General features: G+C 39.4%; 41 protein-coding genes (1 of these 41 running past the window's edge). 30 read left to right on the top strand and 11 right to left on the bottom strand.

Going from position 1 to position 57671, the window contains the following annotated elements:
* A protein-coding gene (locus tag DC53_RS02555; protein ID WP_033031703.1) for a hypothetical protein crosses the window boundary here: on the bottom strand, positions 1–2054 show its 5' portion. It extends 286 nt beyond the left edge of the window; 2054 of the gene's 2340 nt are visible here — the first part of the coding sequence; the start codon lies at positions 2052–2054; its stop codon lies off the left edge, out of view.
* Between the two features lie 321 nt (positions 2055–2375).
* Between DC53_RS02555 and DC53_RS02560 the strand changes: the two genes are divergently transcribed.
* The 10 genes from DC53_RS02560 (at position 2376) to DC53_RS02600 (ending at position 19301) form a co-directional block, all read left to right on the top strand.
* Entirely contained in the window at positions 2376–3971 is a 1596-nt protein-coding gene (locus DC53_RS02560; protein ID WP_033031701.1) for an MFS transporter, read from the top strand.
* On the top strand, positions 3968–4906 hold the full coding sequence (locus DC53_RS02565; RefSeq protein WP_033031699.1) for a sugar kinase: 939 nt from the start codon (positions 3968–3970) through the stop codon (positions 4904–4906). Before DC53_RS02560 ends, DC53_RS02565 begins: the two co-directional genes overlap by 4 nt.
* A 9-nt stretch (positions 4907–4915) precedes the next feature.
* Positions 4916–5998 (top strand): glycoside hydrolase family 117 protein, encoded by a 1083-nt coding sequence (locus tag DC53_RS02570; protein WP_033031697.1) that lies wholly within the window; start codon positions 4916–4918, stop codon positions 5996–5998.
* A 12-nt stretch (positions 5999–6010) separates the two neighbouring features.
* Positions 6011–7066 carry a UDP-glucose--hexose-1-phosphate uridylyltransferase gene (locus DC53_RS02575; protein ID WP_033031695.1) on the top strand — a complete coding sequence of 352 codons (1056 nt, stop codon included), beginning with the start codon at positions 6011–6013 and terminating at the stop codon, positions 7064–7066.
* Positions 7063–8217 (top strand): galactokinase, encoded by a 1155-nt coding sequence (gene galK / locus DC53_RS02580; RefSeq protein WP_033031693.1) that lies wholly within the window; start codon positions 7063–7065, stop codon positions 8215–8217. The genes DC53_RS02575 and galK overlap by 4 nt, the downstream gene beginning before the upstream one ends.
* Positions 8218–8227: 10 nt before the next feature.
* Positions 8228–9256, top strand: coding sequence for a UDP-glucose 4-epimerase GalE (gene galE, locus DC53_RS02585; protein WP_033031691.1), 1029 nt, complete (start codon positions 8228–8230; stop codon positions 9254–9256).
* A 68-nt stretch (positions 9257–9324) separates the two neighbouring features.
* Complete coding sequence (locus DC53_RS02590; RefSeq protein WP_033031689.1) at positions 9325–11664, top strand: alkaline phosphatase D family protein; 2340 nt, start codon at positions 9325–9327, stop codon at positions 11662–11664.
* Positions 11665–11872: 208 nt separating this feature from the next.
* Entirely contained in the window at positions 11873–15340 is a 3468-nt protein-coding gene (locus DC53_RS02595) for a TonB-dependent receptor (RefSeq protein WP_033031687.1), read from the top strand.
* 434 nt (positions 15341–15774) lie between these two features.
* On the top strand, positions 15775–18180 hold the full coding sequence (locus DC53_RS0120740; protein ID WP_050484167.1) for an alpha-amylase family glycosyl hydrolase: 2406 nt from the start codon (positions 15775–15777) through the stop codon (positions 18178–18180).
* Between the two features lie 221 nt (positions 18181–18401).
* Positions 18402–19301 (top strand): sialate O-acetylesterase, encoded by a 900-nt coding sequence (locus tag DC53_RS02600; protein ID WP_045984419.1) that lies wholly within the window; start codon positions 18402–18404, stop codon positions 19299–19301.
* Between the two features lie 157 nt (positions 19302–19458).
* Here the strand turns inward: DC53_RS02600 and DC53_RS02605 are convergent, their stop codons facing one another.
* A complete protein-coding gene (locus DC53_RS02605) occupies positions 19459–20919 on the bottom strand; it encodes a helix-turn-helix transcriptional regulator (protein ID WP_033031685.1) in 1461 nt (486 codons plus the stop codon).
* 255 nt (positions 20920–21174) lie between these two features.
* On the opposite strand from DC53_RS02605, the gene DC53_RS02610 reads away from it, so the two are divergent.
* Positions 21175–22587 carry a sulfatase-like hydrolase/transferase gene (locus tag DC53_RS02610; RefSeq protein ID WP_033031683.1) on the top strand — a complete coding sequence of 471 codons (1413 nt, stop codon included), beginning with the start codon at positions 21175–21177 and terminating at the stop codon, positions 22585–22587.
* A 54-nt stretch (positions 22588–22641) separates the two neighbouring features.
* Positions 22642–24045 carry a sulfatase family protein gene (locus DC53_RS02615; RefSeq protein ID WP_420892173.1) on the top strand — a complete coding sequence of 468 codons (1404 nt, stop codon included), beginning with the start codon at positions 22642–22644 and terminating at the stop codon, positions 24043–24045.
* A 62-nt stretch (positions 24046–24107) separates the two neighbouring features.
* Here the strand turns inward: DC53_RS02615 and DC53_RS02620 are convergent, their stop codons facing one another.
* Positions 24108–26063: a CRTAC1 family protein gene (locus tag DC53_RS02620; protein WP_033031679.1), complete on the bottom strand. Its 1956-nt coding sequence runs from the start codon at positions 26061–26063 to the stop codon at positions 24108–24110.
* Between the two features lie 291 nt (positions 26064–26354).
* On the opposite strand from DC53_RS02620, the gene DC53_RS02625 reads away from it, so the two are divergent.
* The 3 genes from DC53_RS02625 to aldA are packed head-to-tail and all read left to right on the top strand — an operon-like array spanning position 26355 to position 29626.
* Positions 26355–27377, top strand: coding sequence for a (R,R)-butanediol dehydrogenase (locus tag DC53_RS02625; RefSeq protein WP_033031677.1), 1023 nt, complete (start codon positions 26355–26357; stop codon positions 27375–27377).
* Between the two features lie 31 nt (positions 27378–27408).
* Positions 27409–28173, top strand: coding sequence for a 2,5-didehydro-3-deoxy-L-galactonate 5-reductase (locus DC53_RS02630; protein WP_033016439.1), 765 nt, complete (start codon positions 27409–27411; stop codon positions 28171–28173).
* Positions 28174–28177: 4 nt separating this feature from the next.
* Positions 28178–29626, top strand: a complete 1449-nt coding sequence (aldA, locus tag DC53_RS02635) for an aldehyde dehydrogenase (RefSeq protein WP_033031675.1) — start codon at positions 28178–28180, stop codon at positions 29624–29626.
* 80 nt (positions 29627–29706) lie between these two features.
* Here aldA and yfaE read toward each other — a convergent pair whose 3' ends face one another.
* From yfaE to ubiG, 5 genes are all read right to left on the bottom strand, one after another.
* Positions 29707–29979: a class I ribonucleotide reductase maintenance protein YfaE gene (gene yfaE, locus DC53_RS21795; RefSeq protein ID WP_081824595.1), complete on the bottom strand. Its 273-nt coding sequence runs from the start codon at positions 29977–29979 to the stop codon at positions 29707–29709.
* A complete protein-coding gene (gene nrdB / locus DC53_RS02640; protein WP_007376605.1) occupies positions 29979–31109 on the bottom strand; it encodes a class Ia ribonucleoside-diphosphate reductase subunit beta in 1131 nt (376 codons plus the stop codon). The genes yfaE and nrdB overlap by 1 nt, the downstream gene beginning before the upstream one ends.
* A 66-nt stretch (positions 31110–31175) precedes the next feature.
* The gene (gene nrdA, locus DC53_RS02645) at positions 31176–33458 is read right to left on the bottom strand and encodes a class 1a ribonucleoside-diphosphate reductase subunit alpha (protein ID WP_033031673.1); all 2283 of its coding nucleotides are present in this window, start codon (positions 33456–33458) and stop codon (positions 31176–31178) included.
* Between the two features lie 412 nt (positions 33459–33870).
* Positions 33871–34551 (bottom strand): HAD family hydrolase, encoded by a 681-nt coding sequence (locus DC53_RS02650; RefSeq protein WP_033031672.1) that lies wholly within the window; start codon positions 34549–34551, stop codon positions 33871–33873.
* On the bottom strand, positions 34551–35261 hold the full coding sequence (gene ubiG, locus DC53_RS02655) for a bifunctional 2-polyprenyl-6-hydroxyphenol methylase/3-demethylubiquinol 3-O-methyltransferase UbiG (protein WP_007376602.1): 711 nt from the start codon (positions 35259–35261) through the stop codon (positions 34551–34553). Before ubiG ends, DC53_RS02650 begins: the two co-directional genes overlap by 1 nt.
* Before the next feature lie 176 nt (positions 35262–35437).
* Between ubiG and gyrA the strand changes: the two genes are divergently transcribed.
* The 10 genes from gyrA to DC53_RS02705 all read left to right on the top strand — a co-directional run bounded on the left by gyrA (position 35438) and on the right by DC53_RS02705 (position 46390).
* The gene (gyrA, locus tag DC53_RS02660) at positions 35438–38137 is read left to right on the top strand and encodes a DNA gyrase subunit A (protein WP_033031670.1); all 2700 of its coding nucleotides are present in this window, start codon (positions 35438–35440) and stop codon (positions 38135–38137) included.
* Positions 38138–38295: 158 nt separating this feature from the next.
* Positions 38296–39378, top strand: coding sequence for a 3-phosphoserine/phosphohydroxythreonine transaminase (gene serC / locus DC53_RS02665; protein ID WP_033016435.1), 1083 nt, complete (start codon positions 38296–38298; stop codon positions 39376–39378).
* The gene (gene aroA, locus DC53_RS02670; protein ID WP_033031668.1) at positions 39378–40655 is read left to right on the top strand and encodes a 3-phosphoshikimate 1-carboxyvinyltransferase; all 1278 of its coding nucleotides are present in this window, start codon (positions 39378–39380) and stop codon (positions 40653–40655) included. Before serC ends, aroA begins: the two co-directional genes overlap by 1 nt.
* A gap of 106 nt (positions 40656–40761) precedes the next feature.
* Positions 40762–41472, top strand: coding sequence for a (d)CMP kinase (cmk, locus tag DC53_RS02675; RefSeq protein WP_007376598.1), 711 nt, complete (start codon positions 40762–40764; stop codon positions 41470–41472).
* A gap of 95 nt (positions 41473–41567) precedes the next feature.
* Positions 41568–43235, top strand: coding sequence for a 30S ribosomal protein S1 (rpsA, locus tag DC53_RS02680; RefSeq protein ID WP_002961176.1), 1668 nt, complete (start codon positions 41568–41570; stop codon positions 43233–43235).
* A gap of 66 nt (positions 43236–43301) precedes the next feature.
* On the top strand, positions 43302–43589 hold the full coding sequence (gene ihfB, locus DC53_RS02685) for an integration host factor subunit beta (RefSeq protein WP_007376597.1): 288 nt from the start codon (positions 43302–43304) through the stop codon (positions 43587–43589).
* Between the two features lie 21 nt (positions 43590–43610).
* Entirely contained in the window at positions 43611–43892 is a 282-nt protein-coding gene (locus DC53_RS02690; RefSeq protein ID WP_007376596.1) for a lipopolysaccharide assembly protein LapA domain-containing protein, read from the top strand.
* A 2-nt stretch (positions 43893–43894) separates the two neighbouring features.
* Positions 43895–45031, top strand: a complete 1137-nt coding sequence (gene lapB, locus DC53_RS02695) for a lipopolysaccharide assembly protein LapB (protein WP_007376595.1) — start codon at positions 43895–43897, stop codon at positions 45029–45031.
* Positions 45032–45218: 187 nt separating this feature from the next.
* Entirely contained in the window at positions 45219–45923 is a 705-nt protein-coding gene (gene pyrF / locus DC53_RS02700; protein WP_008139217.1) for an orotidine-5'-phosphate decarboxylase, read from the top strand.
* A 92-nt stretch (positions 45924–46015) separates the two neighbouring features.
* Complete coding sequence (locus DC53_RS02705) at positions 46016–46390, top strand: hypothetical protein (RefSeq protein ID WP_033031666.1); 375 nt, start codon at positions 46016–46018, stop codon at positions 46388–46390.
* 107 nt (positions 46391–46497) lie between these two features.
* Here DC53_RS02705 and DC53_RS02710 read toward each other — a convergent pair whose 3' ends face one another.
* Together DC53_RS02710 and DC53_RS02715 are read right to left on the bottom strand one after the other, a co-directional pair.
* Entirely contained in the window at positions 46498–47328 is an 831-nt protein-coding gene (locus tag DC53_RS02710; RefSeq protein ID WP_007376592.1) for a CvfB family protein, read from the bottom strand.
* 2 nt (positions 47329–47330) lie between these two features.
* Entirely contained in the window at positions 47331–48659 is a 1329-nt protein-coding gene (locus tag DC53_RS02715) for a DEAD/DEAH box helicase (RefSeq protein ID WP_008139225.1), read from the bottom strand.
* 208 nt (positions 48660–48867) lie between these two features.
* On the opposite strand from DC53_RS02715, the gene trhO reads away from it, so the two are divergent.
* From trhO to DC53_RS02730, 3 genes are all read left to right on the top strand, one after another.
* Entirely contained in the window at positions 48868–49875 is a 1008-nt protein-coding gene (gene trhO / locus DC53_RS02720; RefSeq protein WP_033031664.1) for an oxygen-dependent tRNA uridine(34) hydroxylase TrhO, read from the top strand.
* Between the two features lie 148 nt (positions 49876–50023).
* Entirely contained in the window at positions 50024–51919 is a 1896-nt protein-coding gene (locus DC53_RS02725) for a DUF294 nucleotidyltransferase-like domain-containing protein (RefSeq protein WP_033031662.1), read from the top strand.
* Between the two features lie 3 nt (positions 51920–51922).
* Positions 51923–52633 (top strand): 3'-5' exonuclease, encoded by a 711-nt coding sequence (locus DC53_RS02730; RefSeq protein WP_033031660.1) that lies wholly within the window; start codon positions 51923–51925, stop codon positions 52631–52633.
* A 90-nt stretch (positions 52634–52723) separates the two neighbouring features.
* On the opposite strand, the gene DC53_RS02735 is transcribed toward DC53_RS02730, so the two are convergent.
* Positions 52724–54304, bottom strand: a complete 1581-nt coding sequence (locus tag DC53_RS02735) for a BCCT family transporter (RefSeq protein WP_033031658.1) — start codon at positions 54302–54304, stop codon at positions 52724–52726.
* Positions 54305–55197: 893 nt separating this feature from the next.
* On the opposite strand from DC53_RS02735, the gene egtB reads away from it, so the two are divergent.
* Together egtB and egtD are read left to right on the top strand one after the other, a co-directional pair.
* Positions 55198–56469 (top strand): ergothioneine biosynthesis protein EgtB, encoded by a 1272-nt coding sequence (gene egtB, locus DC53_RS02740; RefSeq protein WP_033031656.1) that lies wholly within the window; start codon positions 55198–55200, stop codon positions 56467–56469.
* The gene (gene egtD / locus DC53_RS02745) at positions 56466–57440 is read left to right on the top strand and encodes an L-histidine N(alpha)-methyltransferase (RefSeq protein WP_033031654.1); all 975 of its coding nucleotides are present in this window, start codon (positions 56466–56468) and stop codon (positions 57438–57440) included. Before egtB ends, egtD begins: the two co-directional genes overlap by 4 nt.
* Positions 57441–57671: the final 231 nt, after the last annotated feature.

The following is a 57671-nucleotide window of genomic DNA, read 5'->3' as shown; positions in this document are numbered from 1 at the left end:
ACATGAAACTCACCAATTATAGCGGGTTTGTCAAATTGTGATAAAAACGCCCACTTGTCATCCCTTAGACCTTCTTTGTATGCGTTAAAACTTATTACATCAACATATTTAGCCGAGGCTTTAACAACTTCTATAGGCATGCCCCAATCAGGAAAACGCGCACCTAAATACATATGATTTGGTAGGTATTTATCCATAGCGGCATTTACCACACTAAAGTACTTATCAGCATAGGCGGTGAGTAATATAGAAAAATCGACAAGCTGCTCTTCATTTTTTATATCAACCGTTACACCTTTGTCAAACTCAACCCATGAGGCTAAGTTTAAGTGCCATACCTTATTAAGTTTAGCGACATCAGTATATTTTTCTTTCATTAAGCGAGAAAATTCAGCTTTAGTAGGCACTGTTTTAGCATCACGGCCTAATGTGTTTATTACAATACCATAATGGCTTTTAACAGAATCAGGGCGGCCAAAGCTTTTTTCGTTATCAATGAATACACCTACTGCCCAAGGCGAATTTTTAACTTCTTTTGCAACAACACTAACGGTTTCGTTAGCACGCACTGTAAATTCAGGGTCGAATACATCCGGCATGGCTCCCCAAAAATCGTTGCCGCTTGATACGGTTTTAAAATCACCTATAATCCAACCATTGGCAAAATAGGGCACTTTTTGATTATCGTAGTAGCTGGGGTCTGTCCAGTTGCCTAATGAACTAAAGCCCCATGTAATCATTCTATCGAGGGTAACTTCTCGCCATTTTTGCATGTAATCTGCATTATTTTGACCATATTTGCGTTCTAAATTAGCAGCGTAGAAGCTATATGTTTCACCGTGTTCTAACGGACCCGAATGCGCACTTTTACGATAGCCAAAATGTTTACCGAGTGGATCGCTATAATCAGGTAGCCATTCAAATAAATTTTTACGCACTTGTGACGCTACAAAGCGGCTTTTAAGCGCTTCTTTATTTACTTGGTTTAAACCTTTTGAATCCTCAGGTGTTACACCGGCATCAGCTGGTTTAGCTAACAACGCTTGATCAAAATCGTAACCCGTCAGTGTTGTTGAGTTTGCAAGACGAATAATATCAATGCCAGTTGCAAGATATAAATAGCCATCAGGGTCGACTAATGACCATTTATCATTGTATTTAGCCGTTCTAAAATAACCAGTCGCTTCTAATTTTGGACCTTTTGCCCAGCCACCAAAGCGTGAGCGATTAGTAGGGCGTTTAGAAAGTAACTGTGTTGCTTCTTGTTTTTTGTCGCTCAATAGCTCGGCTTCTGAATGTACTTTCCCTGCAAATTCTTGTTTTGCATTTTGGCCAAATTCATCAACAATTTTGGTTAAAAAAGCGGTATTAAATTGAGGGTTTTTACGAAGTGAAATAGATTTTATTGCCAGCTCTTTGTCATGTAATGTACTTTGCACGCTAATTGCTATTTTAGCGATGCCTTTTAAGTTGAGATTTTTTTTACCCCACATAGAAATAAACTGTACCTCATCAGACTCCCACGTATCTGGGTTAGAGCGAAGACCAGAAGTAAAGTTAAGTTCTACATTTTCTTTGCCATCGGGCGTTGCAAGGTCGTGGCCGTCAAGTTTTGCGTAATACGTGTTGTATCCACCTACCGGCACATTAACGCTACGCGTATAGTTAGCACCGTCAATATCGGAGATATCTAAATAAATTTGTACAGAGTGTGTTCCCGGGTTTGCCAATTCAAAGGCAAGATTGAAATCATTAAATTCACTCCAATCCCAAGGTTTTTCCGGTGAAAAAACAATACTAGCGTACGAGTTTTTCTTAGATTGAAACTGTACATTTAAAACCGAGTTTTCATTTTTTACTATAGCGGAATTACTTTGGTAATCAACAGACGTCGCTGTATGGTGAGTGTCATCTGCAAATAAATACATTAATGTATTAGTAGATTTAATCTGTACGGCATCTGTTGTGGGGCGATCAACTTTAACGTCTTCTTGATTACAGGCACTTAACGCAAGCAAGAGCGATGTGAGGAGTATGTTCTTTTTATATGTCATTGCTGTTTAACCTTTAATTACAATTTAACATACCATACATTAAAAAAACAAATTTGAAAATTGTTAACAATGTGCAATTTTGACTTTTTAGAATATACACCAGTAAGGTAATGATTTTATTTAATTATTTTTTTATATTTATTACAAAACAAATGAACATAAAGTAACGTTCTTTAAAATATAGGTTGCAAGTATATTAATTTTAAAATACTCTCGAAATCACACCCATGGTTAATTGTTAACAATATATAATTTAGCACAACCCCTTACTTTATTCTCTACATAAAGTAACACACAATAACAACAAAGTTGGATTGAAGTATGAATGGTAGTAAACGTAATGTGTTTTTCTTTGCATTTATTGTCGCCTTTGGTGGCTTTATATTTGGATTAGACGCTGCTCTTATTTCAGGTACGGTTCGTTTTGTATCGGCAGAATTCAATTTATCAGACATTCAAATTGGCACAGTCGTGAGTGCACCTGGTTTTGGTGTGCTATTTGCTTTAGTCATTACCGGTTACATATGCAATATGTTTGGCCGAAAAAATACTTTAATAGGCATTGCGTTTATATACATACTGTCGGCAATTGCATCGGTTTTCGCGCCAAGCTACGAGCTATTAGTTGCTGCTCGTTTTATAGGTGGATTAGCATTCACGTCTTTATCGGTCGCAGCTATGTATATAGGTGAAGTTGCACCGTCTAAGTACCGTGGTAAATTAGTGTCTATGATTCAAATAAATATTGTTGTTGGATTATCCGCAGCGTATTTTGCTAACTACTTACTTGTTGATTTAGCTCACAGTAATTTTGAGTGGGTAACACAGTGGAATGTGCAAGATAATTTATGGCGCTGGATGCTAGGCGTTGAGATTGTTCCTGCTGTTTTATGGTTTTTATTATTATTTACTATTCCTCAAAGCCCGCGTTGGTTAGTTATGAAAGGCAACGAAACACGCGCTATAACTATCTTGCATCGTTTAAATAAAAATACTGAATTGGCCCAAGAGCAACTTAAGAGTATTAAAGAGAGCTTGGTTGATTACAGCGAAACAGGTGGGTATTTTTCTTCATTTAAACAACTACTCGAAAGTCGTGTTCGCGCCGCTGTCATTATTGCTTTTACTATTGCTATTGTGCAGCAAGTGACGGGGATTAACGCCATAATGTTTTATGCTCCAACGGTGTTTGAACAACTGGGAGTCGGCACTGATGCGGCTTTTTTTAACGCTGTTTTAATTGGTTTAGTCAGTATTGTATTTACTGTGGTAGCTATTGCTTTGATAGATAAGTTAGGCCGCAGACCCCTTGTTATTTGGGGATTAGCAGCTGCAACAATTAGTTTGTTTATGTGTTATTTAGGCTTTAGCCAGGCAGAATATAGTTTGTCGGCTGAGGATATAGCCTCGTTTTCAGCGTTAAATTCTATTACAGGACTGGAGCACATAATTGGTACTGTGTATCACAGCGATATTGAATTTAAGCAAGCACTAGCGAGCGTACTTACTGCTTCGCAACAGCAATTATTTGAAAGCGATTTAATTTCACGCGCAGCAACTATAAACGCGCCACTTATATCATTTGGTATAGCGGGCTTTATTGCAGCCTTTCACTTTTCGATTGGGCCAATTATGTGGGTGATATTTTCTGAAATATTCCCGACTCGTATTCGAGGTGTGGCCATTCCTACCTTCGCATTTATTGCCAGTGTAATTAGCTATTTTGTTCAGCAGTTTTTCCCATGGCAGCTAAGTAATTTAGGCGCTGCAAACATCTTTTTACTTTATACCGTATCGGGTGTTGCCGGCTTTGCATTGCTATTTAAGTTTATGCCAGAGACTAAAAATAAATCGATAGAAGAAATTGAAGTCTACCTAGAAGGCCTACACACTAAAAAAGTACAGGAGGGTGTGTGAGTACTTTACTCGCTATTGGCGAATGTATGGTCGAGCTAGTACCAACAGGTATTAGCGAATGTAAGCAGTCTTTTGCGGGCGATACTTACAATGCTCTTGTGTATGCAAAGCGTTTTGCAAACACACTAAATTGCGCGCTATTTACAGCTGTAGGTAGCGACGTACTGAGTGCCAATATGCTCAAATGTTGGCAACAAGAAGGTATTAGCACGCAAAACGTGATTACAACAGCAGACTATAATGTGGGTATTTACGCTATTTCAACGGATGCTGATGGTGAGCGAAGCTTTGATTATTGGCGTAATCAATCAGCAGCGAAGCATATGATGAGTTTATATACTCAAAAGCCATTTAATTTAGGTTTGAAAGAATCAGACTGGGTGTTTTTCAGTGGCATTAGTTTAGGTATTTTAGATGATGAATCTAAACAAGGTTTACTCACATTATTAGCTGATTTTAAAAAACAAGGCTGCACAATTGCGTTCGACCCTAATTATCGCGCGCGTATGTGGCAATCAAAAAGCCACGCTATTGAATGGCTAGAGCGTGCTTATGCGCTTAGTAATGTAGTTTTACCAGGTCTTGATGATCACCGTGTGTTATTCGGTCATTCAAGCAGTGCAGAGATTGTTAAGTACTGTACACAATTTGATATCGACGAAATTGTTATTAAAGCTGGTAGTGCCGGGATGCAAGTTTATTGCAAAGATGATCTTAAAGCGTCATGTCCGTTTACACCCGCTGCAAAGCAAGTTGATAGTACAGCGGCAGGTGACTCATTTGCGGGAACCTACTTAGCCGCCAGAATGTGCGCCCAAAACCCTCAAAATGCATTAGAAATGGCTGACAATGTTGCCTCACAAGTTGTGCAGCATCAAGGCGCGATTTTACCTCTTGACGTATACCAGTCGCTAAATATAAGCCTAGGTAAGTAAGGAATTAACATGTCTGATAAAAAATTAAGTTTAGCAAGTAAGCGTGCAATAGAGCGTGGCTACGATAAATATGGCCCGCAGTGGCTGACAGAATTTGATGTAGAACCTTTGCTGGGTGATTTTGCCTATGAAGAAGGGGTTATACGTCGCGATCCTTCATCTGTTTTATACATTGATGGTGTTTATCATTGTTGGTACACCAAAGGTGAGGGAGAAACAGTTGGTTTTAATACACAAGACTCAAGTGCAAAAGTGTTTCCTTGGGATTTAACGCAAGTTTGGCATGCAACGTCAAAAGATAGCATAACGTGGCAAGAGCAAGGGGTCGCTGTGAGTCGAGGCGACGCTGGTAACTATGACGATCGCGCTATTTTTACCCCTGAAGTATTTGCGCATCAAGGTAAGTATTACTTGGTGTATCAAACGGTACAAACACCGTACACCAATCGCCAATATGAGCATATTGCCATAGCGCATTGCGATACCCCTTTTGGTCCTTGGATTAAATCACCTGAACCTATTGTTAGCCCAAGTAAAGATGGTCAATGGCACGGTGATGAAGATAATCGCTTTGCAGTAACAACTAAAGGTAGTTTTGATAGCCATAAAGTACACGATCCGTGTTTGGTGTTTTTTAATAACAAATTTTACTTGTATTACAAAGGTGAGACCCAAGGTGAGGGAATGAACTTTGGTGGTCGTGAAATCAAACACGGTGTTGCTATTGCTGATGATGTATTAGGACCTTATGTTAAATCGCCTTACAACCCTATTTCTAATAGCGGTCATGAGGTCGTTGTTTGGAATTACAAAGGTGGTATTGCTAGTTTGCTAACAACCGATGGCCCTGAAAAAAATACTATTCAATTTGCTCAGGACGGTATTAATTTTGAAATTATGGCGCATATAAAAGGCGGTCCAGAAGCAATTGGCTTATATAGACCTGCACAAGGGTTTGATCAAAACCCAGCGCCAGGCATTAGTTGGGGCTTGTGCCATAAATACGATGCCAGTTGGAACTGGAACTATATTTGTCGTTTTACTCCTCGTAAGCAAGTGCTCGACGCCGGTACCTTTCAAAACAGTAACTAGGGAAAGTAAACAATGAGTGAGCAACAAAATCAATTTGAGCCGTCAGAGCATCCACATCGGCGTTTAAACCCATTATTAAATGAATATGTGTTGGTGTCGCCACACAGGGCTAAACGCCCATGGCAAGGTCAAGAAGAAAGTGTAGATATTGAGGTTAAACCAGAATACGACGAAAGCTGTTTTTTATGTAAAGGCAATACGCGTATTAACGGCGAAGTAAATCCAGATTACAAAAACACCTTTGTGTTTACTAATGACTTTGCCGCCTTGCGTGAAGGTGTGCCTGATGTGGAGCAAACCGATCCCCTATTTAGCATGCATACAGAGCGTGGCACTGCGCGTGTTATTTGTTTTTCGCCTAATCATGCAAAAACACTACCAGAGCTCAGTGTTTCGCAAATTACAAATGTAGTAAGCACATGGCAAGAGCAATGCCAAGAGTTATCAAAAACTTACAACTGGGTTCAGGTATTTGAAAATAAAGGCGCTGTAATGGGATGCTCTAACCCGCATCCACATGGTCAGATTTGGGCACAAAATAAATTACCGAGTTTGGTTGCACGTAAACATACAAACCTTAGTAACTATTATAAACAGTATGGCAGTAGTTTATTGCTCGATTACGCAAAACGTGAGATGGAATTAAATGAACGCGTAGTATGTGTAAACGATGATTGGCTTGTGGTTGTTCCTTATTGGGCTGCATGGCCATTTGAAACGCTGCTATTACCTCGGTTTGCGGTTACTCAAATGATAGAGCTGACAGACGCTCAACAAAGTACTCTAGCTGAAATTATTAAAAATATAACGACTCGTTACGATAACTTATTTCAGTGCTCGTTCCCTTACTCTATGGGCTGGCATGGCGCGCCTTATGATGGTCAAAGCCACTTATTTTGGCAATTACATGCGCAGTTTTTACCGCCATTACTACGATCAGCCAGTGTTAAAAAATTTATGGTTGGCTACGAAATGATGGCCGAAGCACAGCGTGATATAACACCTGAGCAAGCTGCCACTATTTTGAAAAAACAATCACTAACGCATTATAAAGAGAACACTAAATGAATGTTGAACAAAGCGCACGGTTAGCTTTTTTAAACCACTTTGGACGCGATGCCGACTTTGTTGTCAAAGCCCCTGGGCGTGTTAATTTAATTGGTGAGCACACCGATTACAATGACGGCTTTGTACTGCCTTGTGCCATTGAATACGCTACTTACATTGCAGTGTCACCTCGAACTGACGATGTAGTAAATGTACTTGCACTTGATTGCGATAACCAAACCGACAACTTTTTAGTAAATAAACCGCTTAATAGCCACAGTACGCAAACGTGGAGTAATTATGTTCGCGGCGTAGTTGATGAACTGCAAAAACGAAATCATCAACTCAGTGGCTGCGACATATGCATCACAGGTAATGTCCCGCAAGGAGCTGGTCTTAGCTCATCGGCTGCACTTGAGGTAGGTATTGCTTATGCGTTTAATCATTTATGTGAATTGTTTATTGAACGTAAAGAGATTGCAAAAATAGCACAAGCAGCAGAGAACAACTTTGTAGGGTGTAACTGTGGAATTATGGATCAGCTTATATCGGCGTGTGGTACACAAGGTAAAGCACTAGGGATAGATTGCCGCTCACTTGATTTAGTGGAAGTGAGCATTGACCCTGCTATGACCATTTTAATGATTAATTCCAACGTTAAACGCGGCTTACTCGATAGCGAGTATAACCTTCGACGCGAGCAATGCTATAGCGGCGCTAAAGCTTTTTCAAAGTCAAGTTTACGTGAGGTGAGTATTGAGGAGTATGAATCGCAAAAACATATGCTAAATAAAGACGTTGCTAAACGTGTAGAGCACATTGTTTATGAAAATCTCCGCACCCTTGAAGCTATGCAGGCTTTTACTCATAACGACATAACGAAACTTAGTACATTAATGGCTCAAAGCCATGGCTCTATGCGTGATTTATTTGAAATAACTACACCGCAAATAGACACATTGGTGGATATTATTAGCCAAGTAATACAAAACAATGGTGGTGTAAGAATGACTGGTGGAGGCTTTGGCGGGTGTGTCGTCGCATTTGTACCCAATATACTGGTAAAAGATGTTATTGCTGCTGTTGAGTCGCAATACGAGCGTTTAACAGGCTTGAAAGAGTCTATTTATACCAGCTTACCGTCTGCTGGTGTATCACTCATAAGAGCGTGAGGAAAATTCAATGAAAAAAGTACTGGTTACGGGAGGCGCAGGCTATATAGGTAGCCACACTGTTTTAAGCTTATTAAAAGATGGCTATAACGTTGTTGTGATTGACGATTTAAGTAACTCGAGTCGTGAATCGTTAACTCGTGTTGAAGCTTTAGCGCAACGTAAAGTTGAATTTATTCATGCCAGTTTACTTGATTACGATAAGTTATGCGCCGCATTTACAACGCATCAGTTTGATTCGGTCATTCATTTTGCAGGTTTAAAGGCGGTGGGGGAGTCAATAGAAAAACCGTTGGAATATTACTACACCAATCTGGTCTCTACGTTAAACCTATGTCAGTGCATGCTCAAATTTAGCGTGAATAAATTAGTATTCAGCTCATCAGCCACCGTTTATGGTCAAGGCGCATCAGTACCTTACACCGAAAACTTACCTCTAGGGCGTGCAGCAAGCCCGTATGGGCAAACAAAGGTAATGATTGAGCAAATACTACAAGAAATAGTAGCGTCAAATACTGGTTTGCAAGTAGCAAGCTTACGCTACTTTAACCCTATTGGCGCAGATATTAGCGGCCAAATAGGGGAAGATCCATTAGGTATTCCTAACAATTTAATGCCCTTTATAGCTCAGGTAGCGGTAGGTAAACGTGACAAATTAGCTATTTTTGGAGGCGATTACCCTACTGAAGACGGTACATGTGAGCGGGACTATATACACGTTAGTGATTTAGCCAAGGGTCATATTAAAGCGCTTAAATGGCTTGGCGAGCAACACCATAGCTTATATGAAGCATTTAACTTAGGCACTGGCACTCCTTATTCTGTGCTTGGTATCGTAAAAGCATTTATTGAGTATACCGGAGTTGATATTAACTTTGACATTGTAAAGCGCCGCGATGGCGACTTAGCTGCTTTTTGGGCCGATTCATCTAAAGCCAAGGCTATTTTAGGCTGGCAATGTAAATACACCCTTGCAGACATGATGAAAGACACGTGGCGCTGGCAAAGTAATAACCCTAATGGCTACCCAAATGTATAACCTCCTTATGTAAAAACACTGTCTACACAAGGCGTCCTAATTCACACACAATAATAAAGGTGATTAAAATGAAACGCAGAAGTTTTTTAAAGCTCAGCGCCGGCCTACTAAGTTCAAGTATGCTCGGTGGTTGCAGCGGTTTATTTGCGTCATACCGAGGTGACTTAACCTCAACTGCACCATTAGATAATACGAATTTAAGCAAGCAAGTGTGGCTCGGTAAGCATTTTTGGGGGAACAGACTCCAAGACTGGCAACGCATAGGTAATGAGCTTTTATGTACTCGAGAAGAAAAAGATTTTGAAGCGCGTACCGTATCGTTACTCACCAGGCAGCTTAATAGCTCTTTACAAAGTGGGCGTATAAAAGCCACCGTACGCAATTTAACGCCGAACGAAAAAGGCTTTTGTGGATTTTTATTAGGGATTGGTAAAGGTGAGCTAACAGCTAAAGGTGCTGCTTTAGCGCAGCGAGCTGGTGGCGAAAATGGCGGAATAATTGCGGCCTTTGACAGTTTAGGTAAATTATCATTTAGACAGTTTGATGATGAAAGCAAAGCCCTTGATTTTACTATTATTAATCGTACTCCATTTAATATACAACAATATAAAAGCGGCGATAAAATAACACTCGATTGCCATTTAGACCCAATAGATGCAAACCATTTTGATATTCGTCTTGTGGCAAGTAACACAAATACTGCCCAGGAGTTAGGATTTGCAGTACTTCACAAAGTCCCCGCAGATCAACTGCAAGGAGGTATTTCGTTATTAAGCTCCTCAGAGCCTTTTGTAGCAGGTGCTCGTTGGGGGTTTAGTGATATTGAAACCGGTGGAGGTAAAATAACTCTAAATAATGCCAATACCTTAGGCCCCGTTATGGGGTGTATGTATAGCGTTAATCAGCAGGTACTCAAGTTATCTTGTCAGTTAATGCCTATTAATATTAAAGAATTTTCACGCGTAGAGCTGCAATATAAGTTTGAAAACCAATCCGATTGGCAGCATGCAGGCACAGCAAAAATTGAAGATGGTTTTGTAGCAAGGTTTAGATTAAGTAATTGGGATTATTTAAAACAAGCTCAATACAGAATTGTTAACCCACAAAAGCCTGATGACACTTTATATTCTGGAACTATTGCTAAGGACCCACAAAATAGTAAAGAATTTACGATTGCATTGTACTCTTGTATTATTCCTACTTCTAAAAGCTTAGACAACACGCATTACACACGCCTTATTAGTAGCGAGCGCGATTTAGGACGTTACACCAAAGACAATATTTTATTTCCTCACACTGAACTTGTAGAAAATGCTAATTACCATAACCCTGATATGTATGTCTTTTGTGGCGATCAGTACTACGAAACATACCCGACTCGCTATGGTCGCCACACGAAAGATGCCAAACTAGATACCTTATATAAATGGTACTTATGGTACTGGGCGTTTGCCGGTAGTATAAAAGATAAGCCTACACTTGTTTTAGTTGATGACCATGATGTGCTGCAAGGTAACTTGTGGGGCGATGGTGGCGATCACTCCGATATGCCAAAAGAGGAAGACGGTGGTTATAAGTGGGACAAAGACTTAGTTAGAATGATCTACCGTATGCAAAATGGGCATAATCCGGACCCTTACGATCCCACACCGATAAAATATGATATTCCGGTTAGTTATGCTGCATTTGAATATGGCGGTATTAGTTTTGCGATGGTTGAGGATCGTAAATTTAAAACGCCACCTGATTATAAAGCTAATAAGCTTGCCACAACGGGTGAGTTATTAGGTAAACGCCAAGAAGACTTTTTAAAAGACTGGCAAACTATGCACCCGGGTAAACCTAAAATATGTATTACAGCTTCCATGTGGGGGTCGCCTCAAACCGATGAAAATGGCAAAGCATTAATAGATTACGATGCAAATGGCTACCCGGCTGATGGGCGTACACGCGCAGTAAAACTAGTAAGTGACGCTAACGCATTAGTAATTGCGGGCGATCAACACCTCGGATTGCTTGCCTATCAAGGAATCAATACTTTTGATGATGGCAGCTTGTTTTTTGCAGGCCCAGCTAGCGCAGCATTTTGGCAGCGATGGTTTGAACCCCACGCACCTTTACCAAATCAGCGAAACAACGACAAAAACACCGGTGATTTTACAGACACGTTTGGCAATAAAATGCGAGTACTGGCCGCAGCAAACCCAAAAGTTACACATAAACTTTTTGCTAAACAAAATACAACGTGGGGCAAGTTTTTAGCTGACAGAAACTTAAAAAGTGAAGGTTATGGGATTATTAAAATAAACCATGCAAAAAAATATTATCAATTAGAGTGCTGGGAGTGGAATACAGATCCATCAACAGAAAAGCAGTTTACTGGTTGGCCTTATATTAAAGAGTTTTAATTAGGCTCACCTATTTACGCTAAGCGCTGTGTGAAAGCTATTTTAACACTGCTAGTTAAGAGCAATTTACTGCTTAGGCAATAAATTGTTTTTTTACAATTACGTATATATTGTTAACAAAATACAGTTGACAATTGTTTGGTTGTTATATTATTGTTTACAAAAGATTAACCCGATAACATAATAAAACCTTAGAAAGGGAACACACATGACAATCATCAACAAAGCGTTTAAGTTAAGCGCAATAACGGCTGCAGTACTTGCGACACAATTGGTATATGCCAAGCAAGATGAAAACACACAAGAAAAAACGAAAGCAGAAACTGATATTGAGATCATTGAAGTTAGCGGTTTAGCGGCAAGTGTAAAAAAATCAATTAACGATAAACGCTTTGCAGAAAACGTTGTTGATTCAATCAACGCAGAAGACATCGGTAAGTCCACTGATCAAAACATCGCTGATGCGCTTTCACGCGTAACAGGGGTATCTGTACAAACTGTTGATGGTGAAGGCGCACGGGTAACTGTTCGTGGCGCTAATTCACAACAAAACAATATTAGTATGAATGGGGTGCAATTGGGCTCAACTGGCTATAGCCAAGGTGTCGATTTATCACAGTATTCTTCAGATATCTTATCTAAGATAGAGGTTGTAAAAACCCCAAGTGCAGATCATGAAGAAGGTGCGTTGGGCGCAAATATTAACCTTAGTACAACCAAGCCACTTGATTTAAATTATGAAATAAATACGGTAACACTTGAAGGCCGTTATAACGATCTGTCTGAAGAAGATAACTACAAAGTATCAGGTACTTTTTCAAGAAAATTTTTTGATGATACGTTTGGTGTGGTGGTTACCGCAGTTAAAGAAACAAATACTTATCGTAAAGACCAATTTTCAGCAACGGAGTGGTATGCATTAGAGTCGCCTCTAGCTACAGATACAAACGGTAATATTGTTGAAAACGTTGTTGGTATAGCCCCTCGTAATGTTCAGTATCAATATCATGAAAGTGAAAATGATAGAACTAATTTTAATATTGGTTTGCAATGGATAGCATCAGAGAATACTGAATTTAATTTTAATGCTATTTTGGGTAAGCAAGATATAAATAACTCAATGCATGGTATTAATACTCGCTCAGTAGAGACTAAAAACTTGATTGAAGGTGAAGACCCTGGTTTATCAGGTGTATCAGCTGGGTTTACAGATCCTGAGCAAGATTGGCGTACCATTGATTTAGAAACTAATACATTTACTAAATTCGTTAACCGTTTTGGCAGTGGTGGTTTAGTACAATCTGAGGGTGATTTTGAGAACAAAAATCAAATATTTTCTTTAGATATGAAGCATAACTTTAGTGATGCACTAACGATGGATGCGGGCATTGGTTACTCAAAAACAGAGCAAATACCAAATAACTCTGTATACGTGGCATTACAAAACTTTGCTAATATTAGTGCTTGGAGTTTGCTAAATGTTCCGCCAGAAGATATGGAGCCTGTTGGTTATGATTGCACTAGTGGTCAATGTAATTTAGTGACAGGTACGGGCTTAATTGATTATGGCGAAAATGATACTTTTGGTGATCCAGACAGCCTGTGGGATAACTACAGTACTACAGGGTTTAATCCTGACGAATTAGATGCTCAGCATTTATCTTATATGAGCAGAACATTAAACAGGGTCGAAGATGAGCAAAAGTCATTATTTGTCGACTTTGACTACGTGCTTGCTTCAGATAACTTTCGTTCGATTGAATTTGGCGCTAAGTGGTCTAACCGTACTAAGTATGTTGACGCGCAACAAGGTACATTTAATAGCGTAGGCGAAGGGGTCGTTGTAACAAACCCAAACACTGGCTTGCCTGCTGTACTTGGTAGTGGCCTGCGCGATATTACAGGTGAAATGGTAACCGATGGTGAAGAGTTCCCAGTTGATGACTTTATGGCAGGCCTTGGCTATGGCCGTGATGCTGTGACAGATGGTTGGAGTAGCTTTTCTGCATTTAAAGCGTTTGAAGTGGCGTTGGGCAGTCCCGAAGTGGCATTTAATACTGATGATTCAAATACCCGAAATACAGAATTAGATAACCTAGCATTTTACACAAAGCTTAACTTTGAGTTATTAGATGGACGCATTAGCGGTGATGTCGGTGTTCGTTATGTCAAAACAACGGTTGAAGTTCAAGGTGCATCAGGTGTGCAGTTTGCTTATGACCCTTCAAATAATGCCCGTTTAATGGACCCATTCAAGCTTGCTGAGCTACGTGACCCAAGTTTACCGCTTTGTGCTGCGACTCCGTTTTACGGTACCGATTATAATGAAGAAATTCGTTGGTCTAGAACAGATGGCTTGGGTTATGACACCTTAGGAACCAATGATAAGACTGATGATGTCAGGATCCCAGATCAAGGTCCATGCCATGATCCAAATACAATACAAGGTAGTGAGTTTGAATCAGAATGGTATTTATGGCGTCATTCTGATGTGTCTACAGAGAAACATTGGATATACGGTGAACGAGTTTATGATGAAGCAGGTAACTTATTACCAACAGAAGACAGAAGCTTGCGTTCTTTTGCTGTTACGGATGAGCATGAGTATGACCTATTTTTACCGAGCTTAAATCTAAATTACTTATACAGTGAAGATACCATTATTCGTTTCGCAGCATCAAAAACAATGGCACGCCCGCAAATTGACTCGCTTCGCCCAGGTTTTAAAGTTAGAGAAACGCAATGGGGCGGCGAAAATCGTAATAACTCAATTACACTGACTAACCCTAAATTAGATCCTCTTGAATCATTTAATTTAGATTTATCTTATGAATGGTACTTTAATGAATCGGGCTTATTAGCCGCGACGTTATTCTATAAAGATATGACTAACTTTGAAGAATCAGAAACAATCGTTACTTATATGGATGATTTACGCGATGTTGGTTTAACTGAGGGTGAAACATACGATCCAAACGATCTCGTACTGATTGCTGGCCAAGATAGCTTAGAAGGGTGTATGCCTAAGCGTTTTCAGGGCGGCCAAGACTACGAGCTAGATTGGATGTACTCAGGTGATTTAGAGCAAATGTGTGCCAAGTTTAATACTACCCGTATTAAAAATGGTAAAGGCGCGTCTATCAAAGGTCTAGAGCTACAATACATGCAAACCTACGACAACTTACCAGGTATATGGTCTGGTTTAGGTATGCAGGCTAACTATACTTATCAAGATTCAGAGTATGACCAAGAAGTATCTTCTATCGATAGCAACGTTAAAGTGCCATCACTTGCTGTTGCTTATACACCTGAACACAGCTACAACTTAACGGGTTTCTGGGAGAAAAATGGTCACCAATTACGCCTATCTTATCAAGGGACTACAGATCAGTTAGTACAACGTTCTTGGGAGAATGGTTCACTTTGGGAAGAGGGTCGTCAAACACTTGATTTTTCAGCAAGTTATAAAATGAATAATAATATCAGTATTTCTTTCCAAGTCGCTAACTTAACAGATGAAGGAGTTCGTCAGTACTTCACTAGCCGATTCTTACAAGCGGGTGGTGTAACCTTTGATGAAGGCAGCCCACTTGAAGGTGAAGCCACTAAATCTCGTACGGTTTATCAATATCATACCGGACGTACATTTAGACTTAATACCCGTATTAATTTCTAAATTTTTGATTTAATAAAAAGCCAGCAGCCTTCTGCGGGCTTTTTATCTTTACTGAATCTAAGAATTATCCATCCAGCTAATCAAGGCGAGCGTGCTAAATAAAATGTTCACAGCGTTAGTTATTCTTTATGTAAAGCCAGTACTTGTTAAAACTTCAGCCTTGTTATCACAGTAGTTATATGTCGCTATAAATGTGATTACTGTCATATAGGATTGGTCTATAAGCGAAGTTCTCTCTTCAAATTAATCATTAGAGGTTATAGGTCAAAAGTTTTAACCTAGACCATAACGAAATAGTCTAGGTGTTAAACCTATCATTGTGCTTCGATATTAGTACTATGCATTCGTATTCAATAGCGTGTTGTTTGAGATACCCGTACCAATAGCTTAGTATTTAGTAATAATAAAGCCGCCAAGACAACATTAGCTTTCATATGAAAAAGCCTATAAAAATAATTTCGGTATTACTTGTTTTATGTGGCTGTAGCACAAAGCAATCCGTGCCTATAGATCCTAAAAATAAGTCAAATGCTTCGACTGAGTCTAAGCCATTGCTCCATGTTCCTTCTCCTGAATGGCAAGATCAAATCATCTATTTTTTGATGACAGATCGCTTTGCTGATGGTAATCCTAACAACAATGACTTAGGAGCTAACGAATACAATCCAAGTAAGGAAAGCCATTATAGTGGAGGCGATTTACAAGGCATTATCAATCAGCTCGACTATATTCAAAACCTCGGAGCGACTGCTGTTTGGACGACTCCTATCGTTGCTAACCAATGGTGGACAAATGAGTCTAATTATGGAGGCTATCATGGCTACTGGGCTATCGACTTTAGTGACGTAGACAAACACTTAGGGACAATAGACACTTATAAGACACTATCTGACCAACTGCATCGCCGTGGCATGTATCTAATTCAAGATATTGTAGTGAATCATACTGGTAACTTTTTCAACTATCGTAATGGTGTGGACGGCTACGATCCAAACGACACGGCCAAAAACTTTTTCTTAATGGAGAAACCTACCTCTTTACAGCCAGCACCAAGCCAAGCCCCTTTTGACTTGATCAACAGAAATAATACAGAGCATGTGAATGCTGATATCTATAATTGGACACCATCAATTAAAGATTATAACGATACCTCTCAGCAGTTTACGTATCAACTGGCTACCCTTGCTGATATTAACACAAAAAATCCTGTGGTGATTAATAGATTCAAACAAATCTACGGTGATTGGATTAAAAGTGTGGGTGTCGATGCATTCAGAATTGATACTGTAAGATACGTTGAACATGATTTTTTTCACAAGTTTATGCATGACTCAGATGGTATTCATGCAGTAGCAAAATCAACAGGTAGGGAAAATTTTTTAGCTTTTGGTGAAGTGTTTGATACGTCAAAAGCTTATCAAAATGATGCAGAACATCGGGTTGCTAGTTACCTTGGGAGTGAAGAAAAGCCAGAATTAAACTCGCTTATTTCTTTTCCACTTCACCATGAGCTTAAAACTGTTTTTGCTCAAGGCTTTCCTACTGAGCAGTTATCATATCGCATCAAGCAGCACATGGAGGTTTACAGTAACCCTTATGTAATTCCTACATTTATCGATAACCATGATATGGCCCGTTTTTTAGCCAGTGGCGACGTGGCAGGCTTTAAACAAGCTTTAGCTACTATTTTAACTATCCCTGGCATCCCAGTAATTTATCAAGGTTCTGCCCAAGCAATGATTGAGTCTCGTCAGGCTATGTTTAAAGACGGCTATATGGCAGACAAGGACTACTTTGATCAAGAGACTGAACTTTATAAATTTATTGCTGAACTTTCTCATCTTCGTATCCGTGATAAATTATTTACTCGAGGTTCTTTAGAGATGATTGCTGCGAATAAAAACGGTCCGGGCTTACTTGCGTACAAACGCGAATATCAAGGTAGAACTGTGTTGGTTATGTTTAATACTTCAGGCCACGACATCCTAGTTAATGGTATGAAAGTGTCAAACCAATCTGCCAGTTTGCGAACATTATTTGGTGATGTAAGTGGTATGTCTTTAGATGCATCAGGTTATCTTACAACTAGATTTCCAAGTCGTAGTATCGTCATAGCAGAACTTGAAAGCAATGATGTAAATGTGGCGTCAGTGTCCGGAAAAATAGCAATCAACACTTCAAGGCCAGTACAAACCGTCACTCAGGATATTGTAATAACAGGACGTTCTAGCTACCCAAATAGCAAATTACTGTTGATAAAGAATACTTACTTAGAAACCGCACGAGAGATTACGACAGACGGCACAGGAAATTGGCAGATCACTTACCCTGTGAGCAATTTGGGGCAAGAGCAAGTGTCACTTGTGGTCTATCACCCTGAAAGCAATACCATAAGTAATGAGTTCACCTTTGATACTTTTGTTGAGACCCCTGATCGCTCTTTTACCTTTAGTGATCCGATAGGTGACGATGTAGGCTTAAACAGTAATCTCAGTGCTCCAACACATAGCCAAAGTATTGGTCAGCAAGACATCATAGAAGCTAAAACCGAACTTGGTGGTGAAGTCCTGAAACTAACTCTAACAATGAAACAACTCACAAATGACTGGCTACCAACTAATGGATTTGACAATGTTGCCTTCAGCCTATTTTTCGATTTGCCTGGTAAAGAAGGGATTAAAACTCTCCCTATGCTCAACGCTGAAATGCCATTTGACTGGACATGGGATCTAGGTCATGTGATTTATGGGTGGGGTAACACTACATTTTCAGCCCAAAATGCGAATGCACATCATCAAGGGAAAAAAATTTGGCATTGCACCACGAGTGACCGTAGATAAGAGTCTAAAAACAATAAGTTTCTCCTATCGTGCAAGTGACTTTGGGGTAACCTCATGGCTGAACAGTCACGTATATATCACTACTTGGGATATCACAGGTGAAGGAGCTTATCGTGAATTAACGCCTACGCCAGAACTTTGGAGCTTTGGTGGCGGCAAGCACAACGATGCTAAAATTATCGACTATTTAGAAATAACCATAAAAGGATGAGAAACAGATTATGAAAACTAAATTAATTACAGCTCTGATGTCAATTTGTATAACCCTTACGGCTAATGCTGCTGAATATCAAGTGTTCTACTTAGGTGGACAATCAAATATGGACGGTTATGGCTACAATAACGTTTTGCCAGCCGATTTATTAAAACAGCAAGAGGTAATGATTTTTCATGGTAATGGCGTGTTTGACAATCAACAAGGTGGCGGAGAAGGGATTTGGAGTCAAGTTCAACCAGGCCATGGCACAGGGTTTAAATCAGATGGTAATAAAAATACCTACTCGGATCGATTTGGCCTTGAGTTGACCTTTGCTGATACCCTGAATAAAAAGATGCCAAATAAGAAGATTGCCATTATCAAATATTCTGTTGGCGGTACAGGACTAGCGCTAAAAACAGGTTATGGTAACTGGTCGCCTGATTTTGCAGAAGGGGAAGGTAAGAACCAATATGATTACGCATTAGAAACGATTCAAAATGCCTTTGCCACAACGGACATAGATGGTGACGGTGAACCAGACACTCTTATTCCAGCAGGCATTATCTGGATGCAGGGAGAAGCTGATGCCCACACAAGTACACATTCTGCGAATGCTTATTTAGATAACCTTACTCGGTTAATGTCATTATTGCGTGCATCATTAAGGAAAGACGATATTCCTGTTGTGATAGGTAAAATCACAAATTCAAAATTAGAAGACGGAATAATGCCATATATCAAACGTGTTCAAACGGCTCAGCAGTTATTTACAGAACAAGACATCTGTGCAAGTTATATGACTAAAACAAGTAATTATAGTTATTCTAAAAAAGATGCGTGGCATTACGAAAGTGATAGCTATATAAGCATGGGAGAGGATTTTGCAATTGCATATCTCCAGCTTGAAAAAAAGTGTCGATAAACAGGTTAGGTTGCATAACAGTATGAACTATAGGTAAATCTAATTTATTACTTATATGTACTTTACTCGTTTACCTTATAGAAATTTTTCAGCAGAAGTATCTTTAATCTGTCGAAATGGCTTTTACAGCAAGGTGTTGAAATTGGATAAAATAAGCTCATTTTGAAGTCGTTATCGACGACTTTAATCGATGGTGTTGTTGGTATTCTTTTGGTGATAGCTCAGTGTGTTTTTTAAATACAGTTGAAAAGTACGCTGAGTTATTAAATCCTACCGCATAGGCTGTTTCGGTGACTGTCTTAGTTAGCAAGAGCAACTTGGCTTGGTTTATTCTTACATCAGCTAGGTATTGATTAATCGTTGTTGCTGTTAGTTGTTTAAACACCTTCATTATATGAGAGCGGCTCGCACCCACAGCGCTGACAATATCTGCAATGGAGATATCATGGCGGTATTGCTCAAGAATATACGCTTTTACTTTATCAACGAGTTGTTGATCTGGAGTGTTACTGTTTAATTGATCAAGCGCGTGGTTTAATACTGTGATCACGTGATGTAGGGCTGCATCAATATTGACGATAGTGTTAGCATCATCAAGGCGATTGCCGATATTTTCAAGCTCATCAAGTAATACTTTACTATTCCCGCACTGAAAAATAACCCGATCAAACATCATAAATGCGATTTCTTTCGCTCTTATCTGATAACAGCTTAATGAATTGTGGCAATAGCTTTTTAGTTTAACTAATAACTCATCTAACTTGGTTGCTGTTAAATGTGGGTTAGCAGTACAGATAATCTCAAGTAGCGCTACACGCTCTTTAAGCGGATACGCTTTGTTTGATTTGTCTGGGTAAAATTGGCTAAAGTGGCGATTATTAGCCGCTGTAAATTGCGCTATAGCGAGTGCATTTTGGTGTTCAGTGTGTTGTTTAATTTTACTATTTGTAAATTGAATATCTTTATAAACCGCCCAGCTCCAAATTAGCGCACTTAAACTTGCCCCAACATAGTAAATAACCCACAGCTCAAAAGCGTTACCAATGCACATAAAAACACTGAGTGTGAGCGCACCATAAACATGAGTTGCAACATACGCTTTGAGGTTTGTTTGTAATAGTAGGATACAAGGGAGTAACAACTGCAAGCAGATCAACAGTAATTGAGATGAGTAAATATGCTGTGCGTTTATGTTTTCTAACTTAACTAACCAAGGTAGCTCATTGGGACTGTAAAAATATAAAGGGGCTGCACAGAGGAAAAAGCACGACCATGTAATCCCTAGTACAACCGGTGCTATTAATAAGGGTTTGGGTAGTTGCAACTTAGCCTGCGTTAATAATGCAAAAAGTAAACTGGGGGTGCCAATACTAAAGAGCAAAATATTTCTGAAAAAGTCATACCACCTTTTCCCTTCATGAAGTGGCATAACATTAATAATCGGGCCGCATAAGAAAAGAATAAAACAGACGATAAAAGCGCAATAAAAAGGGTAGGCTGCACCTATGCGTTCGCGCACAAGCGTAAAATAAATGAGTACCATGATGAAAATGTTGGCAGCTGCAAATGGGATCACGGTACGTAAAAATATATCCCAATTTAATTCTGTGTAATACATCGCTAATTTTTATTTTTTATAGGTCAAGAACCAAAACAATAGTGGTGATGAGGGTTATAAGTCAAGTTTTGTTAACAATTTACTTTTTTGGAGTGGGGGTGATGAAATACAGCTTGTTATAATATATTGATTAGTAAAGGAAAGACTATTTTACAACTCGTTATAGAGGATATTGAATGCGGTAAAGGCGAAAGCTAATTTAAGGTGTCGGCATCATTTTCACATCAATCTAGATGTCAGTTATAAAGGGACACTATGCGAATTCATTTAAAGTCTATATATTGGTTATTGCTGCTTAGTGTATTCAGTAATCTATGTTACGGCGAAGAGCAACCGAATATACTGTTGATTATCTCCGATGATGCGGGTTATCACGACTTCGGTTTTCAGGGCAGTGAAGTAATGCAAACGCCAACAATCGATAAGTTGGCAAGTCAGAGTGTTGTATTTGAGCAAGCCTATGTTACAGCGGCTGTGTGTGGGCCTTCACGCGCGGGCTTGTATACGGGGAAATATCAACAAAGATTCGGTTTTGAAGAAAATAATGTGCCAGGTTATATGAGTAAATCAGGCTTCACTGGCGACAAAATGGGCTTACCTTTCACTCAAATTACTATGGCCGATCACCTCAAAGAACTGGGTTACCACACGGGATTATTTGGTAAATGGCATCAAGGTAATCACGATGATTATCATCCAACTAAGCGTGGCTTTGATAACTTTTATGGCTTTCGTGAAGGCGCACGTGGTTATTTTGCATACGGCAAAGCGGAACAACAAGCTTACCCTTCCCAAAAGATGGAGCGAGACTTTAAACACTATATTGAACACGAAGGGTACTTAACAGATGCACTGGCGACTCAAACCAGTCATTTTATTGGTCAATCCGTCGTCAATAAACAACCTTTCTTTGCAGTACTATCGTTTTCAGCGGTGCATGCGCCGATGCAAGCAACGAATGCTGATTTAGCTCAATTTCCACATTTAACAGGTAAGAGAAAAATATTAGCTGCGATGAATTTTGCTATGGATCGCGCTATTGCTGTTGTATTAGATAAGCTTAACGCACTTAAAATTAGTGATAACACTCTAGTGGTGTTTATTAATGATAATGGCGGACCGACTGATCAAAATTATGCCAATAATTATCCATTAAGTGGTACTAAAGCCAATCATCTTGAAGGCGGGATCCGAGTACCTATGTTATTAAAGTGGCCTAAAAGGCTTTCAAGTAATAATACGCGCTATACGTATCCGGTGAGTTCACTCGATTTATTACCGACTTTTATTCATGCTGCTAATGGCAAAGTGACTGAGCAGATGCAGCTCGATGGCGTTGATTTGATGCCATTTTTATTATCAAAGAGCACACAACGACCTCATCAAACCTTGTACTGGAAAAAGGAATCTCGAGCCGCTATTCGAGACAAAGACTTAAAGCTACTGCGTTTTCCTGACCGGCCAGCTGAACTGTACGATCTTTCTGTCGATGTATCAGAGAACCATAATTTGGCATCGTCGCAGCCAAACCAAGTAGCGAACTTGATGAAAAAACTATTCCAGTGGGAACTAACACTAGAAAGACCTTTATGGCAATTAAAGCGTGAATACGAAGGTCATGCAATGACACGTATGGATGGCTATCGCATACATCAAAAAAATAATTAAAAAGAGGATTAAATAATGAGACGACACGTGTTATTGATACTGATAGCTATGTTTATGAGTATAAACAGTTTTAATGTCAATGCCAGCGAGCAAAAACCAAATATAGTGGTGATCCTCGCCGATGATTTAGGGTATGGTGACTTAGGGTTTACTGGTTCAAAAGAGATTAAAACACCTAATATTGATGCATTAGCGAGTAATGGCACCCGCTTTAAAAATGCGTATGTGACACACCCTTACTGTGGTCCTTCACGTGTAGGCTTACTGACTGGGCGTTATCAAGCGCGTTTAGGTATGGAAAACAATGTAAGTTATATGCCACAAGATAAATATATGGGACTACCACTATCTGAAAATACCTTTGCCAATCGTTTACAAGACGTTGGCTATCATACATCGGTATTTGGTAAGTGGCACTTGGGTGGCGCACCGCATTTTCAGCCTAATAAGCGTGGCTTTGACTATTTCTATGGTTTTTTAGATGGCGGGCATAATTATATGCCTGATCAAGTGACGGTTGGCGGAGATGGTTATTCACTGCCGCTGATGCGTAACACTCAAGTAACCGAATTTGATGAATATTTAACGACAGCGCTTAGTCGTGATGCCGTGAAGTATATTCACCGACAGCAAGAATCGCCATTTTTTATGTATTTATCTTACAACGCACCTCACACGCCACTACAAGCACCCGCTGAATATATTGAAAAATATAAGCATATTGAAGATGAAGACCGACGTGTTTATGCAGCCATGATTGATGTTATGGATGAAGGAATAGGTATGGTAGTCGATGCACTTAAAGGCATAAATCAGTTAGATAATACACTTATTATCTTTTTATCGGATAATGGCGGGGTATTTCCTGAAAGCTGGCAACCGACTAGCGATTGGGCTGACAATTCACCTTTTAGAAGAGGTAAAGTGGCTTTACTAGAAGGCGGGATCCACGTTCCTTTTATCGCTCATTGGCCAGGGGTAATTCCTAAAGGCGAAGAGTTTACTGGTTTAGTATCGTCACTTGATATTGCTGCAACCTCAGTTGCACTAGCGGGTGCTGATAATAAGAAATTAGATGGTGTTAATTTACTGCCATTTTTACAAGGCACTAAACAAGGCAGCCCACATCAGGCGTTATTTTGGCGCTTAGAAGAGGCACCGAATATTTATGCTGTACGTACCGCTGATTATAAATATATGAACCAACCACTACCGAATGTAGGCCGTAGTTTTTTTGATATGAAAGCGGATCCGTATGAGCAACATAACTTGGTTGATACATTACCCGCTGAACAAGCGAAATTAGCCAAGCTGTGGAATGAGTGGAATAAGCACAATACAAATAATGTATTGCAGCAATCATGGGAATACAAAGCACAAATAGATAAGTTTTTTGAGCAGTTAAATAAGCAGAATATTGAACAGGCAAAACAAACCCCAAATTACATTATCAAGTAAATATAATAAGCCCCCTGTCGTTATTCGCTTAATTAAGGGGGCATGAGAGTTGCGGCTATGGATTAGTTATTTAAGTTACCAACACTTATCAATTGATCTGTAGGTTGTTTATTTAAATGCTCAGAGCTGCCATCTCGCCATGTAACAATAACTGATGAGATTGAATCTGCCTGTGCTAATCCAAAATGTACAATATTAAGTAAGCTTTGCGAGTGGGTAGCACTTTGTGAACCAATAACTTGATATTGGCTCGCAGTTGCTGTTTTAATTTGTACTTTTGCACCATATGGATCAACCCCACTTTTTGAGTACCCAACTCGAATAAGGGTGAAGTGGGCGTGACTTAACTCTGTGGTATTTTTATATAAATGCCATTGGCCGTTATCTTCATCTCCGCTTAGTAGGTCGAGTTTTCCGTCTAGGTTGAAGTCAAATGCGGCTCCCATATCGCCGTGTGAGTCTAAGCCACGTTCGGTATCGGCGTTATGAGTGATTGTTGCTTTAAAGTTGTAATCACCTTGGTTAATGAGTAAAACATCGGCAACTCGCTCTTTTAGTTCACCAAAGCGATAGACCATAAAGTCTATTTTTGTGTCGTTATTAAAATCGCCAGGTACAACTCCCCAGTTATTACTGTTTGTTAATGCTGGTAATTTAGATGAAATATCAACTAGCTTACCATTATCGTTACGTAGTAATACATCAGGAAGGGCGAGATTTTGTGGTTGCCAATCGCTTTGATAGCCTTTTACATTTTTGAATGATGCGCGTACATCCCATGCAAGGTTATCGGTAAGTACCCATTCTACTCGCCATTTATTATTCCCTAAATACCCAATGTACCAGCCAGTTTTATCAAGCTTAGTTGGAAACCCGCGCGCTATTTTCTGGCTAATGTTCGTGTTTTTATTGGGTGTATTTATTAATTCTTTTTTCTCGCCTATGTACACATCCATATGGCTTAATAGCTTGGCACGCGGGAAGTGATAAAAGTCACTTAGTATAAGGCTTCCTGAGTTTGTGTTGTCGGTAATGAGTGTTATGCCATCGTGACTTTTATTACCTTCATCACGCAGGTCTAGTCGTTTGCTGCCTTTATTAAACGATAGACTGTTATTAGCGATAGTGTAGCTTAGCTTTCCGCGAGCAAGGTAGTAGTCCATATCGCCGTCGTTATCTATATCAGCTTGCGCAACTGCGAGCGTGCCTTTGTAGGCTTCACTATTTGCACCTAATAGATCTTGAGTCGTATTGGCGAAGGTAAAGTCGTTATTACCTTGATAAATAGCTAAATTGTTGTATCCATCGAAAGCAAAAATATCGAGTATGTCATCGTTATTGTAATCGGTTAATAATACACGCTCGGCTTTTATATTTTCAAAAGTAGCTGATGGGTGATAAGTAAATTTTCCATTGCCGATATTTTCAAAAATGATATTACGAGGGGAGTTTTCGTGAATTAATTTTTCGGCGTTTACTTGGATAAAATCAAGATCACCATCGCTATCTATATCAACCCAGCGCACAGAACGCCCGCGAGCCCCCATTTTAGATAAGCCAGCTTCAACGGTTTTATCTTCAAATTTACCATTATTGTTTTTAAGTAGTCGCTGGGGTTGAGGTGTAGTGCCATTTCCACCACCTAGTGCAATAAGTACATCGAGATCACCATCGTTGTCGTAATCACCGGCCGACATACCGTGTAGATCTGCTCGTGGAAAAATATCGTTTTGTAGTGTGTATGTGCCATCTCCATTTGCCATAAATAAACGAATAGGAGTGGTGTCGTGATTTGTTAGCAGCAGGTCATAATGACCATCACTGTTTATATCGGCAATGGTAGGGCCGCCATATTTCCAGTTTTTTTGTGTTATTAAGCCAGCTTGTTCAGACACATCAGAAAATACAACGTTGTTACTTGTTTGGCTACTGGGCGTTTGTGTGGTTTGGCTGCATCCCGCTAAGTTCATAGCGCTAATTATCACTAAGCTAAAAATTGATTTTTTGTTTTTAATCACTATTGTGCCTCCTTACATTGTGTTAATTGTTGACAATATAGATTGAAAGTAAAACATACAAGTAAATTTTATTACCCAAGCCTTAATGTTTTTAACTGACTCGCTTTACTGCTCTGAAGTTATATTAAATATTAAGAGTGGCTTTACAAATTACATACCTAGGTGTAAATTGTTAACAATAAACCATATCAAAGATGTGATAGTTCACTTTGATATTCCTCGTATCGGCATTGTTTTAATGATGCATTACTTGGTCACTATTTAATTAAACATTCTTGAAGGTATAAAAATATGCAAGCTGCACAATATATAGGTAACAAGTCATTTAACATTGTTGAAGGCACATCTATTAAACCTAAAGCGGGTGAGATTAGATTGAGTGTTGGATACGTTGGGATTTGTGGTACTGATATGCACATATACCATGGTGTGATGGATCAACGAGTGTCTATTCCGCAAACAATTGGCCATGAAATATCAGGTGTTGTTGCAGAAATAGGTGAAGGCGTTGAAGGCTTTGCTGTCGGCGAAAACGTGGTAGTACGTCCACTAGATTGGTGTGGCGATTGTCCTACGTGTAATGCAGGGCATACGCATATTTGTCAAAACTTAAAGTTTATGGGAATAGATACGCCAGGTGCTTTTCAGTCAAACTGGACAGTTAAAGCGCGTACTTTGCATAAATTACCAGCAGGCGTTGATTTAAAACAAGGCGCATTAATAGAGCCGTTATCGGTTGCGTGCCATGATGTACGACGCTCGCGCTTACAAGCGGGTGAGAAAGTTGTTGTGCTTGGTGGCGGGCCAATTGGGCAATTAGTTGCTGCGGTTGCTAAAAGTGTTGGCGCAGAAGTACTCGTGTCTGAGCCTAACGAAAGCCGCCGTGCTTTTGCCGATGAGCTAGGTGTTAAATCGGTTAATCCCATTGAAGAAGATTTAGCTGCCTATGTAGATAGCTGGACGCAAACAAAAGGTGCTGATGTTGTATTTGAAGTATCAGGCGTAAAACCCGCAATAGAGGCTATGACTGAAATAGCAGGGCGCCGGGGTCGTATAGTCATGGTGGCTATTCACAGTGTTAAACCTGAAATCGATTTATTTCAATTCTTTTGGAAAGAGTTGGAGTTATTAGGTGCACGTGTATACGAAGCGGCCGACTTTGATTGGGCTATCGAATTAATTTCATCGGGCCAAATAGATCTTAAACCTTTTATTAGTTCGGTTAGTTCGTTAACTGATATTGGTAGTGCATTTGCGAGTATGGATGGAAATCCAGAAGGCATGAAAGCGCTTGTTGAATGTAACCCACAATAATAAAAATTATAAAGGTATGAAAATGAATAATATGTTAGAAAAATTTAGTTTAGAGGGCAAAGTAGCCCTTGTTACAGGTTGTAAGCGCGGTATTGGTAAAGGTATTGCTCTAGGTTTAGCACAGGCTGGCGCTGATATTATTGGTGTATCTGCAAGCTTAGAGCTTGAAGGCTCTGAAGTAGAAAAAGAAGTTAAAGCCCTTGGCCGAAATTTTAAAGCCTACCAATGTGATTTTGGTGATCGTGATGCGCTTTATTCGTTTATTAATGATGTAAAAAGTGATTTTCCAAAAATTGATATTTTAGTCAATAATGCAGGTACAATCCTTCGTGCTCCTGCGGCTGAGCATGGCGATGATTTATGGGATAAAGTGATTGAAGTTAACTTAAATGCTCAATTTATTTTAAGCCGCGAAATAGGCAAACAAATGATAGAGCATGGCGAGGGTAAAGTTATTTTCACGGCTTCTTTGCTCACTTTTCAAGGTGGTATTACAGTACCAGGTTACGCAGCTAGTAAAGGTGCTATTGGGCAATTGGTTATGGCGCTTTCTAATGAATGGGCTGGCAAAGGCATTAATGTAAATGCGATTGCGCCAGGTTACATTGATACCGATAACACTGAGGCATTACGCAATGACAAAGAGCGTAATGCAGCCATCTTAGCGCGTATTCCACAAGGTCGATGGGGAAATCCTGAAGACTTTAAAGGGCCTGCTGTGTTCTTGGCTTCTGAGGCTGCTAGTTACGTAAACGGCGCTATTTTATTGGTTGATGGCGGATGGATGGGGAGATAGTTCAATGAACTTTCATAATAATGTGAATTTTATAAATGGCGAATATGTCGCTTCTAAAGCAAGTGGCACGATTGAAATATTAAGCCCATCTACGGGTAAAAAAATTGGTGAAATACCAAAAGGCTGTATAGAAGATGCGCAGTATGCACTTGAATCAGCGAATGTAGGGCAGAGAAAGTGGGCTAAATTGACAGCTCGCACACGTCAAAATATATTGCGTGTGTTTGCTAATAAAATTCGTGAAAATAAAGATATTCTTGCACCAATGCTTGTTGCAGAGCAAGGTAAATTACTATCAGTTGCACAAATGGAAGTCGACGTAACAGCGACTTTTATTGACTATGCATGCGACCATGCACTTACTATTGAAGGCGATATTTTACCTTCAGATAACGATGATGAAAAAATATACATTCATAAAGTGCCACGAGGCGTAGTTGTGGGTATTACTGCGTGGAATTTTCCGCTGGCATTGGCTGGTCGTAAAATTGGACCTGCGTTGATCACAGGTAACTCTATTGTATTAAAACCTACTCAAGAAACACCTTTAGCAACCACCGAGCTAGGTCGTTTAGCAAACGAAGCGGGTATTCCTGCTGGCGTGTTAAACGTTATTAATGGATCAGGTTCTGTTGTTGGCCAAGCATTGTGTGAAAGCCCAATTACTAAAATGATCACCATGACAGGCTCTACTGCTGCAGGTAAGCAAATCTACAAAACTAGCGCAGAATACATGACGCCTGTAATGCTTGAACTTGGCGGTAAAGCGCCAATGGTTGTTATGGCCGATGCCGACCTTGATGAGGCTGTTGAAGGTGCGCTTTGGGGTCGTTTTGCTAACTGCGGGCAAGTATGCACCTGTGTTGAGCGTTTATATGTTCAAGAGTCTGTGTACGATGCGTTTATGGCTAAATTTATACCAGCTGTAAAAGCACTTCGTGTTGGGGATCCTATGAACCCAGATACGCAAATGGGTCCTAAATGTAATCAACGCGAAATAGATAACATTGATCACATAGTTCAACAAAGTATTCAACAAGGCGCTTCTGTCGCCACTGGTGGTAAAGTTGCTTCTGTTGAGGGTTTTGAAGGCGGTTGTTGGTACGAACCCACGTTACTTGTAGACGTTAAGCAAGATAACATTGCAGTGCACGAAGAAACTTTTGGCCCAGTACTCCCTATTGTTAAAGTTAAAGATATGGAGCAAGCGATTGAATACTGTAACGACAGTATTTATGGCTTAAGCGCTTATATATTTACGCAAAACTTTTTCGATATTAATAAAGCCATTAACGAATTAGAAGTGGGTGAAGTTTATATTAACCGTGGTATGGGTGAGCAGCACCAAGGTTTTCATAATGGCTGGAAACAGAGCGGCTTTGGCGGCGAAGATGGTAAATTTGGTCTAGAGCAATATCTAGAGAAGAAAACCGTTTATTTGAAAGAAAAATAATATTCCAAAATTTAGCCGTAATGCAGCTTAAGCAAAAAGCCAATAATGTTTTCATTATTGGCTTTTTATTTGTCAGCAGATTACTTTAAATTAATACTTATATCGCCATTGGGTTTACAGCAGCACAACAATATTTCGCCTTCTCGCACAAACGCAAGTGGCTCTTCGTTATACTCAACACTGCCAGACACTAAAGTAGCTCTGCAAGCTCCACAGTAGCCTTCACGGCATTGGAATGCGACGTCTATTTTCATGGATTCTAAGCAGTGTAAAATAGAAGGGCAGCCAGTATTAAATTCTATACACTGGCTGTTTTCTGCAAGCGTTATGCTTGCAGTAGACTTGTCACTCATTATAAATCAAAATCACCAAATTCTGATGCATCAACTTGAGAGTCTATTTGACCAACAAGGTATGAGCTTATTTCTGCTTCTTGTGGTGCTACTTGTACATTATCAGATACGAGCCATGAGTTGATCCATGGAATAGGGTTACTGTTGTTTTCAAACTGTGCAGGTAAGCCAATCGCAGTCATACGGGCGTTGGTGATGTATTCAACGTACTGACATAAAATATGTTTATTTAAACCAATCATTGAGCCATCTTTAAACAGGTATTCTGCCCATTCTTTTTCTTGCTCTGCGGCTTCAACAAACATTTTAATTGCTTCGTCTCGGCACTGAGCGGCAACAATCGCCATTTCTGGGTCGTCTTTACCGTCTTGCATAATATTTAAAATATGCTGAGTACCCGAAAGATGCAGTGCTTCATCGCGCGCAATAAGCTTGATGATTTTAGCGTTACCTTCCATCAGTTCACGCTCAGCAAACGCAAACGAACATGCAAAGCTTACGTAAAAACGAATCGCCTCTAAAATATTTACCGACATCATTGCAAGGTAAAGTTTCTTTTTAAGCTCAAATAAATTCACGATAACGGTTTTACCGTTAATTTCGTGTTTGCCTTCACCGTATAAATTGTAAAGTGATACAGAGTTAATTAGGTCATCGTAATATTTTGTTACCGCATCAGCACGTTCGCTAATTTTATCGTTGCTAACAATGTCATCAAAAATAAGCTCAGGTGCTTGTGTTACGTTACGGATAATATGTGTGTATGAGCGGCTGTGAATTGTTTCACTAAACGCCCATGTTTCTATCCATGTTTCAAGTTCTGGTAGCGATACGATAGGCAGTAGGGCTACGTTTGGTGAACGCCCTTGCACACTATCAAGTAATGTTTGGTATTTTAAGTTACTTAAAAATATGTGCTTTTCGTGATCTGGTAATGCCTGAAAGTCTAAACGGTCTTTACTTACGTCCACTTCCTCAGGACGCCAAAAGAAAGACAATTGTTTTTCGATTAGCTTTTCAAAGATAGGGTACTTTTGTTGGTCGTAACGAGATACGTTAACTGTTTGGCCAAAAAACATTGGCTCTTGCATTTGGTTATTATGGTTTCGGCTAAAAGTAGTATAAGACATGTTTATCACTCAAAAAAACTATCAGAAAAAGCGGGCTAAATGCCCGCTTAAAATAAAAATTAGTAACTATATTTTACACGCGCCGCCTTCACAATCATCATCTTCCACGTCAGGAGTGTCTTCTTGTGAATCTGATGCGCCATCACGGGTGTTGTGATAGTACAACGTTTTAACGCCCAGTTTGTATGCGCTCAGTAAGTCTTTTAATAAGACTTGCATAGGTACTTTACCGCCTTCGAACTTGTTTGGATCATAATTTGTGTTTGCTGAGATTGTTTGGTCAACAAATTTTTGCATTATGCCTACAAGCTGTAAGTAACCATCGTTTGATGGGATATCCCATAATAACTCATAGTTATTTTTTAAGCGTTCATACTCAGGAACTACTTGTTTTAAAATACCATCTTTGCTTGCTTTAACACTAATATGACCACGTGGAGGCTCAATACCGTTTGTAGCGTTAGAGATTTGCGACGATGTTTCTGATGGCATTAACGCACTTAATGTTGAGTTACGCATGCCGTGCTCTTTAATGTTTGCACGTAATGTATCCCAATCAAGATGAAGTGGTTCATCACAAATCTTATCTAAATCACGTTTGTACGTATCAGTTGGCATAATGCCTTGAGAGTACGTTGTTTCGTTAAACTTAGGACATGCACCACGCTCTTTAGCAAGCTCGTTAGATGCTTTCATCAAGTAGTATTGAATCGCTTCAAATGTTTTGTGAGTCAGGGCGTTCGCGCTGCCATCTGAATAACGTTTACCGTTTTTAGCTAGGTAGTATGCGTAGTTAATTACACCTATTCCTAACGTACGGCGTCCCATAGTTGCATTTTTAGCAGCCGGTACAGGGTAGTCTTGGAAATCAAGTAAGTTATCAAGTGCACGTACAGCAAGCTCAGCTAATTCTTCAAGCTCATCAAGTGATTCTATTGCACCTAAGTTAAACGCAGAAAGTGTACAAAGGGCAATTTCGCCTTCTTCGTCATTTACGTTATTAAGTGGCTTAGTTGGCAATGCAATTTCTAAACATAAGTTAGATTGGCGAATAGGCGCAACTTTAGCAATGAACGGGCTGTGTGTATTACAGTGATCCACATTTTGTAAGTAAATACGACCAGTACTTGCACGTTCTTGGGCAAACATAGAGAAAAGCTCAATGGCTTTGATACGCTTTTTACGGATAGACTCGTCTTGTTCGTATTTGACGTAAAGCGCATCAAATTCTGCTTGGTCTTCAAAAAATGCATCATAAAGGCCAGGCACATCTGATGGGCTAAATAACGTAATGTAATCGTCTTTAATTAAACGAGAATACATTAATTTATTAAATTGTACGCCGTAATCTAGGTGACGAACACGGTTGTCCTCTACACCACGATTATTTTTAAGTACCAGTAGGTTTTCTACTTCTAGGTGCCAAAGCGGGTAGAACAATGTTGCAGCGCCGCCACGTACACCACCTTGCGAACAACTTTTAACCGCTGTTTGAAAGTGCTTATAAAAAGGAATACAACCAGTGTGATACGCTTCGCCATTACGAATATGGCTACCTAGCGCACGAATTCGACCTGCGTTAATACCAATACCCGCACGTTGTGAAACGTACTTAACAATAGCTGATGATGTTGCATTGATTGAATCGAGGCTGTCGCCACATTCAATTAATACACATGAGCTAAATTGACGAGTAGGGGTACGAACACCAGCCATTATTGGTGTAGGCAATGAAATCTTAAATAACGATACCGCATCATAAAAACGTTTAATGTAATTAGTACGCGTTTCACGTGGGTAGTCAGCAAATAAACTTGCCGCTACTAAAATATATAAAAACTGTGCGCTTTCGTAAATTTCACCTGTTACACGGTTTTGAACGAGGTACTTACCTTCAAGCTGTTTTACAGCAGCGTAGCTGAAGTTAAGATCGCGAGAATGATCAAGGTACGCATCAAGCTCATCTAATTCTTGCTCTGTATAATCTACTAATAAGTGAGCATCATAGCGTTTGTCTTCAACCATTTTAGTTACATGATCAAATAAACGTGGTGGCTCAAATTGGCCATAGGCTTTTTTACGTAGGTGGAATACAGCTAAACGCGCTGATAAATACTGGTAATCAGGCGATTCTTTTGAAATCTGATCTGCAGCTGCTTTAATAATGGTTTCGTGAATATCTTTGGTACGAATACCATCGTAAAATTGAATGTGTGATTTTAATTCAACTTGCGAAACCGAAACGTTATTTAAACCTTCGGCGGCCCATTCAATAACGCGATGGATCTTATCAAGATCAAGCGGCTCTTTACGCCCGTCACGTTTGCTTACAGATAACTGTTGGTTCATAGCTTTGCCTGTATTCCTTGGGGATTATGTATTTTGACCAATGTTTACACCTCAAATTAGCAAGGTGTAGTGCTCATTTATTATAGGTTTCACCAAATTAGTGAATTTAATTGAATAACATTTGGCCACAATATCTGGTGTTGTTCAATTTAGAGATCACAAGATAGTGTGGTCTGCATTGTTTTGCAAGGGACATAATTGCCCCTGTTTGTGGATAACTTTGGGATAACGCATTTGTGTTAGTAGACACTCACCTTCGAACAATCATTTAAGTTGAAATATGCAAAAATCAACTAATGATCTGCTAAATTTACGCATTTTAAAAATAAATTTTGACTGCTTTTTTTATCAGCAAGCTTTGCATAAAAACTAACACAATCACAATATATAGTGTTTATTAATTAACATAGCACTATATATGGTTAAAACCATCAATTGGACTTAGCCAGTTTAAATTGGCTTTCCAGCTTAATGCCTCATCTTCGCTGGGAATGTAACCCCAAAGTGCAGTCGCGGTATGCATACCTGCTGCTTTGCCTGCTTGTATGTCACGCTGTGCATCACCAATGTATAAACAACGCTTTGGCTGTACTTGCATAAGCTTTGCACAATGTAGCAGTGGTAAAGGTGATGGCTTAGCCTCTGCTAAAGTGTCACCACTTATTACTACACTGGCATTTTTTAAAGCAGGAATAGCTGCAACTAAAGGATCGGTTAAAAACCCTGGTTTGTTAGTCATGATCCCCCATTTGATCTTTTTATGATCTAGGGCGATAAGTAACGATTCAACTCCGCTGAAGCAGCGTGTGTGATTTGCTATGTTTGCAGCGTACTCGTCAACTAATTGCTTTATAAGCTCGCTTTGGGGTTGTTTGTCCCATAACGCTTTAAAACCAGCCTCTAATAATGCGCCAGCGCCGTTAGATGCAGCAGGACGGTATATATCACTACTAACAGGCTCTATTTTATTGCTAATAAGCACCGCGTTTAAAGCGGCACCTAAATCATCAGCAGTGTCGAGTAGGGTGCCGTCTAAATCAAATAAAAATGCATCGTACTCAATAAGGGGGTGGGGGGCTTGAGAGTTAGCCATTAAGCTAACTTCTCAAAATAAAGTATGTAATTTACGCTAACGTCGTTATTAAGCGTATATTGCTTTGATAGTGGGTTATAAGAAAGGCCTGTACTTGCACGAACTTTTAAACCCGCTTGCTCTGCCCATGCAATGAGCTGTGCAGGTTTTATAAACTTTTTATGGTCGTGTGTACCTTCAGGCACCATTTTTAAAAGCTTTTCAGCACCAACAATAGCGTATAAGTATGCTTTAGGTGTTTTGTTCAGGGTTGAAAAAAACACGTCTGCGCCTGGTTTGGCTAATGCGGCTACGGCATGAATGATAGATGCCGGGTCGGGAACGTGCTCAAGCATTTCCATACAGGTTATTACATCAAAGCGTTCTGGATTTTGTGAAGCAAACTCTTCTGCAGGCACTTTTATATAATCTACATTTACGCCAGTTTCTAAACTGTGTAACTTAGCAACAGTTAAAGGCTCTTGCCCCATGTCGATGCCAGTTACTTTTGCGCCCATGCGCGCCATGCTTTGGCTTAAAATACCGCCACCACAGCCAACGTCGAGTGTTTCTTTATCGAATAAGCCTTGCGTTTTGTTTGCTATAAAGTCTAAACGTAACGGGTTAATTTCGTGAAGAGGTTTGAATTCTCCGTCTAGGTCCCACCAACGCTCGGCGATGGCTTCAAATTTTGCTATTTCTGCGTGATCTACATTTTGATGTTCGGTCATAAAATACTTCCTCGTCAATCTGAGGCCATTATATAGGGCTAAATTGATAAATCGCAAAGTTTTGCGCCTGTAAATTAAAATTAATTGTGATAGCATGGCTGTTAGAAATAATAACAATACTCTTAATACCCAATACCGGGTCGTTGAGAGCTGATACTGAAGGAATGTGATATCAAATGACTGATCTCGCCAATGAAATTCTGCCAGTCAATATTGAAGACGAGTTAAAAAACTCCTACTTAGATTACGCGATGAGCGTAATTGTAGGACGTGCATTACCAGACGTACGTGACGGCTTAAAACCTGTTCATCGCCGCGTTTTGTTTGCAATGAACGAGCTTAGTAATGACTGGAACAAGCCTTACAAAAAATCGGCCCGCGTGGTCGGTGACGTAATCGGTAAATACCACCCACACGGCGACAGTGCAGTTTATGACACGATAGTTCGTATGGCTCAGCCATTCTCACTACGTTATATGCTTGTAGATGGCCAAGGTAACTTCGGTTCGGTTGATGGCGATTCAGCTGCGGCAATGCGTTATACAGAAGTACGTATGGCAAAAATGTCGCATGAGCTATTAGCTGATCTTGAAAAAGAAACGGTTGATTTCGTTCCTAACTACGACGGCACAGAACAAATCCCTGACGTTTTACCAACAAAGGTCCCTAACTTATTAGTTAACGGATCATCAGGTATTGCGGTAGGTATGGCTACAAATATCCCACCACATAACTTAACAGAAGTTATTAATGGTTGTTTAGCGCTTATAATCAATCCTGAATTAACTATAACTGAGTTAATGGATTATATTCCGGGCCCAGATTTTCCAACCGCTGCAATTATCAACGGTAAGAAAGGTATTGAACAAGCATACCAAACTGGCCGTGGTAAAGTGTACATGCGTGCACGAGCTGAGATTGAAACGGATGAAAAAACAGGCCGTGAAACAATTATCGTTCACGAAATTCCTTATCAAGTTAACAAAGCACGCTTAATTGAAAAAATTGCTGAGCTTGTTAAAGATAAAAAAATTGAAGGTATTAGTGCACTACGTGATGAATCAGACAAAGACGGTATGCGTATCGTTATTGAGATCAAACGTGGTGACGTAGGCGAGGTTATTTTAAACAACTTGTATGCGCAGACTCAGTTACAAACTGTGTTTGGTATGAATATGGTTGCGTTAATTAACAACCAGCCTAAGTGTTTCAACTTAAAAGAAATGCTAGAAGAGTTTATTATTCACCGTCGTGAAGTAGTAACTCGTCGTACAGTATTTGATTTACGCAAAGCCCGCGATCGTGCACATATGCTAGAAGGTTTAGCTATTGCGCTTGCAAACATTGACCCTATTATCGAACTTATTCGTAAATCCCCTACACCTGCTGAAGCTAAAGTTGCTTTAACGGCACGTTCGTGGGAATTAGGTAATGTAAAATCAATGCTTGAAAAAGCAGGCGAAGATAATGTTGCACGTCCAGATTGGCTCGCTGCTGATTTAGGTATTCGCGACGGTCAGTATTTTATTTCAGAGCAACAAGCCCAAGCAATCCTAGATTTACGCTTACACAAGCTAACAGGTCTTGAGCATGAAAAAATCCTGAGTGAATATCAAACACTATTAGATTTAATTGCTGAGCTTTTACATATTTTGGCAACGCCAGAGCGTTTAATGGAAGTTATTCGTGATGAGTTAGTTGAAATTAAAGCACAATACGGCGATGAACGTCGTACTGAAATTAATGCAGCGGCTCACGATATTAGCTTAGAAGATTTAATTACCGAAGAAGACGTTGTAGTAACGCTTTCTCACGAAGGTTATGTGAAATATCAGGCATTGTCTGATTACGAAGCACAACGCCGTGGTGGTAAAGGTAAATCAGCAACGAAGATGAAAGATGAAGATTTCATTGAACGTCTACTCGTTGCAAATACGCACGATACTATTTTATGTTTCTCTACGGCCGGGCGTTTATATTGGCTTAAAGTATATCAGTTACCACTGGCAAGTCGTGCAGCGCGCGGTAAGCCAATTGTTAACTTGTTACCACTTGAAGCTGATGAACGAATTACCGCTATATTGCCAGTACGCGAGTACGCAGAAGATAAATACATCTTTATGGCAACAGCATTTGGTACAGTTAAGAAAACACCATTAACGGCTTACAGTCGTCAACGTGCAAGCGGTATTATTGCTGTTAACTTAAATGAAGGCGATAGCCTGATTGGGGTTGATATTACCGATGGTAGCAACGAAATTATGTTGTTCACTGATGCAGGTAAAGTTGTACGTTTTAAAGAAGCTGAAGAAACAACGGTTGTTGATGAAAACGGTAATCCAGTATTAGACGAAGAAGGTAACCCTGAGATTCGCTTCAAAGGTGTTCGTCCTATGGGTCGTACTGCTACAGGTGTTCGTGGTATTAAAATGCCAGATGAGCAACGCGTAGTATCGTTAATTGTACCAAAAACTGACGGTGCTATTCTGACGGTAACTGAAAACGGTTACGGTAAGCGTACGCAACTTGAAGATTACCCATCGAAGAGTCGTGCAACACAGGGTGTTGTATCAATTAAGGTGAGTGAACGTAACGGTGCTGTTGTTGGTGCTGTGCAAGTTGACGACAACGATGAAATAATGATTATTTCAAATCGTGGTACCTTAGTACGAACTCGTGTTAATGAAGTTTCTACGGTTGGACGTAACACTCAAGGTGTTATTTTGATCAGAACTATTGACGAAGAGCAAGTAGTTGGTTTACAACGTATAGAAGAGATTGAAGTTACAGAAAGTGACTTGATTGATATTGAAGACGTTGAAACTGTAGATACGGTTATTGATGAAGTAGCGGATGATAATCCTCCTTCAGAATAATTGATATTGAAAAAGCGGCCTTGGCCGCTTTTTTTAATGTTGTTGAAAAAAATTAATAGAGTGTGAAATTATATTCATTCATTAAAATCGTAAGGTTGAGTGGATGGGGATTATACGTTCATGCTTAGTAGTTAAATTACTGGAATGAGGCAAAGGTAATGAGTAAATATAATTTCTGTGCGGGACCGGCTATGCTTCCGCAAGCGGTTATGAAAAAAGCGCAAAAAGAGTTTCTAGATTGGCAAGACTTGGGTGTTTCTGTAATGGAAATGAGCCATCGCAGCAAAGAGTTTTTAGCATTAACTGCAAAGTGTGAAGCGAGTCTTCGCCGCTTAATGAATATCAGTGATGAATTTGAAGTGTTGTTTATGCACGGTGGAGGTCGTGGCCAATTTAGTGCTGTTCCTTTAAATTTGCACCAAGAAGGCAAAACAGCGTTTTATTGCGAGAATGGCGTATGGTCGAAAAGCGCCAGAGATGAAGCGAATAAGTTCACTCAAACGTCTTTTACGGATGTACGTAATGATGCTGATGGTGAATTTTCAATTAAAGACGTTGCTGACTGGGAATTACCAGAAGATGCGGCGTACATTCATTATTGCCCTAACGAAACGGTAGATGGACTCGAGATTTTTGATGTACCGAGTCACCCAACTGCGCCGATTGTTGCTGATATGTCATCGACTATTTTGTCTCGCGAAATAGACGTGAACAAATTTGATTTAATTTACGCTGGTGCGCAAAAAAATATCGGTCCATCGGGTATTTCAATCGTTATTGTTCGTAAAACACTACTTGAGCGTGAAGGGCTAGCAAAGCCTGGTATTTTAGATTACGCCCTTGAAGCAAAACAGGGCAGCATGTTTAACACGCCACCTACTTTTGCATGGTATTTAGCTGCTGAAGTCTTCGAATGGTTAGAGAGAAATGGCGGCGTAAAAGCCATGGAAACACAAAATATTGCAAAAGCTGAGCTACTGTATAATTTTATTGATAATTCTGACTTTTACTCAAATATAGTCGCTAAGCATTGTCGTTCACGCATGAATGTTCCTTTTTGGCTAAACGATGAAAGCTTAAATGAGCAGTTTGTAACTCAATCCAATGATGCGGGTTTACTTGCACTTGAAGGGCACCGAATTGTAGGCGGTATGCGTGCGAGTATTTATAACGCCATGCCACTTGAAGGTGTTCAAGCCCTAGTAGACTTTATGGCTGCCTTTGCTAAGGAGCACAGTTAATGGAACAGCTTCGTTTAGAACCAATTACAAAAGTAAATGGCACGGTAACCCTACCAGGCTCAAAGAGCTTATCGAATAGGATTTTGCTCTTAGCAGCACTGGCAAGCGGTACTACCGTTGTTGAAAATTTGCTTGATAGCGATGATATACGCCATATGTTAGGTGCTTTAAAATTATTAGGTGTACATGTAACTTTAAATGATGAGCGAACAGTCGCGACAGTAAACGGCGTTGGTGGCGTATTTAAAACGCCTAGCGAGCCATTGTTTTTAGGGAATGCCGGCACTGCTTACAGACCTTTAACGGCTGTACTTGCTGCTGTTACTGGTGAATATGAGTTAGTAGGCGAGCCGCGCATGGAAGAGCGTCCAATAGGGCATTTAGTTGATGCTCTTCAAGCATTGGGTGGTGATGTTACTTATACTAAACACAAAGACTATCCACCACTTAAGATTATGGGTGGGCAAATTAAGGGCGGCTCAGTTGAAATTGACGGTAGTATTTCAAGTCAATTTTTAACTGCATTACTAATGGCTGCACCTTTGTTTAGTGGTGATACAAATATAACCATTAAAGGTACCTTGGTTTCTAAACCATATATTGATATTACGCTTGATGTAATGGCACGTTTTGGTGTTAATGTTGAACACAGTAATTATGCAACTTTTAAAGTTAAAGGTGGTCAACAGTATCAATCACTCGATCGAATTATGGTTGAAGGGGATGCGTCTTCTGCTTCTTACTTTGTTGCTGCAGCTGCGATAGCGGGTGGTGAAATTGAGATTAAAGGTGTAGGTGCTAAATCGGTTCAAGGTGATATAGGCTTTGCCAAAGTAATGGAGCAAGTAGGCGCGAAAATCGATTGGTATGATGAGCGTTTAGTTGTTCGCAAAGGCGAATTAAAAGGCGTAGATATTGACGCTAATGCAATTCCTGATGCAGCTATGACACTCGCAACAGTTGCTCTTTTTGCTAAAGGTCCAACTGCCATTCGTAACATTTATAACTGGCGAGTAAAAGAAACAGACCGTTTATATGCAATGGCAACTGAGCTTAGAAAAGTAGGTGCAGAAGTTGTAGAAGGGCATGATTTTATAGAAATTACACCACCTGAACATTTCAATGATGTAGCAATAGATACCTACGACGATCACCGTATAGCCATGTGCTTTGCCATGGTTGCTGTTGGCGGGAAACCTATAACGATTAATGATCCAAAGTGTACTTATAAGACATTTCCTACATTTTTCAATGTTTTAGCGTCAATCAGTGAATAGGGCTTTTATAACTAATTATAAAAAGTTACACACTAATAGCAGATATATTTTTATAACTGGCGTATAATATGGCGGTTTATTTAGGTGTGCATTGCAGGAGGTTTAAATGCAGGCGTTATTAATGCCCGTGATCACCGTTGATGGCCCAAGTGGTTCAGGTAAAGGAACTGTTTGTCGCTTGTTAGCCGACAAGTTAGGGTGGGATGTATTAGATAGCGGTGCGATTTATCGCGTTTTATCTTTAGCTGCACTTCATCACCAAATTGCATTAGACAATGAAGAAGGGCTTGTCCCTCTTGCTGCAAATTTAGATGTGCAGTTTTTGGTAGATAGCCAAACTAATGCAGGAAAAGTTATTTTAGAAGGCGAAGATGTAACGACTACTATTCGTAATGAAGAAGTAGGCGCTGCGGCTTCAAAGGTTGCAGCATTACCTCGCGTTCGTGAAGCATTATTACGTCGCCAGCGAGCGTTTCGTACTGAAAGTGGCTTAATTGCCGATGGTCGCGATATGGGGACTGTGGTTTTTCAAGATGCGCCGTTAAAAATTTATTTAACAGCAAGTGCAGAAGAGCGTGCTCGTAGGCGTTTTGTTGAGTTGAATACGCGCGGCCTTGATGTTACACTGAGTGGTCTATTACAGGACATTCAAGCTCGTGACGAGCGCGATATGAATCGTGCCGTTGCTCCGCTTGTGCCGGCAGACGATGCTATTGAACTCGATACTAGCGAACTCAATGCTCAGCAAGTGTTTGATAAAGTTATGACTTTATTAGATGTTGCAATATCTGAAGGTAAGCTTCCTAAACGAAGCTAAACACATTTTATGCACCAGCAGGATGCCAGTGCTATTTTAACAACCCCATGCAGCATGGTTGCTTATTGGTATTAATATATGAGACGTATATTCGTATGTCAGAAAATTTTGCGCAGTTATTTGAAGAAAGCTTAAAGGGTTTTGAAGCAGAGCAAGGCTCTATTGTTAAAGGTACAGTAATCTCTATCGAGAATAACATTGTACTTGTAGATGCTGGTCTTAAATCAGAAAGTGCTATCCCTGCAGAGCAGTTCAAAAATGCTGCTGGTGAACTTGAAGTTGCTGTTGGCGACGAAGTAGATGTTGCACTAGATGCAATTGAAGACGGTTTCGGTGAAACTATCCTTTCTCGTGAGAAAGCGAAGCGTCACGAAGCGTGGATCCGTCTTGAGAAAGCATGTGAAGAGCAAGAAACTGTTACCGGTGTTATCAACGGTAAAGTTAAAGGCGGTTTCACAGTTGAAGTTGATTCAATCCGTGCTTTCCTACCTGGTTCACTTGTTGATGTTCGTCCAGTACGTGACACAACTCACCTTGAAGGCAAAGAGCTTGAATTTAAAGTAATCAAGCTTGATCAAAAACGTAACAACGTTGTTGTTTCACGTCGTGCAGTTATCGAATCTGAAAACTCACAAGAACGTGAAGAGCTTCTTGCTAACCTTGTTGAAGGTCAAGAAGTTAAAGGTATCGTTAAGAACCTTACTGACTACGGTGCATTCGTTGACCTTGGTGGTGTTGATGGTCTACTACACATTACTGATATGGCTTGGAAGCGTGTTAAACACCCTTCAGAAATCGTTAATGTTGGCGACGAAATCGCAGTTAAAGTTCTAAAATTCGACAAAGATAAAACTCGTGTATCTCTAGGCCTTAAACAGCTTGGTGAAGATCCATGGGCAGCTATCGCTGGTCGTTACCCAGAAGGTTCTAAACTTTCTGGTCGTGTTACTAACCTTACAGATTACGGCTGTTTCGTGGAAATCGAAGAAGGCGTTGAAGGTTTAGTACACGTTTCTGAAATGGATTGGACTAACAAGAACATCCATCCTTCAAAAGTTGTAAGCCTTGGCGACACTGTTGAAGTTATGGTTTTAGAAATTGACGAAGAACGTCGTCGTATTTCTCTTGGTCTTAAGCAATGTATTGCTAATCCTTGGCAGGAATTTGCTCGTCTACAGAACAAAGGCGATCAAGTTACTGGTAAGATCAAATCAATCACTGACTTCGGTATCTTTATCGGTCTTGACGGTGGTATTGACGGTCTTGTACACCTTTCAGATATTTCTTGGAATACACCTGGCGAAGAAGCTGTACGTGAATTCAAGAAAGGCGACGAAATCACTGCTATCGTATTGCAAGTTGACCCAGAGCGTGAACGTATCTCTCTAGGTGTTAAGCAAATCGAAGCTGACCCATTCAATAACTACCTTGATGCAAACAAAAAAGGTGCTATTGTTAAAGGTAAAGTGACTGAAGTTGATGCGAAAGGCGCAACTGTTGAACTTATCGAAGGCGTTGAAGGTTACATCCGTGTAGCCGATATCGCTCAAGAACGCGTTGAAGATGCAACTACTGTTGTTTCTGTAGGCGACGAAATTGAAGTTAAATACGTTGGTGTTGATCGTAAGAACCGCACTTTAAGCTTATCTGTAAAAGCTCTTTTCGAAGCAGAAGAGAAAGAAGTACTAGAGAAGCTTAAGAAAGAAGAGCCAGTGTTTGAAAACGCAATGGCAGCTGCTTTCGCAAATGCACAAAAAGACTAATATATAATTAGTTTTAGTTGGAAGGGCATTTTTTGCCCTTCCTATATTTCTTTTTAAGGAAACGATATGACTAAGTCAGAATTGATAGAAACACTTGCGGAACAACACGCACACGTTCCAGTGAAAGATGTTGAGAATGCTGTAAAAGAAATTCTTGAACAAATGGCCGGCTCATTATCTACTTCAGATCGTATTGAGATCAGAGGTTTTGGTAGTTTCTCTTTGCATTTCCGTGCTCCTCGCACAGGTCGTAACCCTAAGACTGGCGATACAGTTGAGCTTGACGGAAAGCATGTACCTCATTTTAAACCGGGTAAAGAATTACGCGACCGCGTGAATGAAAGTATTGCCTAGTTAACTTAGTGGAGTAGTTACTTGTTTAAGGTCTTAAAAATTATTCTGGTTGCGCTATGCCTAATTAGCGCATTTGTATTGGGTTCTCAAAATCCACAATTAGTACAAATTAATTATATTATTGCCAGTAATACATTACCTTTAGCTGTAATAATAAGTATTTGCTTTTTACTGGGTGTTTTGATCGGTTTTTTTATTAGCTTTAAATTATTTTCACAATTGAAGTGGCAAAACTATCGGTTGAAAAAGTTATTAGTACCTGAAGAAGATAAAAAAAAGCTTGCTGCTAATAAAGACATTTAATTATGATTGAGCTTTTGTTTTTATTACTCCCTGTTGCAGCCGGTTACGGTTGGATTATGGGGAAAAACAGTGCTAAAAACCAAGCTCACTTACTTAATCGTCAGATTACCTCTGAATACAGTAAAGGCTTAAAGTTTTTACTCGATAGAGAAGAAGACCAGGGCTTAGAGCATTTAATTAACTTGCTTGAAGTTTCGGCTGATTCAGTCGAGCACTATTCTACACTTGCCACTATGTTTCGCCGTCGAGGTGAACTAGACCGCGCAATAAAAATCCATGAACTACTTTTAAAACACCCAAGCTTAAATGAACAACAAGCTGCAACAAGCCGTTTAGAACTTGCTGAAGACTATATTATGGCTGGTTTACTTGATGGTGCTGAAGAACATTTAGTCTGGCTAGTTAAAGCAGGGCATGTTGAAGCGCTCGAACCGATTATAACTTTGTATTCGCAAACTCGCGAATGGGAAAAAGGTATTAATATGTTTGAAGCCCATAGCGAACTATTTTCTAAAGAACAGCAATTCAAAGCTATTGCTAATTTTTATTGCGAATCTGCTCTGAGTGATGATAATCCACAATTAATGAGAAAAGCAATTAGCTTAAATTATAAAGCAGTGCGTCCTCTTTACGAATTAGGTTTATTGGCTTATATAAAAGAAGACTACGTTAAAGCAATTTATTACTGGCGTGAACTTGTTACTCAATTTACTTTGTTTGCTCCGCTATTTATTGATCAGCTCGCACATAGTTATAAACAATTAAATTTAACGCATCAATTTCATGAGCTAGTAGGTGACTTGTTAGAAAAGGGCGGTGTATTAATAAAAATAAAACACTGCCAAGCTTTGTTAGAACAAGGGCATACAAAACAAGCTTTTGATTTTTTAACTGATAGTTTAAAACGTCAACCTACTATTCGTGGTTTTAGTTTTTTACTGCAATTGATGGGTGATCAAAACAAAAACACAAAAGAAGTACTGAATCAAATTGATAAATTGGTTACTTCTTACATAGCGACTAAACCTGACTTTCAATGTCAGCACTGTGGCTTTACTAGCTACACGATTTATTGGAATTGCCCTTCTTGTAAACATTGGGAAACTATTGTTCCAAGCAGAGGATTAGACGGATTTTAATAACCCCTTTAATAATACTGGATTTAAAGATGATCATTTTAGCAAATTAAACTGAGTGTTTACTTAGTTGAAATTTTTGTAAAACACAGTCTATATAAATTTCATTTATCAACACTTAAAATCACCTGCTGAAGATATCGCATTAGATCTATTTATAGTTACTTTATAGCCATACATTAGGATAGTTATGTCTTTTGAACACTCAAAAAAAATTCTTATAGCATTAGATTACGACGATCAACAAATAGCTCTAGACTTTGTTAAGCAACTTTCACCAGAGACATGTCGCCTTAAAGTTGGCAAAGAGATGTTTACTTATTTTGGTCCTACTTTTGTTAAAGAACTAATTGATTTAGGCTTTGATGTTTTCCTAGACTTAAAGTTTCATGACATTCCTAATACAGTTGCAAAGGCTGTGACTGCAGCTGCAAAAATGGGAGTATGGATGGTTAATGTACATGCATCTGGTGGCTTTGAAATGATGAATAAAGCTAAAATGGCCCTAGAAAAATTTGGTGATAAAGCACCTTTGCTAATTGCTGTGACTGTTTTAACAAGCATGGATGAAAAAGAGCTTGAGCGTTTAGGTATTGATAAGCCGGCGAAAGAGCAAGTTATCTATTTAGCTAAACTTGCTCAAGAGGCTGGACTTGACGGTGTTGTATGTTCAGCACAAGAAGCTGAGGTACTTAAATCCGAGCTGGGGGAAAGCTTTAAACTTATCACTCCAGGTATTCGTCCAGAAGGGAGTGCAGCAGGCGATCAAAAGCGTATCATGACACCTAAGCAAGCCATTGATGCTGGTAGTGATTATTTAGTGATTGGACGGCCTATAACGCAATCTGAAAATCCTTTGAGAGTATTAACTGATATTAACAAGTCCATTGCTTAATTCAATAAAAAGTAGTTGTTAAGTGCTATGCCCTTACTTAATTGGTATATTATGCTACATTAATAGTATCAAAATTCAGTAGGGGATCTATTTTGAAGTCGTTTTTTGGTTTGGTTTTCATTATTATTGCGGGTTTTTTAGTTAACAAGTATGTTCTTTCAAGTAAAGCTTATGATGGCGTGACAAAGGTTACAGATATTATTTCTAGCTACCCTATTAACGTATATGATTTTAAAAAGACGATGGCTGATTATGCTTATCATTTATGTTATAAAAATGAAAGCGTCTTAAGTAACCATAATATTAGTATAAGTGAATGTGTTGATAATCACGATCAGCGAAAACAAGACTGTGACAAAAAGGTATTTCGTTTAGCACCACTTAATCTAGAAACTAAAGAAGATGCGCTTGATTATTCCAGGCAATATACGCAATGCACTTTACCTTATAAGTATATTTTAGGTTGATACACTTTCATTAATATTTTAGGTTTAATAAACGATAAAAACCTTATTTTCAAATCAACTAATCTAAAAAATTAAAGCGTTTAGTAAGTACACTAAACGCATTTTTGTTACTTCAAACGGATTGATTTTGCTTCAATATCTATTAACTCTTGTTTAAATAAGCCACCAATTGCTTTTTTATAATTAGCCTTACTGGTAGAAAACATCTTTTTTATTGCTTCAGGATCAGACTTATCACCAAGTGGAATAACACCGCCTTCGTTTTTAAGTTTTTGCATAATAGTTTCACCAAGGTCACTTACTTTTCCCATACCTGGCTTTTCTAGTACAACATCAATTTTTCCGTCGTCACGTACTTTTTGAATATAGCCTTTAAGCTTTTGACCCACAAATAAGCTTTTAAATACCATATTGTAAAAAACAACACCGAAGTGCGACTCTTCAATTAATACTTTGTAGCCAATATCCGTTTTTCCAGCAACAATTAAATCCACTTCTTGTAAGTGAGTATATTGCGGCTCATCTTTTGATAGGAAACGATTAAAGTTGTTTGAGGCACAAATACGTTGGCTTGCATTATCAAGATACAGGCGTACTAAATAAGAATGGCCTTCTTGCATGCGTGGTTTTTGTTCATTAAAAGGTGCAAGCACATCTTTCTCAAGGCCCCAATCTAAAAATGCCCCAATACTATTTATTTCTTTAACGCGCAGTAGGGCATACTCGCCAACTTGAGCATGTGGTTTCTTTATTGTTGCTGTGGCCAAATTAGCATTGTCTAAAAAGATAAATACACTAATACTATCGCCCGCTTCAAGCTCATGTTTTATTTCTTGTTTTGGTAAAAATACTTCACCTAAATCATGGCCGTCTAAGTAAGCACCTTCGTTACTCACTTCTTTTACAAATAATGTTTGTGTGGTTCCTAGGTAACTCATAATTATTCCTGCTCAGGCTTTTTTTTACGGCGCATTGGTGTATCGCCATCAATGTTCATCGGTGCTTTAATTGGTGCTGTAGGCTTTTTAGGTTTAGCTTTGCGCTTAAATGCAGGCTTTTTAACAGCGGCGGCTTTTTCTTTAGATTTGTCCCACGCTGCCTCAGGTTTTTTCTCTTTTAAACCTTTAAACTTAGCTTTTAAGCTCTCTACGCTCGCAAATTTTAATTCGTCATTTAAAAATGCTTTAATAGCTAAATAACTTGCCCAATCTTTTGGGCCAACTAATGAAATTGCGTTACCTTTAAAGCCTGCTCGTCCTGTGCGACCTATGCGGTGTACATATTCTTCAGCGTGTTTTGGTAAATCAAAGTTAATAACATGCGTTACGCTTAGTAAATCTAAACCACGAGATGCAACGTCGGTGGTGATCAATATTTTAAAGTTTTCGCGACTAAACGAATCCATGATATCTAAACGTTTACTTTGCGTTAAATCACCAGCAAGCGCCACAGATTTGAAGCCTTTAGCATTAAGCGCTTCACTCAAACGGCTCGTGTCAGAACGCGTTGCTGTGAAGATAATACATTGACCAACATCATCTTGGTTTAAAAAGTGCTCTAATAGCGCTTCTTTATGATCAAGGTGATCGGCAAGGTATAACGTTTGTTTAATATCGCTATGTTGCTCATTTGCTGCACTTAGCGTAATTTGCTTTGGTTTTTTTAATAGGTTACGTGATAGAGCATCTACTTGTGCATGGTCAAGTGTTGCAGAAAACAATAACGTTTGACGTAAACGGTGATTAGCTTGCTCGTTAATCATTTTTAACTGCTCAGTAAAACCTAAATCTAAAATACGGTCGGCTTCATCAAAAATAAGCAGTTCTAGTCCGCTCAATTGTAATGAACGTTTTGTAATGTGATCAGCTAAACGCCCTGGTGTAGCAACTACGAATTGTGGGTCGTTTCTAAGTGCTTTTATTTGGTCATTAAAGTTTTCGCCACCAAGTATTTTTACGGCCTTAATGGCTGTGCCTGCAATTAATAAACGTAGCTGAGTAAAAACTTGCGTAGCAAGCTCACGCGTAGGAGCAACAATAAGTACACGAGGATCGCGTTTACTGAGTGCTTTTTGTTTCATAACCCTTTGTACAGCAGGTAATAAAAACGCCAAGGTTTTGCCCGACCCAGTTTTAGACTGAGCGAAAATGTCATGCCCTGCAAGTGCGGTAGGCACTGCATGCGCTTGAATATCGGTGGGCTGGGTGATCCCTTGATGTGCTAGTTGTGTTTCAAGGCGTGTATCAATCCCAAGATCAGTAAACTGCAATGTGTGTTTCTCCAAAATGAGCAAATTAACTCTATAAATTTATCAGCGCATTATAGCTTACACAGCTAGGTCGCTAACAGTAAAAACCAATCTATAGCGCTATTTTTTGCAATTAAACTAAAAAAGCGTAAAATACGCGCCCCATATGCGCCGGATTTACGATTCGGTAAACGCCAATATTGGCTAACAAGGCAAAATAGGAAATATAATGACTGTTGTTCATAAAGATAATGTAACGGGCGATCACTTTGTAGTATGTGCGCTGTATAAGTTTGTAGGTTTACCTGAATTTGAAGCTATCCGTAAGCCATTACTAGAAGTGATGGAAGCAAATGAAGTACGCGGTACTTTATTGCTCGCTGCCGAAGGTATAAACGGCACTGTTTCTGCAAAACGTGAAGGGATAGACAACTTATTAGCCTGGCTTGATGAGCAACCAAATTTAAAAAACATCGTAACAAAAGAATCTTACGACGATGAATGTCCGTTTTACCGCACTAAAGTAAAACTAAAAAAAGAAATTGTAACGATGGGCGTTGAAGGCGTAGATCCGCTTAAAGTTGTGGGTAGCTATGTAAAGCCAAATGAGTGGAACGCACTTATATCTGACCCTGAAGTAATTTTAATTGATACACGTAATGATTACGAAATTGAAATTGGTACATTTCAAAATGCGGTTGATCCAAATACTAAAACCTTTCGCGAATTTCCACAGTGGGCAAAAGAAAACTTAGACCCTGAAAAACACAAAAAAGTGGCGATGTTTTGTACCGGCGGTATCCGCTGCGAAAAATCGACAGCCTACATGAAAGAGCAAGGTTTTGATGAGGTTTATCACCTTGAAGGCGGTATTTTAAAATACCTAGAAGAAGTGCCAAAAGAAGAAACCATGTGGGAAGGCGAGTGTTTTGTATTTGATAATCGTGTTGCGGTTGATCACGAACTACAAAAAGGCTCTTATGATCAATGCCACGCGTGTCGTATGCCAATTACAGAAGACGAAAAGTTAAAGCCTGAATACATGGAAGGCGTTTCTTGTCATCACTGTATTGAAGAAGTAACGGACGAACAACGCGCACGTTTTGCAGAGCGCCAAAAGCAAATAGAACTAGCGCAAGCGCGCGGTGAGGGCCATATCGGTAATGAGGCACAAGCTGTTTTACAGCAACGTAAAGAAGCTAAAAAAGCCCAAAAAGACGCTCAGCGCGGTAAATAAATTTATACAATAAGTGTTACATTTAAAGAGTCTATTTAGGCTCTTTTTTTGTGCCCAAAATTGTGCAGTAATTGTTTTCACACCCCGATGATAGTGTTAGTCTGCAAAATAGATTTAGTCATTTTAATGCGCATACAGGAAGGGATTTATGCAAGCCGAACAAGTTGAAATCGCACAATTTTTAGCACAACATCCTCCTTTTGATGACTTACCTCAAAAAGCGCTTAATGAGCTAGCTCAACAAGTAGAAGTGGCTTATTTCAGAGCTCAAACAGATATTTTGAGTTTTGGACAAGACATTTCTGATTTGTATGTAATTAGAAGTGGTTCTGTAGAAATGTATCGCCGAAATGGCGAGCTGTACAATCGTTTGGCTACCGCAGGTATATTTGGTCAAATGGGTTTATTGATGAACCGTAAGGTGCGTTTTCCTGCAACTGCTCTGGAAGATACGTTAGTGTATTGCATAAATGTTGAACTATTTAATCGTTACTGTGATGAGTTTGATGCGTTTGCTGATTACTTCGAAACAGACGGTAACGTGCGTTTGCATCAAGCTATTGTCGAGCAAGCCGATGGTAATGACCTGACAACCGCGAAGGTAAAATCATTAATTCACAGAGATGTAGTGACCGTAGATGCAACTTCTACAATACAAGATATCGCTAAATTAATGACCGAAGAGGCGGTATCGTCAGTGTTGGTAACCGATGTAAATAAACCCATAAATGATGACCCAGAAGAAGATGATGGACAAGTAGTTGGTATAATAACTGATAGGGATTTACGCACTAAAGTAGTGGCTAAAGGGCTTGCCTTTAACACGCAAGCAAAAGAGATTATGTCCACTAACTTAGTGCTTTTAGATGCTAATGACTATATTTTCGAAGCAGTACTTGCCATGCTTAGAGATAACTTACATCATTTGCCAGTCGTACAGAAAAGACGCCCAATTGGAGTTATCTCACTCTCTGATATTTTGCGTTATGAATCCCAAAGCAGCTTACTGTTAGTGCGTGGCATACTGGCTCAACAAACAATAGAGGATTTGGCGCATTATGCGCGCCAATTGCCCAATGTGTTTGTTCGTATGGTGAATGAAGATGCAAACTCACACATGGTTGGTACAGCCATGGCTGTTATAGGGCGTACATTTAAACAAAGACTACTTGTATTAGCAGAAGAAAAGTTTGGACGACCTCCTGTGCCTTACTGTTTTATTGCTCTGGGCTCAATGGCTCGAGACGAGCAACTTATTGTAACCGATCAAGACAACGCGCTTATTTTAGATGACAGTTACGACGACGAGAAACATAACGCGTATTTTCAAAATATTGCTGATTTTGTGTGTGATGGCTTAGCGCAGTGTGGTTACACCTACTGTGATGGAGAAATTATGGCGTCGTTTAAAAAATGGCGTAAAACTCGCTCACAGTGGTTCGATCAATTTGCAGATTGGATAGCGCAGCCAAAACCACAAGCGCTGCTTAATAGCGCTATATTTTTTGATTTAGACGGTGTGTGGGGTAAAACTAAGTGGGCCGACGAGCTTAAAATATTTATAGCAAAACAAAGTAAAGTAAATCGCGTGTTTTTAGCTAATATGGCAGCAAATGCACGCAACAGAACACCTCCACTTGGCTTCTTTAAAGGCTTTGTTATGGAGCATAATGGCCAACATAAGCGTTCAATGAACTTAAAGCGAAGAGGGACTGCACCTCTTTCTGATGTTATTCGGGTGCACGCATTAGCCATTGGTTCACGCAAACAAAACTCGTTTGAGCGATTAGAAGATATTATTGACGCAAAACTTTTACCACAAGGCAAAGCGCAAGATTTACGTGATGCACTTGAGTACATTGCCATGATGCGAATTCGCCATCAAGCGTGGCAAATAGAGAAGGGCGAAGAGCCCGATAACGACTTAGACCCACATTTACTTTCTCCGTTCGAGCAACGAAACTTAAAAGAGGCATTCGCTATTTTAGAAAAAGCACAAAGCTATTTAAAATTTAGCTACACAGCAAACTCTGGTATGAAGTAGCCTATGAATCCGCGTAATCATAAAGCAATTAATTGGCAAGCTAGGTATAACGAGCTTGCCAATAGCACCAAAAATAAACTCTTAAAACACTTTTATGCGGGTGCTTATAATCAAGACAAAGCTGCAATAAAAGACGTACCTTTTGTAGCAATGGATTTTGAAACAACAGGCTTAAATAGCCAAAACGACGATATAGTGAGTGTTGGTTTAGTGCCGTTCAATTTAGAGCGCATTTATTGTAAGCACAGTCGGCATTGGGTTGTGCAGCCTAGACGAAACCTTCATGAAGAGTCTATTTTAATACATGGAATAACGCACTCTGAGGTAAATGAGGCCCCTGACTTTAATCAAATTATAGAGCCTTTACTTGAAGCGCTCAGTGGTAAAGTTGTCGTGGTGCATTACGCTGCAATAGAGCGCCACTTTTTAAACAATGCTTTATTAATAAGACTTAAAGAAGGGATTGAGTTTGCACTGGTAGATACAATGGAAATAGAAAAAAGAGCACTAAAAGCAAGGCAAGGGTTATTAGGGCGGCTGTTTAACACAAAATTAGGTTCTCTTAGACTAACAGATTGCCGTGCGCGTTATTCTCTACCTGCATATCAAAATCACAATGCGCTAACGGATGCACTTGCTACAGCTGAGCTTTTACAAGCGCAACTGAGTCACCATTATCGTGTAGACACGCCCATTTCAGAGTTATTGCTATAAGCGCATACAATTTAAAGTTATTAAACAAAAAAAACGCCGCAAAATTGCGGCGCTTTCGTTACTAGCTAAAAGTGTTACTTACTAAAAGTATTACTTAACTGGGCGAGGCTCAGTTCGTAAACCTAAAACTAAGCTTAAACACATAAACAACAATACAATAGTAAATGGCAACCCTGTAGAGACAGCGCCTGCTTGTAGTGCTTCAATTGCTTGTGTGCCACCAATCCAAAGTAAAGCAGCTGCAATTGCGCCCTCAACCGATGCCCAAAATATACGTTGTGGTACCGGTGCATCAATTTTACCGCCAGCTGTAATTGAATCAATTACTAATGAACCAGAGTCAGATGACGTAATGAAAAATACCAACACTAATAAAATTGCAATAAACGATAAAATATTAGATAAAGGTAACTCATCAAGCATTTGGAACATAGCTAAAGGTACTTCAGTTAAACCATTAGTGCCTAACGCACCAACACCATTAACTACTTGATCAATCGCAATACCGCCGTAAATAGACATCCATAAAACAGTAACTAGAGTAGGGATAAGTAAAACCGCAATTAAGAATTCACGAATTGTACGACCCCGTGATACACGCGCGATAAACATACCTACAAACGGTGACCAGGAAATCCACCAAGCCCAGTAAAACACAGTCCAACCATGCATCCACGTTTCGTCTTCACGACCGTGAGGATTACTCAATGGAATAATATTTTCTACATAGCCCATTACGGTAGTTGGTATATTACCCATTGCTACAGCAAAGCCTACTAAACAAACAAACAATAATAATGAAAACGCAATTAGCATATTTACATTACTTAGCAGTTTCACACCACCGTCAATACCACGAACCACAGAGACAATGGCTAAAAGTGTTACACCTGCAATAACTAAAATTTGAGAGCCAATGCCACCTTCTGTGCCAAATACATGGTTAATACCTGCAGAAGCTTGCTGCGCACCTAAACCTAAAGACGTTGCAAGGCCAAATAACGTAGCAAGTACAGCTAAAATATCAATGATATGACCAGGCCAACCCCACGCTCTATCACCTAATATAGGGTAAAAAATAGAACGAATCGAAAGCGGTAAACCTTTGTTATAGGTAAAAAACGCAAGAGATAAACCAACAACAGCGTAAATAGCCCAAGGGTGAAGACCCCAATGAAACATAGTTGCGCCCATTGCTAATTTTGCAGCTTCTGCTGTGTTAGCAGCTACATTAAGCGGTGTTTCGTACCAACCAGTAAAGTAAGCAACTGGTTCAGCAACGCCCCAAAACATAAGGCCGATACCCATACCCGCAGCAAATAACATAGCAAGCCATGAAACGCGAGAGTGAGAAGGTTTAGCGTCATCACCACCAAGGCGAATATTACCGTAAGGAGAAACAATAAGTGCTAAACAAAAGAGTACAAAGAAGTTAGCAGCCCACATAAATAGGGCATCAAAATTATTAATAATATCGGTCTTGATACTATCAAGCGCTGTTTTTGCAGTTTGTGGGTCGGTAACAAGTATGGCGATTAAAAAGATGACAATCAGGCCCGCACTAGTTCCAAAAACAGGGTTGTGTATATCAAAACCCCACTTTTGTACGTTGTCCTGACCTACGGTGTAATCCGTGTTGTCAATACTATATTTGTCATGATTTTCCTTCATGCAATACCTCTTTAGTTGTCCTAACAAGCCAAAATAAATTCGGCGTCATATCGAATTACATTAGCCTTTAAATATTAAGTAAAAAGTAATACTGTAATTATTTGTAGACTAACTAATTTGAATAGTGATCATACAGCTAGTAGTGTATGAGTTAAATATTAAATGTAAATGTATTTATATTTAAAACGCTGTTTATATGGCCAAATTCATGATTCTTTCATTTAAAAGCTCTAAATTTAAAAATTCAGTGAACGTTAAAATTTAGTTTGCTATTAAAAGTATTAATTTACTTGGTTAAGTAAAAAAAGATCATTTTTAAGTATCTTAATTAATGCTTAAATATTAGGGCTTGTTAGTCTTTTAGGATTGAAATTTGTTTAATTTAGGCGCAATTTAATCGCTCCTAGATTTATAGCTTAGCGGTTCGGTAACAGCTTATGCGTTATTTCTCATGCTTGCATGCACGTAAAAATAATCAAAAGCCAGCTAGCAAGGAGCAAATTTTTCTTCAAGGCTATTATAAATTTATAAGCCGATAAGCATCTTTAATCAAGTTGTAATATGAATATGATTTAACACAACATTAGGGTATGTTGAATTTTGGCGATTGAATTTGCAGTAGTGTGTTTGGTTTTTAGGCAAGGCAGAGGCTATGTAGTGTGGTCATTCCCCATAAATAGGCGATAACGCTGCATAAATACCAAACATACACTGCCTTTTGGGTTCTTTCTAGGGACGATTAACTCTTTGTTACTCGGTTTTTACTTAGCCCACTAGGTTACAAACCTCGTGCCGCGATTTAATCACCCTAGATTGAACAAATTTCAATCCAAAAAGCTCAGCATGCCCTAAGCTATATTTTATAAATAGATAGGCAAAGGATTATTACTATTATGCGTGAAAGCGTTACAAACGATACCAATCAAAACGAACTTGTTAAACACTTTTGCAGCGTTAGAGACGAAAGCCTAGCCATTATCGAACCACTCACTGTGGAAGATTGCCAATTACAAGCTATGGCTGATGCTAGTCCCACTAAATGGCATTTAGCGCATACCACGTGGTTTTTTGAAACGTTTTTACTTAGTGTTTATTGTAAACAGTACGCAGTGTTTAACCCTCACTATAAAATGCTTTTTAATTCTTACTACAATGGGATTGGAGAGCAATTTAAACGGGCAAACAGAGGAAGCTTATCTAGGCCAGGTTTAGACGAAGTACTAGCTTACAGAGAACATGTAGATAGCCGCGTGATTGAATTACTTAAGACTGACGTTAACCCGCACATTAAAGATATTATTGAACTTGGGTTACACCACGAGCAACAGCATCAAGAGCTAATGCTTATGGATATTAAATATAACTTTTCAGTAAATCCATTATTTCCTCAATATAAAACATCGCTTTTAAATAGCCAAAAAAAATCAGCTGATATTAAACCCCTTAATTTTATCAATTTTGAACAAGCCATTATTAATATTGGCACAAATGCCGACGATGAATTTGCATATGATAACGAGTGCCCCAAACACCAAGTACTAATTCATCCATTCAGTTTTGCTAATAGATTGGTCACTAATGGTGAATATTTAGACTTAATAAATGCCGGTGGATATAGCAATCCACAATATTGGTTAAGCGACGGTTGGGCGCATATTCAAAACACTCGTTTAACGCATCCATTATATTGGCATTGCATAAATAACGAATGGTTTGAGTTTACACACTACGGATTGCAGCCTTTAAATTTAAGTGCACCCATCAGCCATGTTAGTTATTTTGAGGCCAGCGCCTATGCTAATTTTGTAAAGGCTCGCTTGCCTACAGAGTTCGAATGGGAATATGCAGCTAAAAATACATCTTTAACAGACACTAATAATAACTACCTAATACCACAACAAGCAAAAGATGATACCGAAATAAACCAGTTAACGGATTCATGTTGGCAATGGACAAACAGTGCATATTTACCATACCCCGGTTTTAAACCTATTGAAGGAGTAGCAGGGGAGTACAATGGTAAATTTATGAATAACCAAATGGTGTTACGTGGTGGGTGTGTGTTTACCCCTCAAAACCATTTACGACAAACATACCGAAATTTTTATTACCCACATCAAGCGTGGATGTGCAGCGGGATAAGACTAGCTAAGGATATAGTATGAGCCAAGTAACAGCGATTAAAAAAAGTAACATAACCGACACTGAATTTTTAAACGACGTGATAAGCGGATTAACTCAACAACAAAAAACGCTTCCGTGTAAGTATTTTTACGATGATAAAGGTGCTGCATTATTCGAGCAAATAACATCCTTACAAGAGTATTATGTTACACGTATTGAGCTGTCTATTTTAGAGCAATACTCGCAGTCGATTGCTCAAATGCTACCTGAAAACCTCTCTATTATTGAGCCTGGGTGTGGTTCGGGTAAAAAGGTCGCGTATTTATTAGCGCATATGGCAAACGTAAAAACCTTCGTACCGTTTGAAATTTCTGAGGAGATGCTCAGTTATTCACTTGCACATTTGTCGCCATTATTTCCAGATTTGGCAATTTCGCCATTACTAGGAGACTTTACACATAATCAAATGGTTAAACAGCTAACCAAAGACACCGCTTTAGATAGTCAAACCAATTTGGTGTACTTTCCGGGCTCGACTCTTGGCAATTTTTCTCCAGTTAAAGCCATCGAGATTATGAATAATTTCCATCGCTTATGCGGTGTAAACGGTTATGTATTAATTGGGGTTGATTTAGTTAAAGAGCGCCAAGTGTTACTTGATGCATATAACGATAAAGCGGGAGTTACCGCCGCATTTAATAAAAATTTACTACAACGTATTAATAACGAGCTAAACGGCACATTTAATATAGATAACTTTAGCCACGAGTCACGCTTTAACGAGCAACATAGCCGTATTGAAATGCATTTAGTAAGTAATTGCACTCAAAGCGTGATTATAAATGATCAGCAAATAGACTTTATAGAAGGTGAAAGTATCCATACAGAAAACTCTCACAAGTACACGCTCGAGTCGTTTAAGCAGCTAGCAGCGCAAGCTAATTTAAAGTTAGAGCAAACATGGCAAGACGATAGTAACTATTTTGCATTGTGCTTGTTAAGACCGCTATAAACGTTTACTTAATATGTTTAGGGCGTGTTGATCTTTGATAGTTGAATTTGCAGCAATATGTTTGGTTTTTAGGCAAGGCAGAGCCTATGAAGTGTGGTTATTCCACATAAATAGGCGATAATGCAGCATAAATGCCAAACATGTGCTGCCCTTCGGGCTGACGAATCCCCAAAACGTGACAGGCACAGCAATTTATGATCTTATGTAAATCACCACAACCCACATAAGTCA

Origin of the sequence: Pseudoalteromonas fuliginea (assembly GCF_000690055.1) — a bacterium.
GTDB classification, from domain to species: Bacteria; Pseudomonadota; Gammaproteobacteria; order Enterobacterales; family Alteromonadaceae; genus Pseudoalteromonas; species Pseudoalteromonas fuliginea.
The sequence above is the reverse complement of the archived record's forward strand: the minus strand, read 5'-3'. Positions and strand labels throughout refer to the sequence as shown.

Excerpts from the sequence above, each read along its gene's own strand:
- DC53_RS02725 (WP_033031662.1), top strand. The coding sequence starts at position 50,024 with ATGCAAGCCGAACAAGTTGAAATCGCACAATTTTTAGCACAACATCCT.
- DC53_RS02560 (WP_033031701.1), top strand. The coding sequence starts at position 2,376 with ATGAATGGTAGTAAACGTAATGTGTTTTTCTTTGCATTTATTGTCGCC.
- gyrA (WP_033031670.1), top strand. The coding sequence starts at position 35,438 with ATGACTGATCTCGCCAATGAAATTCTGCCAGTCAATATTGAAGACGAG.
- aroA (WP_033031668.1), top strand. The coding sequence starts at position 39,378 with ATGGAACAGCTTCGTTTAGAACCAATTACAAAAGTAAATGGCACGGTA.
- serC (WP_033016435.1), top strand. The coding sequence starts at position 38,296 with ATGAGTAAATATAATTTCTGTGCGGGACCGGCTATGCTTCCGCAAGCG.
- DC53_RS0120740 (WP_050484167.1), top strand. The coding sequence starts at position 15,775 with ATGAAAAAGCCTATAAAAATAATTTCGGTATTACTTGTTTTATGTGGC.
- ihfB (WP_007376597.1), top strand. The coding sequence starts at position 43,302 with ATGACTAAGTCAGAATTGATAGAAACACTTGCGGAACAACACGCACAC.
- rpsA (WP_002961176.1), top strand. The coding sequence starts at position 41,568 with ATGTCAGAAAATTTTGCGCAGTTATTTGAAGAAAGCTTAAAGGGTTTT.
- DC53_RS02650 (WP_033031672.1), bottom strand. The coding sequence starts at position 34,551 with ATGGCTAACTCTCAAGCCCCCCACCCCCTTATTGAGTACGATGCATTT.
- nrdA (WP_033031673.1), bottom strand. The coding sequence starts at position 33,458 with ATGAACCAACAGTTATCTGTAAGCAAACGTGACGGGCGTAAAGAGCCG.
- pyrF (WP_008139217.1), top strand. The coding sequence starts at position 45,219 with ATGTCTTTTGAACACTCAAAAAAAATTCTTATAGCATTAGATTACGAC.
- DC53_RS02610 (WP_033031683.1), top strand. The coding sequence starts at position 21,175 with ATGCGAATTCATTTAAAGTCTATATATTGGTTATTGCTGCTTAGTGTA.
- trhO (WP_033031664.1), top strand. The coding sequence starts at position 48,868 with ATGACTGTTGTTCATAAAGATAATGTAACGGGCGATCACTTTGTAGTA.
- egtB (WP_033031656.1), top strand. The coding sequence starts at position 55,198 with ATGCGTGAAAGCGTTACAAACGATACCAATCAAAACGAACTTGTTAAA.
- DC53_RS02710 (WP_007376592.1), bottom strand. The coding sequence starts at position 47,328 with ATGAGTTACCTAGGAACCACACAAACATTATTTGTAAAAGAAGTGAGT.
- DC53_RS02600 (WP_045984419.1), top strand. The coding sequence starts at position 18,402 with ATGAAAACTAAATTAATTACAGCTCTGATGTCAATTTGTATAACCCTT.
- DC53_RS02595 (WP_033031687.1), top strand. The coding sequence starts at position 11,873 with ATGACAATCATCAACAAAGCGTTTAAGTTAAGCGCAATAACGGCTGCA.
- DC53_RS02575 (WP_033031695.1), top strand. The coding sequence starts at position 6,011 with ATGAGTGAGCAACAAAATCAATTTGAGCCGTCAGAGCATCCACATCGG.
- DC53_RS02735 (WP_033031658.1), bottom strand. The coding sequence starts at position 54,304 with ATGAAGGAAAATCATGACAAATATAGTATTGACAACACGGATTACACC.
- yfaE (WP_081824595.1), bottom strand. The coding sequence starts at position 29,979 with ATGAGTGACAAGTCTACTGCAAGCATAACGCTTGCAGAAAACAGCCAG.
- cmk (WP_007376598.1), top strand. The coding sequence starts at position 40,762 with ATGCAGGCGTTATTAATGCCCGTGATCACCGTTGATGGCCCAAGTGGT.
- DC53_RS02730 (WP_033031660.1), top strand. The coding sequence starts at position 51,923 with ATGAATCCGCGTAATCATAAAGCAATTAATTGGCAAGCTAGGTATAAC.
- DC53_RS02630 (WP_033016439.1), top strand. The coding sequence starts at position 27,409 with ATGTTAGAAAAATTTAGTTTAGAGGGCAAAGTAGCCCTTGTTACAGGT.
- lapB (WP_007376595.1), top strand. The coding sequence starts at position 43,895 with ATGATTGAGCTTTTGTTTTTATTACTCCCTGTTGCAGCCGGTTACGGT.
- galK (WP_033031693.1), top strand. The coding sequence starts at position 7,063 with ATGAATGTTGAACAAAGCGCACGGTTAGCTTTTTTAAACCACTTTGGA.
- galE (WP_033031691.1), top strand. The coding sequence starts at position 8,228 with ATGAAAAAAGTACTGGTTACGGGAGGCGCAGGCTATATAGGTAGCCAC.
- nrdB (WP_007376605.1), bottom strand. The coding sequence starts at position 31,109 with ATGTCTTATACTACTTTTAGCCGAAACCATAATAACCAAATGCAAGAG.
- ubiG (WP_007376602.1), bottom strand. The coding sequence starts at position 35,261 with ATGACCGAACATCAAAATGTAGATCACGCAGAAATAGCAAAATTTGAA.
- DC53_RS02570 (WP_033031697.1), top strand. The coding sequence starts at position 4,916 with ATGTCTGATAAAAAATTAAGTTTAGCAAGTAAGCGTGCAATAGAGCGT.
- DC53_RS02590 (WP_033031689.1), top strand. The coding sequence starts at position 9,325 with ATGAAACGCAGAAGTTTTTTAAAGCTCAGCGCCGGCCTACTAAGTTCA.
- egtD (WP_033031654.1), top strand. The coding sequence starts at position 56,466 with ATGAGCCAAGTAACAGCGATTAAAAAAAGTAACATAACCGACACTGAA.
- DC53_RS02615 (WP_420892173.1), top strand. The coding sequence starts at position 22,642 with ATGAGTATAAACAGTTTTAATGTCAATGCCAGCGAGCAAAAACCAAAT.
- DC53_RS02625 (WP_033031677.1), top strand. The coding sequence starts at position 26,355 with ATGCAAGCTGCACAATATATAGGTAACAAGTCATTTAACATTGTTGAA.
- DC53_RS02605 (WP_033031685.1), bottom strand. The coding sequence starts at position 20,919 with ATGTATTACACAGAATTAAATTGGGATATATTTTTACGTACCGTGATC.
- aldA (WP_033031675.1), top strand. The coding sequence starts at position 28,178 with ATGAACTTTCATAATAATGTGAATTTTATAAATGGCGAATATGTCGCT.